Annotated in this window: 50 protein-coding genes (1 of these 50 cut by a window edge); 31 read left to right on the top strand and 19 right to left on the bottom strand. The window is 71.5% G+C overall.

Annotation, left to right across the window (positions count from 1 at the left end):
• Window positions 1–1288: the end of an alpha-glucan family phosphorylase gene (glgP, locus tag ACIRJR_RS27240; RefSeq protein ID WP_403785281.1), read on the top strand. 1388 nt of this gene lie to the left of the window's left edge; 1288 of the gene's 2676 nt are visible here — the last part of the coding sequence; its start codon lies beyond the left edge, outside the window; the stop codon is at window positions 1286–1288.
• A gap of 188 nt (window positions 1289–1476) precedes the next feature.
• Window positions 1477–3288 (top strand): SpoIIE family protein phosphatase, encoded by a 1812-nt coding sequence (locus tag ACIRJR_RS27235; RefSeq protein ID WP_403785279.1) that lies wholly within the window; start codon window positions 1477–1479, stop codon window positions 3286–3288.
• A gap of 95 nt (window positions 3289–3383) precedes the next feature.
• On the opposite strand, the gene ACIRJR_RS27230 is transcribed toward ACIRJR_RS27235, so the two are convergent.
• Window positions 3384–5429, bottom strand: coding sequence for a M4 family metallopeptidase (locus ACIRJR_RS27230; protein WP_403785276.1), 2046 nt, complete (start codon window positions 5427–5429; stop codon window positions 3384–3386).
• A 319-nt stretch (window positions 5430–5748) separates the two neighbouring features.
• On the opposite strand from ACIRJR_RS27230, the gene ACIRJR_RS27225 reads away from it, so the two are divergent.
• On the top strand, window positions 5749–6078 hold the full coding sequence (locus ACIRJR_RS27225; protein WP_403785273.1) for a DUF1330 domain-containing protein: 330 nt from the start codon (window positions 5749–5751) through the stop codon (window positions 6076–6078).
• A 45-nt stretch (window positions 6079–6123) separates the two neighbouring features.
• Here ACIRJR_RS27225 and ACIRJR_RS27220 read toward each other — a convergent pair whose 3' ends face one another.
• Entirely contained in the window at window positions 6124–7995 is a 1872-nt protein-coding gene (locus ACIRJR_RS27220) for an ABC transporter ATP-binding protein (protein WP_403785270.1), read from the bottom strand.
• A complete protein-coding gene (locus ACIRJR_RS27215) occupies window positions 7992–9794 on the bottom strand; it encodes an ABC transporter ATP-binding protein (RefSeq protein ID WP_403785268.1) in 1803 nt (600 codons plus the stop codon). The genes ACIRJR_RS27220 and ACIRJR_RS27215 overlap by 4 nt, the downstream gene beginning before the upstream one ends.
• A gap of 153 nt (window positions 9795–9947) precedes the next feature.
• Between ACIRJR_RS27215 and ACIRJR_RS27210 the strand changes: the two genes are divergently transcribed.
• From ACIRJR_RS27210 to ACIRJR_RS27195, 4 genes are read left to right on the top strand one after another with little or no spacing between them, the layout of a single operon-like run.
• Window positions 9948–10856, top strand: coding sequence for an ABC transporter ATP-binding protein (locus ACIRJR_RS27210; RefSeq protein WP_403785265.1), 909 nt, complete (start codon window positions 9948–9950; stop codon window positions 10854–10856).
• Entirely contained in the window at window positions 10853–11629 is a 777-nt protein-coding gene (locus ACIRJR_RS27205) for an ABC transporter permease (RefSeq protein ID WP_403785263.1), read from the top strand. Before ACIRJR_RS27210 ends, ACIRJR_RS27205 begins: the two co-directional genes overlap by 4 nt.
• A gap of 42 nt (window positions 11630–11671) precedes the next feature.
• Window positions 11672–12925 (top strand): sensor histidine kinase, encoded by a 1254-nt coding sequence (locus tag ACIRJR_RS27200; RefSeq protein WP_403785261.1) that lies wholly within the window; start codon window positions 11672–11674, stop codon window positions 12923–12925.
• Between the two features lie 22 nt (window positions 12926–12947).
• Window positions 12948–13604 (top strand): response regulator, encoded by a 657-nt coding sequence (locus ACIRJR_RS27195; RefSeq protein ID WP_403785259.1) that lies wholly within the window; start codon window positions 12948–12950, stop codon window positions 13602–13604.
• Between the two features lie 9 nt (window positions 13605–13613).
• On the opposite strand, the gene glgX is transcribed toward ACIRJR_RS27195, so the two are convergent.
• The gene (gene glgX / locus ACIRJR_RS27190) at window positions 13614–15734 is read right to left on the bottom strand and encodes a glycogen debranching protein GlgX (RefSeq protein ID WP_403785610.1); all 2121 of its coding nucleotides are present in this window, start codon (window positions 15732–15734) and stop codon (window positions 13614–13616) included.
• 269 nt (window positions 15735–16003) lie between these two features.
• Here glgX and ACIRJR_RS27185 point away from each other — a divergent pair, with 269 nt between their 5' ends.
• From ACIRJR_RS27185 to ACIRJR_RS27155, 7 genes are all read left to right on the top strand, one after another.
• A complete protein-coding gene (locus ACIRJR_RS27185; protein ID WP_403785257.1) occupies window positions 16004–17221 on the top strand; it encodes an Ig-like domain-containing protein in 1218 nt (405 codons plus the stop codon).
• Between the two features lie 204 nt (window positions 17222–17425).
• On the top strand, window positions 17426–18676 hold the full coding sequence (locus ACIRJR_RS27180; protein ID WP_403785255.1) for an Ig-like domain-containing protein: 1251 nt from the start codon (window positions 17426–17428) through the stop codon (window positions 18674–18676).
• 78 nt (window positions 18677–18754) lie between these two features.
• The gene (locus ACIRJR_RS27175; protein ID WP_403785253.1) at window positions 18755–19522 is read left to right on the top strand and encodes an enoyl-CoA hydratase/isomerase family protein; all 768 of its coding nucleotides are present in this window, start codon (window positions 18755–18757) and stop codon (window positions 19520–19522) included.
• A gap of 251 nt (window positions 19523–19773) precedes the next feature.
• On the top strand, window positions 19774–20289 hold the full coding sequence (locus ACIRJR_RS27170; RefSeq protein ID WP_403785250.1) for an ATP-binding protein: 516 nt from the start codon (window positions 19774–19776) through the stop codon (window positions 20287–20289).
• Between the two features lie 385 nt (window positions 20290–20674).
• Window positions 20675–21490, top strand: a complete 816-nt coding sequence (locus tag ACIRJR_RS27165) for a polysaccharide deacetylase family protein (RefSeq protein ID WP_403785247.1) — start codon at window positions 20675–20677, stop codon at window positions 21488–21490.
• Window positions 21490–22659 carry a beta-propeller fold lactonase family protein gene (locus ACIRJR_RS27160; RefSeq protein ID WP_403785245.1) on the top strand — a complete coding sequence of 390 codons (1170 nt, stop codon included), beginning with the start codon at window positions 21490–21492 and terminating at the stop codon, window positions 22657–22659. Before ACIRJR_RS27165 ends, ACIRJR_RS27160 begins: the two co-directional genes overlap by 1 nt.
• 104 nt (window positions 22660–22763) lie before the next feature.
• On the top strand, window positions 22764–22979 hold the full coding sequence (locus tag ACIRJR_RS27155) for an EF-hand domain-containing protein (protein WP_403785243.1): 216 nt from the start codon (window positions 22764–22766) through the stop codon (window positions 22977–22979).
• Window positions 22980–23065: 86 nt separating this feature from the next.
• Here ACIRJR_RS27155 and ACIRJR_RS27150 read toward each other — a convergent pair whose 3' ends face one another.
• From ACIRJR_RS27150 to ACIRJR_RS27130, 5 genes are all read right to left on the bottom strand, one after another.
• On the bottom strand, window positions 23066–23467 hold the full coding sequence (locus ACIRJR_RS27150) for a GntR family transcriptional regulator (RefSeq protein WP_403785607.1): 402 nt from the start codon (window positions 23465–23467) through the stop codon (window positions 23066–23068).
• A gap of 49 nt (window positions 23468–23516) precedes the next feature.
• Window positions 23517–24485: an ABC transporter permease gene (locus tag ACIRJR_RS27145; protein ID WP_403785240.1), complete on the bottom strand. Its 969-nt coding sequence runs from the start codon at window positions 24483–24485 to the stop codon at window positions 23517–23519.
• The gene (locus ACIRJR_RS27140) at window positions 24482–25426 is read right to left on the bottom strand and encodes an ABC transporter ATP-binding protein (protein WP_403785238.1); all 945 of its coding nucleotides are present in this window, start codon (window positions 25424–25426) and stop codon (window positions 24482–24484) included. Before ACIRJR_RS27140 ends, ACIRJR_RS27145 begins: the two co-directional genes overlap by 4 nt.
• Window positions 25427–25572: 146 nt before the next feature.
• Window positions 25573–26574, bottom strand: a complete 1002-nt coding sequence (locus tag ACIRJR_RS27135; protein ID WP_403785604.1) for a serine hydrolase domain-containing protein — start codon at window positions 26572–26574, stop codon at window positions 25573–25575.
• 68 nt (window positions 26575–26642) lie between these two features.
• Entirely contained in the window at window positions 26643–27443 is an 801-nt protein-coding gene (locus ACIRJR_RS27130) for an IclR family transcriptional regulator (RefSeq protein WP_403785236.1), read from the bottom strand.
• A 123-nt stretch (window positions 27444–27566) separates the two neighbouring features.
• Between ACIRJR_RS27130 and ACIRJR_RS27125 the strand changes: the two genes are divergently transcribed.
• Genes ACIRJR_RS27125 through ACIRJR_RS27105 form a run of 5 tightly spaced genes read left to right on the top strand, consistent with a single transcriptional unit; the run spans window position 27567 to window position 32746 of the window.
• Window positions 27567–29141: an ABC transporter substrate-binding protein gene (locus ACIRJR_RS27125; RefSeq protein ID WP_403785234.1), complete on the top strand. Its 1575-nt coding sequence runs from the start codon at window positions 27567–27569 to the stop codon at window positions 29139–29141.
• Entirely contained in the window at window positions 29138–30142 is a 1005-nt protein-coding gene (locus ACIRJR_RS27120) for an ABC transporter permease (protein WP_403785231.1), read from the top strand. Before ACIRJR_RS27125 ends, ACIRJR_RS27120 begins: the two co-directional genes overlap by 4 nt.
• Window positions 30139–31050, top strand: coding sequence for an ABC transporter permease (locus ACIRJR_RS27115; RefSeq protein ID WP_403785229.1), 912 nt, complete (start codon window positions 30139–30141; stop codon window positions 31048–31050). The genes ACIRJR_RS27120 and ACIRJR_RS27115 overlap by 4 nt, the downstream gene beginning before the upstream one ends.
• Complete coding sequence (locus ACIRJR_RS27110) at window positions 31047–31868, top strand: ATP-binding cassette domain-containing protein (protein ID WP_403785227.1); 822 nt, start codon at window positions 31047–31049, stop codon at window positions 31866–31868. Before ACIRJR_RS27115 ends, ACIRJR_RS27110 begins: the two co-directional genes overlap by 4 nt.
• Window positions 31865–32746 (top strand): ATP-binding cassette domain-containing protein, encoded by an 882-nt coding sequence (locus ACIRJR_RS27105; protein ID WP_403785225.1) that lies wholly within the window; start codon window positions 31865–31867, stop codon window positions 32744–32746. The genes ACIRJR_RS27110 and ACIRJR_RS27105 overlap by 4 nt, the downstream gene beginning before the upstream one ends.
• A gap of 29 nt (window positions 32747–32775) precedes the next feature.
• Here ACIRJR_RS27105 and ACIRJR_RS27100 read toward each other — a convergent pair whose 3' ends face one another.
• A complete protein-coding gene (locus ACIRJR_RS27100) occupies window positions 32776–33714 on the bottom strand; it encodes an ROK family protein (RefSeq protein ID WP_403785602.1) in 939 nt (312 codons plus the stop codon).
• A 62-nt stretch (window positions 33715–33776) separates the two neighbouring features.
• On the opposite strand from ACIRJR_RS27100, the gene ACIRJR_RS27095 reads away from it, so the two are divergent.
• The 3 genes from ACIRJR_RS27095 to ACIRJR_RS27085 are packed head-to-tail and all read left to right on the top strand — an operon-like array spanning window position 33777 to window position 36146.
• Window positions 33777–34556, top strand: coding sequence for a creatininase family protein (locus ACIRJR_RS27095; RefSeq protein ID WP_403785223.1), 780 nt, complete (start codon window positions 33777–33779; stop codon window positions 34554–34556).
• A gap of 52 nt (window positions 34557–34608) precedes the next feature.
• A complete protein-coding gene (locus ACIRJR_RS27090; protein WP_403785221.1) occupies window positions 34609–35736 on the top strand; it encodes a mandelate racemase/muconate lactonizing enzyme family protein in 1128 nt (375 codons plus the stop codon).
• Window positions 35733–36146, top strand: coding sequence for a RidA family protein (locus ACIRJR_RS27085; protein ID WP_403785219.1), 414 nt, complete (start codon window positions 35733–35735; stop codon window positions 36144–36146). Before ACIRJR_RS27090 ends, ACIRJR_RS27085 begins: the two co-directional genes overlap by 4 nt.
• 123 nt (window positions 36147–36269) lie before the next feature.
• Here the strand turns inward: ACIRJR_RS27085 and ACIRJR_RS27080 are convergent, their stop codons facing one another.
• The 9 genes from ACIRJR_RS27080 to ACIRJR_RS27040 all read right to left on the bottom strand — a co-directional run bounded on the left by ACIRJR_RS27080 (window position 36270) and on the right by ACIRJR_RS27040 (window position 44554).
• Window positions 36270–37472: a PP2C family protein-serine/threonine phosphatase gene (locus ACIRJR_RS27080; protein ID WP_403785216.1), complete on the bottom strand. Its 1203-nt coding sequence runs from the start codon at window positions 37470–37472 to the stop codon at window positions 36270–36272.
• Between the two features lie 235 nt (window positions 37473–37707).
• The gene (locus ACIRJR_RS27075; protein WP_403785213.1) at window positions 37708–39231 is read right to left on the bottom strand and encodes a catalase; all 1524 of its coding nucleotides are present in this window, start codon (window positions 39229–39231) and stop codon (window positions 37708–37710) included.
• A gap of 485 nt (window positions 39232–39716) precedes the next feature.
• Window positions 39717–39881, bottom strand: coding sequence for a hypothetical protein (locus ACIRJR_RS27070; protein WP_403785211.1), 165 nt, complete (start codon window positions 39879–39881; stop codon window positions 39717–39719).
• Between the two features lie 16 nt (window positions 39882–39897).
• Window positions 39898–40620: a VOC family protein gene (locus tag ACIRJR_RS27065; RefSeq protein WP_403785208.1), complete on the bottom strand. Its 723-nt coding sequence runs from the start codon at window positions 40618–40620 to the stop codon at window positions 39898–39900.
• Between the two features lie 238 nt (window positions 40621–40858).
• Window positions 40859–41587 (bottom strand): 4'-phosphopantetheinyl transferase family protein, encoded by a 729-nt coding sequence (locus ACIRJR_RS27060; RefSeq protein ID WP_403785205.1) that lies wholly within the window; start codon window positions 41585–41587, stop codon window positions 40859–40861.
• A 70-nt stretch (window positions 41588–41657) separates the two neighbouring features.
• The gene (gene dpgD, locus ACIRJR_RS27055) at window positions 41658–42458 is read right to left on the bottom strand and encodes an enoyl-CoA-hydratase DpgD (RefSeq protein ID WP_403785203.1); all 801 of its coding nucleotides are present in this window, start codon (window positions 42456–42458) and stop codon (window positions 41658–41660) included.
• Window positions 42459–42492: 34 nt separating this feature from the next.
• On the bottom strand, window positions 42493–43578 hold the full coding sequence (locus ACIRJR_RS27050) for a ParB N-terminal domain-containing protein (protein ID WP_403785200.1): 1086 nt from the start codon (window positions 43576–43578) through the stop codon (window positions 42493–42495).
• 35 nt (window positions 43579–43613) lie between these two features.
• Window positions 43614–43793, bottom strand: a complete 180-nt coding sequence (locus tag ACIRJR_RS27045) for a hypothetical protein (RefSeq protein WP_403785197.1) — start codon at window positions 43791–43793, stop codon at window positions 43614–43616.
• 452 nt (window positions 43794–44245) lie between these two features.
• The gene (locus ACIRJR_RS27040; RefSeq protein WP_403785195.1) at window positions 44246–44554 is read right to left on the bottom strand and encodes a hypothetical protein; all 309 of its coding nucleotides are present in this window, start codon (window positions 44552–44554) and stop codon (window positions 44246–44248) included.
• 219 nt (window positions 44555–44773) lie between these two features.
• Here ACIRJR_RS27040 and ACIRJR_RS27035 point away from each other — a divergent pair, with 219 nt between their 5' ends.
• From ACIRJR_RS27035 to ACIRJR_RS26995, 9 genes are all read left to right on the top strand, one after another.
• The gene (locus ACIRJR_RS27035) at window positions 44774–45799 is read left to right on the top strand and encodes a helix-turn-helix domain-containing protein (RefSeq protein ID WP_403785192.1); all 1026 of its coding nucleotides are present in this window, start codon (window positions 44774–44776) and stop codon (window positions 45797–45799) included.
• 318 nt (window positions 45800–46117) lie between these two features.
• On the top strand, window positions 46118–49240 hold the full coding sequence (locus ACIRJR_RS27030) for an amino acid adenylation domain-containing protein (RefSeq protein WP_403785189.1): 3123 nt from the start codon (window positions 46118–46120) through the stop codon (window positions 49238–49240).
• A 79-nt stretch (window positions 49241–49319) separates the two neighbouring features.
• Window positions 49320–50654, top strand: a complete 1335-nt coding sequence (locus ACIRJR_RS27025; RefSeq protein ID WP_403785187.1) for a PLP-dependent aminotransferase family protein — start codon at window positions 49320–49322, stop codon at window positions 50652–50654.
• Between the two features lie 108 nt (window positions 50655–50762).
• Window positions 50763–51842, top strand: coding sequence for a 3,5-dihydroxyphenylacetyl-CoA synthase DpgA (dpgA, locus tag ACIRJR_RS27020; RefSeq protein ID WP_403785185.1), 1080 nt, complete (start codon window positions 50763–50765; stop codon window positions 51840–51842).
• Window positions 51843–51856: 14 nt separating this feature from the next.
• Window positions 51857–52516: an enoyl-CoA-hydratase DpgB gene (gene dpgB, locus ACIRJR_RS27015; protein WP_403785182.1), complete on the top strand. Its 660-nt coding sequence runs from the start codon at window positions 51857–51859 to the stop codon at window positions 52514–52516.
• Window positions 52513–53811, top strand: a complete 1299-nt coding sequence (gene dpgC / locus ACIRJR_RS27010) for a (3,5-dihydroxyphenyl)acetyl-CoA 1,2-dioxygenase DpgC (protein ID WP_403785180.1) — start codon at window positions 52513–52515, stop codon at window positions 53809–53811. The genes dpgB and dpgC overlap by 4 nt, the downstream gene beginning before the upstream one ends.
• An 84-nt stretch (window positions 53812–53895) precedes the next feature.
• A complete protein-coding gene (cysC, locus tag ACIRJR_RS27005) occupies window positions 53896–54453 on the top strand; it encodes an adenylyl-sulfate kinase (RefSeq protein WP_403785177.1) in 558 nt (185 codons plus the stop codon).
• Window positions 54450–55397, top strand: a complete 948-nt coding sequence (gene cysD, locus ACIRJR_RS27000) for a sulfate adenylyltransferase subunit CysD (protein ID WP_403785173.1) — start codon at window positions 54450–54452, stop codon at window positions 55395–55397. Before cysC ends, cysD begins: the two co-directional genes overlap by 4 nt.
• Before the next feature lie 2 nt (window positions 55398–55399).
• Window positions 55400–56725, top strand: a complete 1326-nt coding sequence (locus tag ACIRJR_RS26995) for a sulfate adenylyltransferase subunit 1 (RefSeq protein WP_403785171.1) — start codon at window positions 55400–55402, stop codon at window positions 56723–56725.
• The last annotated feature ends 141 nt before the right edge of the window (window positions 56726–56866 follow it).

The raw sequence follows: 56866 nt of genomic DNA, 5'->3' as shown, positions 1-56866 counted from the left end.
CCCCGGGCGCTGGGACGCCGTGACGGCCGTCCCCGACCGGCAGGTCTGGGAGCTGCGCCGGGGGCTGCGAGAGCAGCTCGTCACCGAGGTGCGCAAGCGGCTCCACGCCTCCTGGCGCGGGCGCGGCGCGGGCACGGCCGAGCTGGGCTGGATCGACGACGTCCTCGACCCGGACGTACTGACCATCGGCTTCGCCCGCCGGGTGCCCTCGTACAAGCGGCTGACGCTCATGCTCCACGACCGGGAGCGGCTGCGGGAGCTGCTGCTCCATCCGACGCACCCGATCCAGATCGTCGTCGCCGGCAAGGCCCACCCCGCCGACGACGGCGGCAAGCGGCTGGTCCAGGAGCTGGTGAGGTTCGCGGACGACCCCAGGGTCCGCCACCGCATCGTCTTCCTCCCGGACTACGGCATGGGGATGGCCCAGAAGCTCTATCCGGGCTGCGACGTCTGGCTCAACAACCCGCTGCGCCCGCTGGAGGCGTGCGGCACCAGCGGGATGAAGGCGGCGCTCAACGGCTGCCTCAACCTCTCCGTGCGCGACGGCTGGTGGGACGAGTGGTTCGAGCCGGACTTCGGGTGGGCGATCCCCACCGCGGACGGCTCCGCCATCGACGAGGAGCGGCGCGACCAGCTGGAGGCGAACGCCCTCTACGCGCTGCTCGAGGACCGGGTCGCCCCCCGCTTCTACGACCGCAACGCCGAGGGCCTGCCCGAGCGGTGGATCGAGATGGTCCGCCGCACCCTGGTCACCCTGGGGCCCAAGGTCCTCGCGGGACGCATGGTGCGTGAGTACGTCGAAAGGCTCTACGCCCCCGCCGCGTTGTCCCGCCGGGCGCTGGAGCCGGCCGCTGCCCGTGAGCTCGCCTCCTGGAAGAGCAGGATCCGCGCGGCCTGGCCGCAGGTCGCGGTCGACCATGTGGAGGCCTCCGTCGACACGGTCGTCGGCGGCTCGGCGGAGCTGGGGTCCACCCTGGCGCTCCGGGTCCGGATCGCCCTGGGCGGCCTCGAGCCGGAGGACGTGGAGGTGCAGGCGGTCGCCGGGCGGGTCGACTCCGGGGACGCGATCGCGGAGGCCCGGACGTTCCCGCTGAAGCCGGCGGGCGGTCACGACCTGGAGGGCCGCTGGCTCTACGAGGGCCCCCTCGCCCTCGACCGTACGGGCCCCTACGGCTACACCGTGCGTGTCCTGCCCTCCCACCGGCTGCTCGCCTCGGGTGCGGAACTCGGTCTGGTGGCGGTGCCGAACGCGTCCACGGGCGACGGCGGCGGGGTGCTCCTGCGCTGACGGCGCTCGCTCACGGTGGGCCCGGCGTGCTTCCGCGCCGGGCCCACCCGTGCGACCGCGCAGGGGACCGCGAACCGGCACGGGTGCTTTCGCCGTGACCTCGCTAACATGACAGCCCTGCCGGTGTGGCCCGGGGCCACCGACATCACAGCGGTGCGTCCCACCGGACGCGAGTGGAGGTCAGCACGGTGAACGGCGGCGGAGGCCGAGCGAGACGCCTGACCCGTCGGCTGGCTTCGCAGAACGGGACGGCGCGGCAGCTGAGCGCCCGGCATCCGGAGCCCGCCGCGCCGCCGCGGAGCGACCGCTTCACCACGGCCGCCCGAATGCGGTGGCTCAACGCGGCGAGCACACGGATCGGAACGACCCTCGATCTGGAGAGCACCGCCGAGGAACTGGCAGCCTTCAGCGTGCCCAGGCTGGCCGACGCCGCCGCCGTCGACCTGCTGGAGTCCGTGCTGCGCGGCGAGGAGGGTGAGCGCGTCACCGGAACCGCGGTGCCCGTCACCCGCGCCATGGCGGTCCGGGCCGTCGACGCGCTGCAGGAGCTCGAACCGTCCCCGGTGGGCGAGGTGGTGGACCGGCGCGAGCGCCGCGAGACGCTGCTGACGACCGAGTGTCTGCGCAACGGCCGGCCCGTACTGGTCAGCCGGATGACACCGCAGGACTACACGCGCGTCGCGCCGACGGCCAGCGCGGAGGCGGCGATGCGACGGCAGGGCGTCCACAGCTATCTCGCCGTGCCCCTGATCGCCCGCGGCGTCCTCCTGGGCTCCGCGGACTTCGTACGCGCCGGCGACCGCCCGCCCTTCAACCGCGCGGACCTGGAACTGGCGAGCCAACTGGCTTCCATGGCAGCCGTCTTCATAGACAACGCCCGGCTCTACGGCCGTGAGCGCGAGCACGTCGTCTCGCTCCAGCGCTCCCTCCTCCCGCGCGCCACGCCGCACACCCCGGGCCTGCGGGTGCACGCCCACTACGCGCCCGCCGTCGACGCGCACGGGGTGGGCGGCGACTGGTACGACGTGGTGGCGCTCCCCAGCGGACGCACGGCGCTGGTCGTCGGCGACGTCACCGGCCACGGTCTGCCCGCCGCCGCCACGATGGGCCGGCTGCGCACGGTCGCCCGCACGCTCATGATGCTGGACATCGCTCCCGACCGTCTTCTCGCCCGGCTCGACCTGGCCACCCGCGATCTGGAGGACGACCAGGTCGCCACGTGTCTCTGCGCCGTCTACGACCCCGCGGACTCCAGCTACACGCTCGCGAGCGCGGGCCATCCGCCACCGCTCCTGGTGGACGCGGGCGGGACCGCCCGCTATCTCGACGTGCCGGTCGGCGCGCCGCTGGGCGCCGGGGTCATCCCGTACGACCCCCTCCGGGTGCGCGGCCCGGTGGGCGGGCGGCTGATGTTCTACACCGACGGGCTGATCAAGACACGTACCGACGACGTGGACGTCCAGCTGGAGGGGCTGCGCGCGGCGGTGGCCGCGATGGCGCCGGAGCGGATCGACGCCGGAGGCCCGCTCACCTCGCCGCGGCAGGACGACGGCCGGTTCGACGAGGCGGTGCTGCTGGTCGCCGGCGGTCACGAGCTGTCGCCCGACGTGCGGCTGCGGGAGTGGGACCTGCCGACGGAGGGCAATCCCGCCTCCACCGCGCGCAAGCTGGTCACCGAGCAGCTCTCGCGGTGGGGCCTGGCCGAACTCGCCGACGTGACGGAGCTGGTGGTCAGCGAACTGGTCGGCAACGCCCTGCGCTACGGCGGCGGCCCCGGCCGGCTCCGGCTGGTGTGCGACGAGCGGCTCCAGGTGGAGCTCGCGGACACCGGGCCGGACCTGCCGCAGATCCAGCACGCCGACGTCAGCGACGAGGGCGGCCGGGGTCTCCAGCTCATCAACCTGCTGTGCCGCAGGTGGGGTTCGTGCCGAACGGCGACCGGGAAGATCGTCTGGGCGGAGCAGGTCATCCCCGGGCGGGGCCCGGACTCCGCGCGCTGAACACGTGGTACGGCCCCGGGGAGCACGCTCCCCGGGGCCGTACCACTGTGTGTCCACCTTCCGTGCGACGCCTGCTCAGCGTCCCCGGACCTGGATCAGAAGGTGAGCTTGACGCTGTTGAAGGTGCCGGTGTCGCCGGAGTAGGCGTCCTGGACCCTCAGGTTCCACGTGCCGTTGGCCACCTCGGAGGAGGCGTTGACCGTGTAGGTCGCCACCACGTTGTCCGCGGAGTCGCTCGACGAGGAGTTCTTCAGGCGGTACGCCGTCCCGTCCGGGGCGACCAGGTCGAGGACGAGGTCACCGCGGTAGGTGTGGCTGATGTTGACCGCCACGGACAGGGTGCTCGGAGCGTTGCCGGTGACGCCGCTGACGACGACCGGGAAGCTGGTGGTGCTGCGGTCGGCGAGGGCCTTCACGGTCGTGTTCTGGAAGACCTTGCCACCCGGGTCGGGGTCGCCGCCGCCGGGGCGGGAGCCCACGGCGATGCCGGCCCAGGCGTTGGCGACCGCGGTGTACTCGGCGCTCGTGGCGCCGTACAGCTCACCGGCCACGGCCAGCGTCCCGGTGCGGGCCGCGGCGTAGTTCGTGGTGGAGGTGAACTTCGTGGTGAGCGCCTTGAACCAGATCTGCAGCGCCTTGTCCCGGCCGATGCCGGTCACCGGGAGGCCGTCGGACGTCGGGGAGTTGTACGCCACCCCGTTGACGGTCTTGGCGCCGCTGCCCTCGGAGAGCAGGTAGAAGAAGTGGTTCGCCGGGCCCGAGGAGTAGTGGACGTCGATCGAGCCGAGGCCGGAGTACCACGCGTCCTTGGACGCGCCGTCCTTGCTCGGCTTGTCCATGTAGCGCAGCGGGGTGCCGTTGCCGTTGATGTCGATCTTCTCGCCGACGAAGTAGTCACCCGGGTCCGAGGCGGTGTCGGAGTAGAACTCCACGCCCGCGGCGAAGATGTCCGAGGTCGCCTCGTTGAGCCCGCCCGACTCGCCGCTGTAGTTGAGGCCCGCGGTGTTGGAGGTGACGCCGTGCGTCATCTCGTGCGCCGCCACGTCCAGCGAGGTCAGGGGCTTGAGGTTGCCGCTGCCGTCCCCGTAGGTCATGCAGAAGCAGCTGTCGGACCAGAACGCGTTGACGTAGTTGTTGCCGTAGTGGACGCGGGAGTACGCGCCGACGCCGTCGCCCCGGATGCCGCTGCGGCCCATGACGTTCTTGTAGAAGTCCCAGGTCTCCGCCGCGCCGTAGTGGGCGTCGGCGGCGGCGGTCTCCAGGTTCGACGCGCTGCCGTTGCCCCAGACGTCGTCGGCGCCGGAGAACAGCGTCCCGGTGCCCGACGTACCGCGGTTGAGGTTGTACGTCTTGTGGTTGCCGCGCGCGCTGTCGGTGAGGTTGTACGAGCTGCCGGAGCCGGAGGTCCCCAGCGTCACCGTGCCGTTGTACTGGGTGTTGCCGGTGCCGTTCTCGATGGCCTGCCACTCGAAGAGCTTGGCGCCGGAGGAGGCGTCCGTGATGACGTGCAGCTCGTTCGGCGTGCCGTCGTGCTGGAGGCCGCCGACCACGGTCTCGTAGGCGAGCTGCGGGGTGCCGCTCGCCGCCCAGACGACCTTGCGCGGGGCCTTGCTCGCCTCGGTGCTCTTCGAGCCGTCGGCCCGGGCCGCGGTGAGCGCCTGCTTCTCGGCCTTGGCCGGCGCGACGTCCGCCGTCGTGCCGACCGCCTTCAGCTGCGCGCCGGTCGCCTTGGAAGCCTTGGTGACGCCCTGGGTCGCCCCGGCCTTCGACTCGGCCACGACCAGGTCGCCGCCGAGGACGGGGAGGCCGCCGAGGGTGCGCTCGTAACGGGTGTGGGTGGTGCCGTCGACGTCCTTGACGACGTCGCGCACCACGAGCTTCTCCGTGGGGCCGAGCCCCAGTTCCTCGGCGGTGGCCGCCTTGGTGGAGTTCGCCTCCCGGAGCAGTGCGGCGCGCTGGGCGGGGGAGAGCTTCGCGGGGAGGGCGCCGGGGTCGGCGCCCTTCACCGCGGCGGCGGGGGCCGCGGTCGCGCCTTCGGAGGCGGCCGTTGCGGCACCGCCCTGCATTCCGACGGCGAGGAGGGCGGCTGCGGCGATCAGAGCGCCGGTCGCTGTGGCACGACGGCTGGGCGTGGGTCTCACGCGGACTCCTTCTGCGAGGGGGGCTTACGGCCCACTGGGTGAGCGGACCGGGCAGAGCAGGCGGTGCGTGGAACGGGGGAAGAGTGCCACCGGAACCATGTGTGTGTCAGGACCGCGTCAACACAATGGCCGGAAGTCGTCCGTTGCCGGAAGTGCCGTGTTCGTTAAGCGGACGTTTCGCCCTGTGTCGTTCCGATGGCACGGGAAGGTCGCCCGGAGGGTGACAGCCCTTGCCCCGCAGGGTGGCAAAGGGTTTCGACCGCATCCCGCGCCGGCGGGGCGGAGGGGCGGCGACCGAGGGGTGAGACGGGCCTGCGCTATGGCTGGATCCGCGAGTCCCGGTGAGGCGGCCCGGGGGGGCCGGGAGTCGTACGCGACGTACGCCGAGGCGCTGTCCGGTGCCATCCTGCGCCGCCACGGCGGCGAGGTGCTGTACGCCGGCGACGGGGGCAGCGCCCTGGTGGCCGGGACGGGGCAGGAGTGGGACGCCGTGCTCCTCGTCCGCTACCCGAGCCGCACGGCGTTCGCCGGCATGGTCGCCGACCCCGAGTACCAGCAGGTGACAGCGCTGCGAACCGCGGCCCTCACCGAAGCCGTCCTCCAGCCCACACGGCCCTGGGGCCCCGCGGGGGCCCGCGGCGCCGCCTGAGGTCCGGCCGGGCGGGGGGCGGGCCGGTGCTCCGGCCCGCCCCCGTCAGGCCAGGCTCTCCCGCCACGCCTTGTGCAGCCCGGCGAACCGGCCCGTGCCGCCGATGAGTTCGGCCGGGGTGCCGTCCTCCACGATCCGGCCGTCCTCCATCACCAGCACCCGGTCCGCGATCTCCACCGTCGACAGGCGGTGCGCGATCACCACCGCGGTGCGGCCGTGCAGCACGGTGTCCATCGCCCGCTGCACCGCCCGCTCCCCGGGGACGTCGAGCGAGCTGGTGGCCTCGTCGAGGATCAGGACCGCCGGGTCGGCGAGCAACGCGCGTGCGAAAGCCACCAGTTGGCGCTGGCCGGCGGAGATGCGGCCGCCGCGCTTGCGTACGTCGGTGTCGTACCCGTCGGGCAGGGAGCTGATGAAGTCGTGCGCCCCGATGGCCTTGGCGGCGTGCTCGATCTCCTCGGGCGTCGCCTCCGGACGGCCGATCGCGATGTTCTCGGCGATCGTCCCCGAGAACAGGAACGCCTCCTGGGTCACCATCACCACACCCCGCCGCAGCTCCGCCGTCGCCAGGTCGCGGAGATCGGTGCCGTCCAGCAGGACCCGTCCCTCGGTCGGGTCGTAGAAACGTGCCAGCAGCTTGGCCAGCGTCGACTTGCCCGCCCCCGTCGAGCCGACCACCGCCACGGTCCGGCCCGCCGGGATCGTCAGGTCGAAGCGCGGCAGGACCTCGCCCCCCGTGCGGTAGGCGAACCGCACCCCGTCGAAGGCGACCTCACGGCCCGGATGCTCACCGGCCGGTGCCGGCAGGGCCTTCGGCTCGGAGGGCTCGGGCACGGCGGGTGTCTGCGCCAGCAGGCCCGCGATCTTCTCCAGCGAGGCGGCCGCCGACTGGTAGGAGTTGAGGAACATCGCCAGCCGGTCGATCGGGTCGTACAGCCGGCGCAGATAGAGCACCGCCGCGGCGAGCACGCCGAGCGCCAGCGTGCCCGACGCCACCCGTGAGGCACCCCAGAGGACCATCGCGGCGACGGCCGTGTTGGCGACGAGCCGTGAGCCGACCACGTAACGGGCCATCTCCAGGAGCGCGTCTCCGTTCCTCCGCTCGTGGCGGCGGTTGAAGACCGCGAAGTCCCTGTCGTTGGCCGGCTCCCTGCGGAAGGCCTGGACGGGACGGATCCCGTTCATCGTCTCGGCGAACTTCACGATCACCTCGGCCATCGCGGAGGAGCGCGCCGAGTAGGCCTCGGTGGCCCGCCGGCGGTAGGTGCGCACCAGCAGGTACAGCGGGACGAAGGAGGCCACCGCGATGGCGCCGATCCCGAGGTCGAGCCAGAGCAGCATCAGGGAGATCGAGACGAACGACAGGATCACCCCGACGAGTTCCTGAAGCCCCTCGCTCAGCAGCTCCCTCAGGGACTCCACGTCCGTGGTCGAGCGGGAGATCAGCCGCCCTGAGGTGTAGCGCTCGTGGAAGTCCACGCTCAGCGCCTGCGCATGACGGAAGATCCGCCCGCGCAGGTCGAGCAGCACGTCCTGGTTGATCCGCGCGGCCGCCCGGATGAAGGCGTACTGGAGCAGCCCCGCACCGACCGAGCACACCGCGTACCCGATGCCGACGGCCGCCAGGGGGCCGTAGTCGTGGTCCCGGAAGGCGGGCACCCCGCTGTCGATGGCGTACGCCACCAGCAGTGGCCCCGCCTGGACGGCGGCCTGCTGGACGAGGAGCAGCAGCGAGGCCACCACCACCCTGGCCCGCATCGGTGCGAGGAGGGAGGCGAGCAGGGCGCGGGTGGCCCCCGGAGGCGCGGGCAGGGCATCGGCGTCGAACAGGTCGCCGTCCGGCCCCTCCCGGCCGGTCCCCTTCTCCGGCAGGTCCTCGCCGGTGAGGGCTGGTCCGTCGGCAGTCGTACTGGTCATCGGGTGCCGCCCTCCTCGGGGACGAGAACGCCGGCGCCCTCGGCACCGGACATCAGCCAGGCGTACTCGGCGTTGGTGCGCAGGAGTTCCTGATGGGTTCCCACGGCGCTGATCCGGCCCTCGGAGAGCAGCGCCACCCGGTCGGCGAGCATCACCGTGGACGGCCGGTGGGCGACGACCACGGCCGTGGTCTCCTCCAGCACGCGCCGCAGAGCGGCCTCCACCAGCGTCTCCGTATGCACGTCCAGTGCGGAGAGCGGGTCGTCGAGCACCAGGAAGCGCGGCGCGCCGACGACGGCGCGGGCCAGGGCGAGCCGCTGCCGCTGGCCTCCGGACAGGCTCAGACCCTGCTCGCCGACCTGGGTGTCGACGCCTTCGGGGAGGTCGTGCACGAAGCCGGCCTGGGCGACCGACAGCGCACGGTGCAGCTCCTGCGGGCTCGCGCCCTCCGCGCCCATGAGCACGTTCTCCCCGACGGACGCGGAGAAGAGGGTCGGCTCCTCGAAGGCCACCGACACCAGCTCGCGCAGCCGGGACCGCTCCATGGCGGCGACGTCCTCGCCGTCCAGCAGGATGCGGCCGCCGGTGACCTCGTGCAGCCGGGGGACGAGCGAGGTCAGCGTCGTCTTCCCGGAGCCCGTGGCCCCCACCAGGGCCATCGTCTCCCCAGGGCGGATCCGCAGATCGATCCGGGCCAGGACGGGCGGTGATCCGGGATCGGCGTCGGGATAGCGGAACTCCACCCCGTCGAAGACGATGCCCGCCCCCGCGTCCCTGTTCCCGGACCCGGGTCCTTCGGGTTCCGGCTCCTCCGCGACGTCCATGACCTCGAAGTAGCGGTCGGCGGCGGTCGCCGACTCCTGGCTCATCGCGAGGAGGAAGCCGATCGAGTCGACGGGCCAGCGCAGCGCGAGGGCCGTCGAGAGGAACGCGACGAGCGTCCCCGCCGACAGGCCGCCGTCCGCGACCTCGATCGTCCCGAGGACCAGCGCCGCACCGATCGCCAGTTCGGGGATGGCGGTGACGAGCGCCCAGATCCCGGCGAGCAGACGGGCCTTCCCCAGCTCCGTGGTGCGCAGTCGCCCGGCGAGCGCGCGGAAGGCCAGTGCCTGGCTGCGGTTGCGCCCGAAGCCCTTGACGATGCGGATGCCCAGCACGCTCTCCTCGACGACCGTCGTCAGATCGCCGACCTGGTCCTGGGCCCTGCGCGCCACCAGCGCGTACTTCGTCTCGAAGAGCGAGCACAGGATCATCAGCGGGACGGCGGGCGCGAGGAGCACCAGCCCCAGCGACCATTCCTGGACGAACAGGATGATGAAGCCGACCAGGATCGTCGTCCCGTTGACCAGCAGGAACGTCAGCGGGAAGGCCAGGAACATCCGCATCAGCATCAGGTCCGTGGTCCCGCGCGACAGCAGCTGGCCCGAGGGCCAGCGGTCGTGGAACGCCACCGGGAGGCGCTGGAGATGGCGGTAGAGATCGGCGCGCATCGACGCCTCGACACCCGCGAGCGGCCGGGCCACGAGCCACCGCCTCAGCCCGAAGAGCCCTGCCTCCACGATCCCCAGCAGGAACAGGTAGAGCGCCCCCAGCCACACCCCGCCCGGATCACGGTCCGCGACGGGACCGTCCACCATCCACTTCAGGATCAGCGGGATCACCAGGGCGAGGCAGGACGCGAGCATCGCCACGAGGGCGGCGGCGATCCAGCGCGCACGCACCGGTCTGACGTAGGGCCACAGACGCAGGAGTGAGCGCACGGCGGACCGTTCCGTGGGCTCTGCAGGTTTTTCGGGCATCAGGACCGAGCCTATGGTTCACCACTGACATCGCTCACGTGGTTTTCCGGTCACGGGCCGCTGGTCGGAGCAGCCGGTCAACCGATCGGCTGATGCGCTTCCGAGCGTGACGGCGGATACCGCCGCCGCCCGCCCGCCGGAATCCTCGGGGGTATGGCAATCATCGAAGTGAACGGGGTCCACAAGGCCTACGGCGGCCGCCCCGCGGTCGACGGGGTCAGCTTCTCCGTCGAGGAGGGGGAGATCTTCGGGATCCTCGGCCCCAACGGAGCCGGCAAGACCACCACCGTCGAATGCGTCGAAGGACTGAGGGTCCCCGATGCGGGCAGCGTACGGGTCGCCGGGCTCGACCCCGCCACCGAGCGCGAGGCTGTCACCCAGCTGCTGGGCGCCCAGCTCCAGGAGAGCGAGCTCCAGCCCAAACTGACCGTCGGCGAGGCCCTGGAGCTCTACAGCGCCTTCTACCCGCATCCCGCCGACCGGAGCGCGCTCGCCGAACGGCTCGGGCTCCACGAGCACCTCGACCGCCGCTTCGCCAAACTGTCCGGCGGCCAGAAGCAGCGGCTCTTCATCGCGCTCGCGCTCATCGGCAACCCGAGGGTGCTCGTACTGGACGAGCTCACCACCGGCCTCGACCCCCGCGCCCGGCGGGACACCTGGCGCCTCATCGAGGAGATCAGGGACAGCGGGGTGACCGTCCTGCTGGTCACCCACTTCATGGAGGAGGCCCAGCGGCTCTGCGACCGGGTCGCCGTGATCGACAAGGGCCGGGTCGTCGCGCTCGACACCCCCGGAGGACTGACCGGCGGAGCGGCGGGATCGACCGCCATCTCCTTCACCCCCTCGGAGCCGATCGCCTGCACCGAACTCGAAGCGCTGCCGGGCGCCGTCTCCGTCGACGTGACCGGCCCCGGCGGCCGGGTGGTCATCCACGGAACGGACGAGACCGCCAACGCCGTGATCACGCTCCTGGCCCGCCGCCGCATCACCGCCCGTCAGCTGCGCGTCTCCGAGGCCGGCTTGGACGACGTCTTCCTCGACCTCACGGAGCAGGCATCATGACCATCACCGCAACGACCACGGCCGGGCCCCGCCCCGCCCCGCTCGCCGCCGTCCTCAGGACGGAGACCCGGCTCTTCCTGCGTGAACCCGGCAGCCTGTTCTGGATCCTCGTCTTCCCGGCCGCCCTGATGACGATCCTCGGCCTGATCCCGTCCTTCAGGGAGGCCGACGAGGCCCTCGGCGGACGCAGCGTCATCGACCTGTACGTACCGGTGGCCGTCCTGCTGGCCATGATCATGGCCGGACTCCAGGCCATGCCCCCGGTCCTCACCACCTACCGCGAGCGCGGCATCCTGCGCCGGATGTCGGCCACACCCGTGCGCCCCTCGGCGCTGCTCGCCGCCCAGATCGTGCTGCACGGCGCGGCCTCGCTGGGCTCGGCGGCCCTCGTGATGGCGGTCGGACGGATCGCGTTCGGCGTGCGGCTGCCGGGGCAGGCGCCCGGCTACGCGCTGGCCCTCCTCCTCGCCGTCGCCTGTGTCCTCGCCCTGGGCGCGACCATCTGCGCACTGTCCCGGACGTCCAAGGTCGCGACCGCCGTCGGTTCGGTGGCCTACCTCCTGATGATGTTCACCGCCGGCGTCTGGGTGCCGGTCCAGACCATGCCGGACCTGCTGCGCACGATCGTCGAGTTCACCCCGTTCGGTGCCGCCTCCCAGGCGATGGACCAGGCGGCATCCGGGGACTGGCCGGGCTGGGTGCACCTCGCGGTCATGGTGGTGTGGACCGTGGTGCTGGGCAGGGCGGCGACCAGGCTCTTCCGGTGGGAGTGACCGGCGTGGGGGAGACTGAGGGCACCGGGCGGAGGGGACACCATGAGTGGCGGCACGACGGCGGAGCAGCGGAGAGAACAGTTCCACCGGTACGGCCCGCACGCGATGCTCGGCCTGGCCCTCCTGATGGCCTGGCTCTCCGCGGGTCTTGTCGGAATGTCCCGGACCCAGATGTACGCGGCGGGAGGCATGGCTGCCGCGGCCTGGGCCCTCCAGGTGTGGTGGAACCGGTCCCGGCCCCGTCTGCCGACGGGGTCGCGGTCCGGCCGGGTCTACTACGTCCTACGGTCCGCGACAGGCTTCGCGCTCTGCTGGTGCAACCCGTTCTTCTCCATCTACGCCATCCTCGGCTACTTCGACGTGGGCATCCTTCTGCCGAAACGCTTCGTCCGCGCCGGACTCCTGTTCACCGCCGCCACGATGGCCGGCTCCCAGTCAGGCAGCGGGATGCCGCCGGTATCCCTCGTCAACTGGGCGGCTTTCATCGCCCTCTTCGCGTTGCACGCGGCACTGGCCTCCCTCTTCGGCGACCTGGACGCCCGTGAGGCAGCGAAGGCCAGACGCCAGACCGAGACCATCTCCGCGCTGGAACTCGCCAACACCCGGCTGGAACAGGCCCTCGCCGAGAACGCCACCCTGCACGCCCAACTCCTGCTTCAGGCACGGGAGGCCGGCGTCGCCGACGAGCGGCGCCGGCTCGCCGCCGAGATCCACGACACCCTCGCACAGGGCCTGACCGGGATCATCGCCCAGCTCCAGGCCGGCACCTCCGCCCCCGATCCCGCCGTGGCCCGGGAGCACCTCGACCGTGCGGCGGCCCTCGCCCGGCACAGCCTCGGCGAGGCGCGCCGCTCCGTGCACAACCTGGTGCCCGCCGCACTGGAGGAGGACGACCTGCCCGGTGCGCTGAAGAAGACGGTGTCCGGGTGGGCGGAACGTACCGCCGTACGCGCGGAGTTCACGGTCACCGGCACGGTCGAGCCGCTCCACGACGAGGTGGGCGCCACGCTGCTCCGCATCGCGGAGGAAGCCCTTGCCAACGCGGCCCGGCACGCCGGGGCGACCCGGGCCGGAGTCACCCTCTCGTACATGGGTGACGAGATCACCCTGGACATACGCGACGACGGCTGCGGCTTCGACCCGCTCGTCCTCCCCCCGCACAGCGGCACGGGCGGTTTCGGCCTAGGCGGGATGCGCGCCCGCGCCGAACGGATCGCGGGCACGGTGGAGGTCGAGACGGAACCCGGCCAGGGCACGGCGGTCTCCGCCCGGGTGCCGCTGGTCCGACGCACCTGATGCCACGTAACCTGGGGCCGATATGACCGATGCCCCGAGAACCGCGCGCGTCATCACTCTTCTCCTCGTCGACGACCACCCCGTCGTACGGGACGGTCTGCGCGGGATGTTCGCCTCGGCCTCCGGCTTCGAGGTGCTCGGTGAGGCCGCGGACGGGGTGGCCGCCGTGGAGCTCACGTCCCGGCTGGACCCCGACGTCGTCCTGATGGACCTGCGGATGCCCGGCGGCGGGGGTGTGGCCGCCATCGCCGAACTGACCCGGCTCGGCGTCCGGTCCAGGGTGCTCGTCCTCACCACGTACGACACCGACTCCGACACGCTGCCCGCCATCGAGGCGGGCGCGACCGGATACCTGCTCAAGGACGCTCCCCGCGAGGAGCTCTTCACCGCCGTGCGCGCGGCGGCGGACGGCCGCGCCGTGCTGTCGCCCGCCGTGGCCTCCCGCCTCATCTCGCGGGTGCGCGCCCCGGCCGCGCCCGCCCGCGAGCCGCTGTCCGGGCGCGAGCGCGAGGTGCTCCGGCTCGTCGCCCGGGGAACCTCGAACCGGGAGATCGCCGCCGAACTGTTCATCAGCGAGGCGACGGTGAAGACCCACCTCACCCATGTCTTCGCCAAGCTGGGTGCGAAGGACCGGGCTGCCGCCGTCGCCGCCGGCTACGAGCGGGGCATCCTCGGCTGACCCCGTGGCTCACTCGACCACCCGCAGGAGCAGCAGCGACCGTCCCTCCACGGTGAGTTCCGTGCCGCCCGGGTGGAGTGTGCCGGGGGCCTCGGACTGGTCCTCGCGCGAGGTGTCCAGCACCAGTTCGTAGGACTGGGCCCAGGGCGGGCCCGGGAGCCGGACGGCGCAGGGCCGGTGGTCCGCGTGCAGGACGGCAAGGAAGCTGTCGTCGGTGATCTGCCCGCCCCGTGCGTCCCGCCCCGGGATGTCGCGCCCGGAGAGGTAGAGGCCGAGCGTCGCCGCCGGGGCGTACCAGTCGCCCTCCGTCATCTCCGTCCCCTGCGCGGTGAACCACGCCAGGTCCCGCAGTCCGTCCGGGGCCTGCGGGGTCCCGGCGAAGAAGGCACGCCGCCGCAGCACCGGATGCCGGTGGCGCAGGGCCAGCACCCGGGCGGTCAGCTCGGTCAGCCCGCGCCACCGTGGGTCCTCCAGGAGCGACCAGTCCAGCCAGCTGACCTCGTTGTCCTGGCAGTAGGCGTTGTTGTTGCCGCCCTGCGTGCGGCCCATCTCGTCGCCCGCCACCAGCATCGGCACCCCGGTCGACAGGAGCAGTGTGGTCAGGAGGTTGCGCAGCTGCCGGCCCCTCAGCGCGTCGACGTCCGCGTCGTCGGTCTCGCCCTCCGCACCGCAGTTCCAGGAACGGTTGTCGTTCGTGCCGTCGCGGTTGCCCTCTCCGTTGGCCTCGTTGTGCTTGTGCTCGTAGCTGACCAGGTCGCGCAGGGTGAATCCGTCGTGCGCGGTGACGAAGTTGACCGAGGCGTACGGGCGCCTGCCGCCCCAGGCGTACAGGTCGCTCGATCCCGTCAGCCGGTAGCCGATGTCGCGTACGTCCGGGAGTGCGCCTCGCCAGAAGTCGCGTACGGCGTCGCGGTAGCGGTCGTTCCACTCGGTCCACAGCGGCGGGAACGCCCCCACCTGGTAGCCGCCGTTGCCGACGTCCCACGGCTCGGCGATCAGCTTCACCCTGCGCAGGACGGGGTCCTGGGCGATCACCGCGAGGAAGGGGGAGAGCATGTCGACGTCGTGCATCGAGCGGGCGAGCGCCGCCGCCAGGTCGAAGCGGAAGCCGTCGACCCCCATCTCCGTCACCCAGTAGCGCAGCGAGTCCGTGATCAGCCTCAGGACCTGTGGCTGCACCACGTGCAGGGTGTTGCCGCAGCCGGTGTAGTCCGCGTAGCGGCGGGGGTCCTGCTGGAGGCGGTAGTAGCCCCGGTTGTCGATCCCGCGCAGGGACAGCATCGGACCGAGCTCCCCGGCCTCCGCCGTGTGGTTGTAGACCACGTCGAGGATCACCTCGATCCCGGCGTCGTGCAGGGCGCGCACCATCTGCTTGAACTCGCCGACCTGGCCCCCCGTCGTACCGCTCGCCGCGTAGTCGGCGTGCGGGGCGAAGTACCCGATCGAGTTGTAGCCCCAGTAGTTGTGCAGACCGCGCCGCAGCAGATGGTCCTCGTGCGCGAACTGGTGGACCGGGAGCAGCTCGACCGCCGTGACGCCGAGGCGGCGCAGGTGGCCGATCGCGGCGGGGTGGGCGAGCCCGGCGTAGGTGCCGCGCAGCTCCGGCGGGATGTCCGGGTGCAGCTTGGTGAATCCGCGCACGTGCAGTTCGTAGATGACGGAGTCCGCCCAGGGTGTCTTGGGCCTGCGGTCCTCCGCCCAGTCGTCGTCGTCGTGCACGACGACCGCCTTGGGGACGTACGGCGCGGAGTCCCGGTCGTCGCGCACGGTGTCGGCGACGTGCTGCTCGGGCCAGTCCCGCACATGGCCGTACACCTCGGGCGGCAGGGTGAACGAGCCGTCCACCGCACGGGCGTACGGATCGAGGAGGAGCTTCGCCGCGTTCCAGCGGGCACCGGTCCAGGGGTCCCAGCGGCCGTGCACCCGGTAGCCGTACCGCTGTCCCGGAGGTACGCCGGGGACGAAGCCGTGCCAGATCTCGTGAGTCAGCTCGGTGAGCGGCAGCCGGGTCTCGGTGCCGTGCTCGTCGAAGAGGCAGAGCTCGACGGCCTCCGCCCCGCCCGCCCAGAGGGCGAAGTTGGTGCCCGCGACACCGTCCGGTCCGACGCGGTAGCGGGCTCCCAGCGGCATCGGGGCACCCGGCCATACGGGTGGTTTGTCGGGCTCGTCCCTGAAGGCCGGTCCGCTCGCCACCATCCGCCCCGTCGTACGCGGCGTTTCCTCCTGCTCGGCTGTGCTCGACACCTCTCAGCCTCCTGCGGCTCGTAGGAGCGGCCACCCGTAGGGAGGAGTACGCGGCGTCCCGGCCGCGGCCTTCCTGGCGGTGTCCTCCCCTCTGTTCTGCCCACCGGGAGCCCCGCACTCACGTTTCCCCGGAGCGGCGGTGTCGTTGGGGGAGCGTGAACCACGTAGCGAAGAGAGCGCGGGCCGGTTCGGCCGCCGTGCTGACATGGGCAGGACTGTTCACCGCGGCGGCCGTACTGACCGGCTGCACCGGGACGACGTCGTTCTTCGGGGACGACCGTTCACCCGGGGACGCCATCCGGATCGTCCCCCAGGACGGTGCCGAGAACGTCGGGGCGGCCGGCCGGCTGGAGGTGACCGTCCCCGACGGCCGGCTGGAGCGGGTGAGGGTGACGCGGACGCAGGACGCGGAACACCAGGAGGTGCCGGGCCGGATCGCCGAGGACGGCCGTTCGTGGGAGCCCCGGGACGGGTACCGGCTCGGGCTGGCCGGGAAGTACAGCGTGGAGGCCGTCGCCGTCGACGGCGACGGCCGTCGCTCGGCCCGCAGCACCTCCTTCACCACGCTCGTCCCCAAGGACCGCTTCATCGGCTACTTCAAGCCGGAGAACCGGTCCACCGTGGGCACCGGCATGATCGTCTCCTTCGACTTCAACCGGCCCGTGACCCGCCGGGCCGAGGTGGAGAGGGCCATCAGGATCACCACGGAGCCCGAGGTCGAGGTGGCCGGCCACTGGTTCGGCAAGGACCGCCTCGACTTCCGCCCCGCCGACTACTGGGAGCCGGGTACCGAGGTGACCGTCGACGTGGCCCTGCGCGACGTGGAGGGGGCACCGGGGGTGTACGGCAGCCAGCGGAAGAAGGTGACCTTCCGGGTGGGCCGCTCCCAGACGTCCGTGGTGGACGCCGCGGCGCACACCATGGAGGTGCGCCGTGACGGCGAGGTCGTCAGCAGTGTGCCGATCACGGCGGGCGCCGAGAAGACGACCACGTACAACGGGAAGATGGTGGTCTCGGAGCTGCACGACGTGACCCGCATGGACGGCAGCACCGTCGGCTTCGGCGGGGAGTACGACATCAAGGACGTCCCCCACGCCATCCGGCTGACGAAGTCCGGCACCTTCCTGCACGGCAACTACTGGGAGTCCCCGGACATCTTCGGTTCCGAGAACACCAGTCACGGCTGCATCGGCCTCCGCGACGTGAAGGGAGGCAGTTCGGACACACCGGCCGGATGGTTCTTCGAGCGGACGCTCGTGGGCGACGTGGTCCAGGTGATCAACTCCGCCGACGGCACCGTCGCTCCGGACAACGGCCTCAGCGGCTGGAACCTCGGCTGGCCGCAGTGGAAGGCTGGTTCGGCCCTGCGCTGACTCCCGTTCCGACCTGCGAAGGTCCCGGAGGCACCGCCTCCGGGACCACCGGAGGGCGGCCCAGGCCGACTTGGGACGGAACGGTGACATTCCGGGGGAGTTCTCCTCACGCGCGGTGTGATTATCTTGCGCCGGGCACGCATGTACAGCGTGCGGGAGTGCGGGCCATGGCGGGGCCAGGCCGTGCGAGGGGAGACGACCACATTGAACGGGCAGCCGATATCGGGGGCATGGGCCGGCACCGGCGGGGAACGGCGCGGGCTCCGGGCCCGCGGACTCTCCGCACTGGCACTGGGCGCGCTGCTGCTGCTGGTGACCGCGTGCGGCGGCAGTGGAGCCGCTGCCGAGAAGGACGGCAAGAGGGCGGGTGCGAAGACCGACGACACCAGCGCCTCGCAGGCGGTGGTGACCATCGCGCCCAAGGACGGTGCCGACGACGTGGCGACCAGCGGGGCGCTGAAGGTCACGGCGGCCGACGGCCGGCTGAGCACGGTGAAGGTCTCCGACCCCAAGGGCCGCGAGGTCGAGGGCGCGATAGCGAAGGACGGCCTGAGCTGGGTGCCCGACCGCCACCTGGCCGCCGCGACCAAGTACACGGTGCACGCGGTCGCCAAGGACGGGAAGGGGCGTCAGTCGGCGAAGGACACCAGCTTCACCACGCTGGTCCCGCAGAACACCTTCATCGGTCAGTACACGCCCGAGGACGGCTCGACCGTAGGTGTGGGCATGCCGGTGTCGATCCACTTCACCCGTGGCATCACCGACCCGGAGGCCGTCGAGAAGGCGATCAGCGTGACGGCCGAGCCCGCAGTGGAGATCGAGCCCCACTGGTTCGGCAACGACCGCCTCGACTTCCGCCCCGAGGACTACTGGGCGGCGGGCACGAAGGTGACCGTGCGCCTCGACCTCGACGGTGTCGAGGGGCGGCCGGGGGTCTACGGCAAGCAGGCCAAGTCCGTGAAGTTCACCATCGGCCGCAGCCAGGTCTCCACCGTCGACGCGAGCTCCCACCGGATGAAGGTCGTCCGGGACGGCAAGCAGATCAAGGACATCCCGATCTCCGCCGGCGCTCCGGCCACGACCACGTACAACGGTCAGATGGTCATCAGCGAGAAGCTCAAGGTGACCCGGATGAACGGTGACACCGTCGGCTTCGGCGGCGAGTACGACATCAAGGACGTGCCGCACGCGATGCGCCTGTCGACCTCGGGCACCTTCATCCACGGCAACTACTGGGGCGGATCGGGCATCTTCGGGACGACCAACACCAGCCACGGCTGCGTCGGTCTGCGGGACGTGCGCGGCGCCTGGGACAGCAAGACCCCGGCCGCCTGGCTCTTCGACAACTCCCTGATCGGTGACGTCGTCATCGTGAAGAACTCCGAGGACAAGGTGATCCAGCCGGACAACGGCCTCAACGGCTGGAACATGGACTGGTCGGAGTGGACCGCGTAGGTCCGGCCGTACCGAGGGCCCGGCGCTGTGACCAACGGCACCGGGCCCTCGGCGTTAGCCGCGGTTAACCTGCCTCCCATGACCGTAACCCTTGAAGTGAGCGACAACGTCGGCACGATCCGGCTGGACCGCCCGCCCATGAACGCCCTGGACGTCGCGGTCCAGGACCGGCTGCGTGAGCTCGCCGAGGAGGCCGGCCGGCGCGACGACGTGCGGGCGGTGATCCTCTACGGAGGCGAGAGGGTGTTCGCGGCGGGCGCGGACATCAAGGAGATGCAGGCGATGGACCACACCGCGATGGTGGTGCGGTCCAGGGCCCTGCAGGACTCCTTCACCGCGGTGGCGCGCATCCCCAAGCCCGTGGTCGCGGCCGTCACCGGCTACGCCCTGGGCGGCGGCTGCGAGCTGGCGCTCTGCGCCGACTTCAGGATCGCCGCGGAGAACGCGAAGCTCGGACAGCCGGAGATCCTCCTGGGGCTCATCCCCGGCGCGGGCGGCACCCAGCGCCTGGCCCGGCTGGTGGGCCCGGCCAGGGCCAAGGACCTCATCTTCACGGGCCGTCAGGTGAAGGCCCCGGAGGCGCTGGCGATCGGCCTCGTGGACCGTGTGGTCCCCGCCGCCGAGGTGTACGAGCGGGCGCACGCCTGGGCCGCCCAGCTGGCCAAGGGGCCGGCGCTCGCACTGCGGGCCGCCAAGGAGGCCGTGGACGCCGGGCTGGAGACGGACATCGACACCGGGCTGACGATCGAGCGGAACCTGTTCGCGGGCCTGTTCGCCACCGAGGACCGGGAGCGCGGCATGCGCAGCTTCGTGGAGGAGGGGCCGGGCAAGGCCGAATTCCTCTGACCGAGCGTGAGTCGCGTACGCGTGAGCGCGCGTTCATCCGTGCGGGCGGATCAGTCGGACCTTAAGAGAGCCTTAAGGTCCGGCGCCCGTTCCGCTCGTGCAATTACCCGGCCTTTCGCCGTCACCGCAGGTGGCTGCGGCTGTGCGGGCTCCTGTTCTGCCTCTGGCATATGCCGGAGAACCGGCCCGGAATGACTGGTTCCGGGAAGGGGATTCTGCGGGAACGGTCACGGAGAGCGTTCTGTGAGGCCATGATGGTGAGCATGGCGGGCCTGGAGGGTGTGGAACAGCCGCGACCGCGCGGTGGCGCGACGGCGGCGCGCTGGACGTCTGGCGTCGAGGACGAACAGGCTTTCAAGGCGCTGGAGTTGTTCGGTAATCCGACGGAGGGGGAAGTCCGGCTGCCCTCCCGTCCGGAGTCGGCCGCGACGGCCCGCCGGATCACCTCGTGCGTGATGCTGCGTCAGTGGCAGCTTCCGCCGCAGACCGCCGAATACGGAGTGCTACTGGTCTCCGAGCTCGTGGGCAACGCGGTGCGGCACACCGGCGCGCGGGTCTTCGGCTTGCGGATGCTGCGCCGCCGCGGCTGGGTCCGCGTCGAGGTGCGCGATCCCTCGCGCGGCCTGCCGTGCCTGATGCCCGTCCGTGAGACGGACGTCAGCGGGCGGGGGCTCTTCCTGGTCGACAAGCTCTCCGACCGGTGGGGCGTGGACCTCTTACCCGTCGGGAAGACCACCTGGTTCGAGATGCGCACCACGGACCGCTGACACGCAGAAACCCCCGGTCGGCCGGGGTGCGGCGCGTCGGGGGCTTCTGAGGGGGCCGTGGAATGGGGGGTGTGTCCACGGCCGCGCGGGGGACCTGGCTCGGGTCGGAGGAGGTCGTGCTCCCGACTATGGCAGACGGGCGACTCCGGAGCCAAAGCCGCTAAACGGGCAATATGGCGTGAATCGCAGCATTCGGGTTCCGAATCAAAGGTGCGATGGGTCACTTACCTGGCATTCTCTGTGCATTTAATGCCTCCGTCGAGTGATTCATTGAGCACTCCGCGGCCGTATCTCTTCACATGTTCTGCTCACCCGGACCGTTTCGTCCTACTGTGTCCCGAGTCTCGGGGAACCAGCACCCGACCGACCCGCGAGGTGGACGGCCATGAACGGTCGCAGGGCACCGGTGTCCCGTCGCGGCGCCCTGCGGACGGCGGCGGGCGCTCTCCTGGCCGGCGCGTCCGCCGCGGGCTGCGCGCCGGAGAACGGCCTCCCGTCGGCCCCGGAATCGCGGACCTCCAGGAGCGCCGGGGGACCCGCCGACCCCGGGAAGGCACACGGCGCGGCCCGCCCGGCCGCCGCGCCGCGCCGCTTCCCCGGCCTGCCGGTCCAGATCGCGCACGGGCCCCGGAACCGCCCCCGCGTCGCCCTCACCTTCCACGGCCAGGGGGACCCCGATCTGGCCGGCGCCGTCCTCGCCGCGGCCGAGCGGGCGGGCGCCCGGCTCACCGTCCTGGCCGTCGGCAGCTGGCTCGACCGGCACCCGGGCATGGCACGGCGGATCCTCGGCGGCGGCCACGAGCTCGGCAACCACACCCAGAGCCACCTCGACATCAACGCGATGGACGAGACACGGGCGTACGAGGAGATCGCCGCCTGCGCACGGCGCCTGCGCCGGCTCACGGGGTCGCCCGGCACATGGTTCCGGCCCTCCCGCGCGCAGTACGCCACCCCTCTCGTCCAGGCGCTGGCACGCCGGGCCGGCTACCCGCACGTCCTGTCCTACGACGTGGACTCCCTCGACTTCACGTCCCCCGGGGTGGCGGCCGTCACCCGCAAGGTCGCCGGTGAACTCCGCAACGGCTCCGTGGTCAGCCTGCACTTCGGCTACCGGGACACCGTCGGCGCACTGCCCCTCCTCCTCACCGAGATCGACCGGCGCCAACTGCGCGCGGTGACCACCACGGAGCTGTTGACCTGATGCCTCCCTCCTCGCGCGCCCTCGCCGCCGCTCTGCTCGTCGCCGCGCTCGCCGCCTGCGGCACACCCGCCGGCCACTCCCGGCCCGAGCCGTCCCGTACCGAGGCGGCCGGTCTGCCCGACCGCCCGGCGCCCCCGCCCGGGCTGCCGGGGATGCCTCCCGTGCTCGACGCCCGGGACGTCTACGCGGCGGACCACGCGGGGAGACTCGCCCCGGCCGTCAAGGACTTCCCCTCCCGGGTCTACGTCCCCAACACCAACTCCAACACCGTGTCGGTGATCGACCCGGCGACGTACAAGGTCATCGAGACCGTGCCGGTCGGCAACCAGCCGCAGCACGTCGTGCCGTCCTGGGACCTGAGAACGCTCTGGGTCAACAACGACCTGGGCGACAGCCTCACCGCCATCGACCCGGCCACCGGGAAGACCGGGCGGACGCTCGACGTCTCCGACCCGTACAACCTCTACTTCACCCCGAACGGAAGATACGCCGTGGTGATGGCCTCGATGGACCGGGAGCTGGTCTTCCGCGACCCGAGGACGATGAAGATCGCCAGGACCGTGCCGGTGGACTGCGCGGGGGTCAACCACGCTGACTTCTCGGCGGACGGGCGGTACTTCATCGTCTCCTGCGAGTTCTCCGGCGACCTGCTCAAGGTCGACACGGAGAAGATGAAGGTCGTCGGGCAGCAGAAGCTGCCGCTGCGGGGCGCGATGCCGCAGGACGTGAAGCTCTCCCCGGACGGCACGACCTTCTACATCGCCGACATGGCGGCGCACGGCATGTGGGTCCTCGACGGCAAGGCGTTCACCACCCCGGAGCTGCTGCCGACGGGCAAGGGCGCCCACGGCCTCTACGTCAGCAGGGACTCCCGGGAGATGTACGTCTCCAACCGCGGCGAGGGCTCCGTATCGGTCTTCGACTTCGCCCGGAGGAAGCTCACCAAGAAGTGGCACCTCCCCGGCGGAGGAAGCCCCGACATGGGCGGAGTCTCGGCCGACGGCAAGGTGCTCTGGCTCTCAGGGCGCTACGACGCCGAGGTGTACGCCATCGACACGACCAGCGGCGAGGAACTCGCCAGGATCCCGGTCGGCAGCGGCCCGCACGGGCTCGCCGTCTATCCGCAGGCGGGCCGCTACTCCCTCGGCCACACCGGCGTCTTCCGCTGACGGCGGCCCGGGGACCTGCGGGCCTGCCGCCGCCCGCCGGATCCGCCGTCCGTGCTGCCCGATAATCTGACCCCGTCATCAATGCTCAACGAAGGGGCGGAACAGTGGCGGACATCGAGTCGGCACGCAAGGCATTCGAGCGCTTCGACCAGAACAGCGACGGCAGCATCACGGCCGCCGAGTACAAGAGCGCGATGGCGCAGCTCGGAGACCCCTACGTCACCGAGACGGTGGCGCAGGCTGTCATCAACGCCCACGACGCCAACGGCGACGGCGAGCTCACGTTCGACGAGTTCTGGGCCTCGCAGAACAAGGGCTGACCCGCACCGGACCACGATCGGCGCGGGGCGGGTGCCCGCCGCCCGTCCGGCCGGGGTCCGGGCCGCAGGGCCCGCGGGGGCCGGTCTCAGCTCTCCGTGCCGGAGCGGTAGGCGGCCTCGAAGGAGGCCCGGAAGAGGGCCTGGACCTCCTCCGCGCCGAGGCCCTCGTCGCGCGCCTGGTGCAGCCATTCGTCGAGCGCGGTGCGCAGCGGCCACTCGGGGCCCGACCCCGGCTCGGAGAGGGTGCGGGTGATGAAGGTCCCCGCTCCCTGGCGCACCTCCGCGAGCCCCGCTCGCTCCAGTTCGCGGTAGGCCTTGAGCGTCGTGTTCGGGTTGACCTTGGTGGTGGCGGCGACCTGCGCGGCCGTGGGCAGCCGGTCGCCCTCCTCCAGCGCCCCCATCCGCAGGGCCTGTTCGACCTGCCGGACGATCTGGAGATATGTCGCCACTCCGCTGCGCCGGTCGATGCGGAACACGACCACGGACATCACCTTCCGCTCGATCGATGACACTTTACGTAGAGGGTGGACCGCTGTCCTACAGGGGACGCCGGGAGGCCCACCACAGGGTGAACGCGGTCAGCGCGGCGGCGCCGGCCAGCAGGATGCCGGCGCCGGTCCACTGCATGGCCGGCATCTGGTCGTAGCCCAGGTACTCGACGACGTTGTTGACGATGCCCTTCTCCTGGATGCACGCGTTACTGGCGCTCTCGGTCTGCTCGGCGCAGGAGCCCCACCCGTAGAGCCGGCCGTCGGCGCTCCCGACCCAGCGGTCCACCTCGTAGGCGTCGCCGAGGCGGGCAGGGAAGTCCGAGTCCAGCGGATACGTGATCGTGCGCGTGGCCGCCAGGTGGTCCCGGAGCACGCCCCACGCGACCTGGGTGGCCACGGAGAAGACGAGGGTGACGACCATGGAGGCGAGGACCCGCCGCAGCAGGACGCCGATCGTGATGCCGGCCGCCGTGAGGAACAGGGCGAGCGCGGGGAGGACGGGGCCCGTGGTGTCGAAGGCCGACGCGTCCATCCAGCTGCTGGAAAGGACCGAACGGTGGGGCCGCCACCACCAGGTGAAGACCGCGGAGAGCACCGAGGAGGCCACGAGCGTGATCAGGAGGCACCAGGCGAGCTTCGCGACGAGCCAGCGGGTGCGGGTCACGGACTGCGTGGTGACGAGCTGAGCGGTGCCCTGTTCCTGGTCGGCGGCGATCAGCGGGGCGCCGAAGAACACGGCGAGGATGCCGGGCAGCAGGCCCAGCAGGGAGGTCAGGTTCCGGTAGCCCTCGCCCACCACCGGCTGGGGCACGGACTTCGCGGGCCAGCCCGCGGCGTCCAGCAGGTCGTTCAACTGGGCGCGCTGGTAGACGATCCAGAGCGAGCCGAGCACCACCAGGGCCAGGAGGCAGTACAGGGTGGCCCGGTGCTGGCGCAGGACCAGCCAGGTCAGCCCGCGCAGCAGCCTCGGGCGGGCCGTGCGGGCGGTCGGTGTGTCGGTCAGGGTGGTGCTCATGCGGTCCGGGTCCCCTCGGTCTCGATGCCCGCGTCGGGTGTGTACAGCGCGGGTGCCTCCGGTGAGCGCAGATGCGCGAGCAGCACTTCCTCCAGGCTGGGCTCGGTCACCTGCCAGTCCCCTGACAGCGGACCGCTGGGCCGCACCATCGCCCGGAACTGCCGTCCCTGGACGCGCTTCTCGATCACCGTGTGGACGGAGAGGGAGGCGGGCAGATCCCCGTCCCTCGTCACCCCGGTCACCAGGGCGTGCGCGGGGACGAGGGCGTCGGCGTCCCCGGCCATCCGTACCCGGCCGCCGGAGAGGACCAGCAGGTAGTCGCACATGTCCTCCAGCTCGGCCAGATTGTGCGAGGACATCACCACCGTGGTGCCGTGCCCGACGGCCTCCGCCATGAGCAGGGCGCCCATCTCGTCCCGGGCCAACGGGTCGAGATCCGCCATCGGTTCGTCGAGCAGCAGAATGTCCGGCCGCTTGCCGAAGGCGAGCGCGAGGGCGACCCTGGTGCGCTGGCCGCCGGAGAGCGTGCCCACCGCGGCGTTCATCGGCACCGCGCCCGAGCGCACGATGCGGTCCGCCGTCGCCGCGTCCCAGCCCGGGTTGAGTTCGCCGCCCATCCGCAGCGTCTCACCCACGGTGAAGCGCTTGAACATCGACTTGTCCTGCCCGACGAAGGCGAACCGCGGCATCACCCGGGGGTCGTCCACCGGCACCCCGAACACGCGAAGCTCACCCTCCGTCGGGGCGACCTGGCGGGACGCCAGGCCCAGCAGGGTGCTCTTCCCGGCCCCGTTGGGGCCGACCAGGCCGCAGATCCGACCGGCCGGCAGCCGGAAGGAACAGTCGCGCAGTGCCCAGCCGCGCCGGTAGCGCTTCCCCAGTCCACGGACCTCCAGGGCCCAGGTGTCCGGGCCGCGGCCCGGATCGCTCGTCTTCGCCACGTGTTCTCGGCCTCAATTCCATTAGTCAATTAATGGAATCATGGTTGTCGGGAGGTGTGGCTGTCAAGCACGGACTCCGGGGCCCGCGCCGTGAAGGCGGCGAGCCCCGGAGTCCGGGTGCTTCCGTCGGTGGTCCCCTCCGGGGTTCACTCCGGGGCGGAGTGGAACTCCCTGCGAAGGGCTGTGATGCCGTCGCCCTCCCGGGTCGGATGGACCCGGTTGGTGAGGAGCACGGCGTAACGGGCGGTCCCGGGGTCGACCCAGACGCTCGTCCCGGTGAAACCGGTGTGGCCGTACGAAGCCGGGCCGAAGGACGGCCCGACGGGGGAGCCTGTCGTGTCCTGGCCCTGCCAGGCGAGGGCGCGGCGGAGGTTCAGTCCGTCGGTGTGCGGGGCGGTCATCAGGGCGAAGGTCTCCGGGCGCAGCAGCTCACGGGCCCCGCCCGCCAGGCAGACGGCGAGCCGCTCCATGTCGGCGAGCGTGGCGAACAGCCCCGCGTGGCCCGCGATGCCGCCGAGCACGACGGCGTTCTCGTCGTGCACCTCGCCCACGACGGTCCTGCCCCGCCAGGGGCACCGCTCCGTCGCGACGGCGCGGTCCCGGTCCGCGGGGCCCGGCGCGAAGCCGGTGTCCTTCAGGCCCAGCGGCGCGCACACCAGCTCCGCCACCAGGGCGTCCAGCCCTTGTCCGCCCGCCTGTTCGGCGATCAGGCCGAGCAGCATGAAGCCCTGGGAGGAGTAGGTGACCCGCGTGCCGGGCGCGGACGGCAGCGGCAGTGTGCCGAGGGCGGCGAGCAGGGACTCCCGGGTGCCGTGGTCGCGGTACATCGGTACCCCGCCGGGCAGGCCCGAGGTGTGGGCGAGGAGCCCGGTGACGGTCAGACCCGCCTTGTCGGTGTCCCGGTAGCGGGGGAGGAGTTCCCCCACCGTGCCGGCCAGGGACAGCGCTCCGCGCTCGGCGAGTGCCATGACGACCAGGCCGACGACGGGCTTGGTGACGGAGGCGAGGTCCCACAGGTCGGTGCCGTCCAGCTCTGCCCCGTCCCAGCTCCTGGAGCCCAGCCACCCGCGATCCGTGGGGCCCTGCGCGGAGCCCGTCGACCACGCCGCGCCCGAGTAGAGGCGGCGGTCCCTGCCCCCGGCCAGGATCGCGGCCCGTCCGCCGCCGCCCGTCGGTGCCGCCCCGTGCGCCTGTACGCCCGTCCGTGCCGCGCCGCTCACAGGTCCGCGCTCCCGTCCCCGGCCGGCAGCCCCTCGCGGGCCACCGCGAGCCGGGTCCGTCCGGCCGATCCCAGCCCGGCCGAGACCGAGCGTGCGGCGGCCCGGACCATCGGGCCGTACAGCTCGGCGCCCGCCCGGTCCAGGGTGAAGGCGAGGCCGGTGAGCACGATGGCCCCGACGGTCCGGCCCTCCTCGTCCCGTACCGCCGCGGCGACCGCGCGCCGGTCCTCCTGCTCGTACTGGTCGTCCAGTGCGTAGCCGCGCTCCGCCGCCGCGGCGATCTCCTCCCGCAGGTCCTCGGCGGGTACGGGCAGCGGGTGGCCCTCCGCCTCCGCGGCGGCCAGAGCCCGCTCGGTCTCGGCGGCGGGAAGGGTGGTGAGTATCGCGAGTCCCGGGGCGGAGAGCGGCAGAGGTGTGCGGGAGCCCGGGCGCATCTCGAGGGCGTACTCCCGGGCCGGCTCCGACACCTCCAGGCAGACCGCGAAGTCCCCGTCGCGTACGGCGTAGTGCGCCAGCAGCCCTGTACGGGTGCGGAGTTCGGCCAGCACCGGCCTGATCGTGCGCAGTCCCGTGCCGCTGTCGAGCGCGGCCGCGGACAGGCCCAGCAGGCGGGGCCCCGCCCGGTAGCTGCCCCCTTCGGCGGGCTCGGCGAAGCCCGAGTCCGAGAGGCCGCGCAGCAGCCGGTGCACGGTGGGCTTGGCGAGCCCCGTGCGGCGGGCCAGATCGGCCAGGCGGTGCGGCGCGCCCGCCTCGACCAGCGCGGACAGGACCTCCATCGCCTTGTCCACCGGGCCCATGACGGAGTGTGCGACAGCCCGACCCGTGGGCGGCTGCTCGTTCGGACGGCTATTGACCGGATTCCCCATGTCGCTTAGCTTACCCCCACTGCATTCCATCTGCCGGAACGGATGTGTTGCTCAATGGAACGAATACGTGGAGGGCGGATCGGGGACCGCAGTCGCCCCTCCCGCCGCACGGTCCTGCGGTACGGCAGCGCGGTGCTCCCCGCGATCGCGGCGCCGGCCCTGCTCACCGGCTGCGGCACCGACCCCGCGGCCGGCGCCGGCAACGTCCTGCGGGTCTCCCAGACGGGCGACCCCAAGACGATGGACCCGCAGAAGCAGGGCGACATGATCTCGATGAACGCCCTGATCAACATGTTCGACACCCTCACCGCGCGGGGCCGCGACAACACCCTGCTCCCTCGCCTCGCCCTGTCCTGGAAGGCCGTCTCGCCGCGCGTCTGGCGCTTTCGGCTGCGGCCCGGCGTCACCTTCCACAACGGCGAGGTCTGCGACGCCGCCGCCGTGCGGTTCAGCATCGAACGCCTCCTCGACCCCGCGACCAAGTCGCCCATCGTGGAACTGCGTTACGTCGAGGGCGTCACCGTCGTCGACCGGCTCACCGTGGACCTCCACACCACCGTCCACGACCCGATCCTGCCCGACAAGGTGTCCCTCTTCGGCGGCGTCGTCGTCCCGCCCCGCTACATCGCCGAGGTCGGCGACGAGGGGTTCGCCGCCCGCCCCGTCGGGACCGGGCCCTTCACCTTCGCGAGCTGGCGCCGCGACCACGAACTCCGGCTCCGCGCGAACGAACACCACTGGCAGGGCAGGCCGGCCGTCGACGAACTCGTCTTCTCCCCGGCCCCGAACCCGTCCTCCGCGCTCGCCGCCCTCCAGAGCGGCGGAGTGGACCTCGTCGCCGGACTCACCCCCGACGGCGCCCAGCAGCTCGACGGCTACACCGGCGTCAGCCTCGACCACCACACCGGGATCCGCACCTCCTACCTCTCCCTGGACACCCTCACGGCAGGTCCGCTCCAGGACCGCCGGGTGCGCCAGGCGCTCAACCACGCGATCGACGTGCCCCTGCTCATCAAGGCCGTCCTCGGCGGGAAGGCGACCGAGGTCCCGGCGATGATCCCGCGCGGCGCCTTCGGATTCGACGAAGCCGTCGAGCCCTTCACCCGCTCCGTCGCCACGGCCCGCGCCCTGCTCGAAGAGGCCGGGCACCCCGACGGCATCCACACGACCCTCACCGCGTCCAACCTGGACGCCAACGTCGCCGAGGCGATCGCCGGACTCCTCGACCGCGCCGGCGTCCACGCCGAGGTCGACCTGCTGGACCCCGGCACGTACGCGCAGCGCCTCACCTCCGACAACCACGGAGCGCTCGGCCCGATGTACCTGGCCGCGTCCACCGTGTGGACCCTCGACGGCGAGAGCATGATCCAGTCCAACGTGCGCAGCGACCGGCGCCAGAGCCGCTGGCACAGCGAGGAAGCCGACCGGCTCGTCGACCTCGAGGAGCTGTCCGTCGACCCGGAGACCCGGCAGAAGGCCTTCTCCGGCCTCCAGCGGCTCATCAGGACGGAGGCGCCCTTCGTGCCCCTCTTCCAGATCGACAACATCTACGCCCGCAACACCAGGCCCCGCTGGACCCCCGGATTCGCCGGCGTCCTCGACATGGCCGGTGCGGAGGTCTCCCGATGAGCGAGCTCCAGACCCTTCCCGCCCCCGCTCGGGGCGAGGACACGGAACGTCCGGCCGCACCCCGCCGCGCGGCGCTCCCCGTCCTGCGCACGGCGGCGTCCCGCGTCGGCACCGCGCTGCTCGTCCTGCTGTGCACCGCCACCGTCGCGTTCTTCCTCGTACGGCTCTCCGGAGACCCCGTCAAGGTCCTCCTGCCGCCGGACGCCACAGCCCAGCAGGAAGCCGTCCTGCGCCACGGCCTGGGCCTCGACCGCCCGCTGCTCACCCAGTACCTCGACTACCTGTGGGGCATCCCCCGCCTCGACTTCGGCGACTCCCTCTTCTACAACCAGCCGGTGCGCGCGGTCCTCGCCGACCGCATCCCCGCGACCCTCCTCCTGGCCGCCGGGGCGCTCGCCGTCACCCTCGCCGTGGCCCTGCCCGCCGGGACCCTCGCCGCCATGCGCCGGGGCCGGGCGACCGACCGCACCGTCATGACCGGTGTGCTGCTCGGCCAGTCCACCCCGCCGTTCTGGATCGGCATCCTGCTGATCCTCGTCTTCGCGGTCGGCCTGCACGCCCTGCCCGCCTCGGGCTACGGGACCTTCGCCAACCTCGTCCTGCCCGCGGTGACCCTCGCCGTGTACTCCGTCGCCGTCGTCGCCCGGCTCCTGCGCTCCTCCCTCATCGACGTACTGAGCGCCGACCACATCCGCACCGCGCGCGCCAAGGGCTTCGGACCCCTCAAGGTCGTCCTCACCCACGGACTGCGCAACGCCTCCCTGCCCGTCGTCACCGTCGTCGGCCTCGAAGTCGGAAGCCTCCTCGGCGGCGCCATCCTCACCGAACAGGTCTTCTCCTGGCCCGGAGTCGGACAGCTCACCATCGAGGCCATCTCCAACCGCGACTTCCCCCTCGTCCAGGCCACCGTGCTGCTGTTCGCCGCCACCTTCGTCGTGGTCAACCTGCTCGTGGACCTCTCCTACAGCCTCCTCGACCCGAGGGTGAGGACCTCTCGATGACCACCACCGCCCCCCAGGCCCCCGCCGCCGACCGCGCCCCCGCCGCCCCCTCGCACCGGAGCGCCGCCCTGCGGACGCTGCTGCGCAACCGGCTCGCCGTGGCCGCCCTCGCCTTCCTCGCCCTCGTCGTGATCTGCGCGCTCCTCGCCCCGCTCGTCGCGCCCACCGACCCCAACGCACAGAACCTGCTGGCCCGGCTCCGGCCGCCCGCCTGGCAGCACGGCGGCAGCTCCGCCCACCTCCTCGGCACCGACCAGCTCGGACGCGACCTGCTCTCCCGTGTCGTCTACGGCACCCGGGTCTCGCTGCTCGTCGGCGCCGGCGCCGCCCTGCTCGCAGGCGTCATCGGCACCGTGATCGGCCTCGCCTCCGGCTACTTCGGCGGCTGGCCCGACCGCGTCCTCATGCGCGTCGCCGACGTCCAGCTCGCGTTCCCCGCGATCCTGCTCGCCCTCGCGATCGTCGGCTTCCTCGGCTCGGGCCTCTGGTACGTCATCCTCGTCCTCGGCGTGACCGGCTGGGTGTCGTACGCCCGCGTCGTGCGCTCCGAGGTGCTGTCCCTGCGCTCCCGGGACTTCGTCACCGAGGCCCACGCCATCGGCGTCGGCCACGCCGCGATCATGCGCCGGCACCTGCTGCCCAACGTGATGGCGCCGCTGGCCACCATCGGCACCCTCCACGTCGCCGCCGCCATCGTCGCCGAGGCCTCGCTCAGCTACCTCGGACTCGGTGTCCCCAAGGAGACCGTGACGTGGGGCTCGATGCTCGCCGACGGACAGCTCTACCTCGGCACCTCCTGGTGGGTCGCCGTCTTCCCCGGCGTCGCCCTCATGCTCACCTCACTCGCCGTCAACATCACCGGCGACGCCCTGCGCGACGTCGCGGACCCGAAGGCCTACCGCCGATGACGACCTCCACCGCCCCAGCGGCGCCGATCCTCGAGATCCAGGACCTGCGCGTCGACTTCCGCCTCGCCACCACGACCGTCCACGCGGTCCGCGGCGTCAGCTTCGCCGTCGCGCCCGGAGAAACCCTCGCCGTCGTCGGTGAGTCGGGCAGCGGCAAGTCCGCGACCGCCCTGTCGGCACTCCGCCTCAACCCCGAACCGCCCTGCGTCTACGCCGGTGGCCACATCCTCCTCGACGGCGAGGACCTCCTCACCCGCAGCGAACGCGAACTGGGCCGGATCAGGGGCGCCGAGCTGTCGATGATCTTCCAGGACCCGATGACCAGCCTCGATCCGCTGCAGCGCATCGGGAGCCAGGTCGCCGAGGTCCTCCGCCACCATGGTGCCCACAGCCGGGCCGAAGCCCGGGCGGCCGCCCTCTCGGCCCTCGACGAGGTGGGCATCCCGGACCCCGAACGGCGCTACCGCCAGTACCCCCACGAGCTGTCCGGCGGACTCCGCCAGCGCGTCATGATCGCCGCCGCGCTCGTCGCCCGCCCCCGCGTCCTCATCGCCGACGAACCGACCACGGCGCTCGACGTCACCGTGCAGCGCCAGATCCTCGACCTGCTCGTCCAGCTCCAGCAACGGCACGGCATGGCCGTCGTCCTCATCACCCATGACCTCGGCGTCGTCGCGGAGACCGCCGACCGCGTCGTCGTCATGCACCACGGTGAGGCCGTCGAGAGCGGGGACGTCCACGACGTCTTCGCCCGCCCCCAGGACCCCTACACCCGCCAGCTGCTCGACGCGACACCCCGACTGGAGACCGCCGGATGACCGCCACAGCTCCGCCTCTGCTCGAACTCGAAGCGCTGCGCAAGGAGTTCGGCGGCCGGCCCGGCAGCGTCGCCGTCGACGACGTGAGCCTCACCGTCCGCGAGGGCGAGACCCTCGCCCTGGTGGGGGAGTCCGGCTGCGGCAAGACCACCCTGACCCGGCTGCTGCTGCGCCTCCTGGAACCGACCTCGGGCACCGTGCGCTTCGACGGCACCGACCTCGCCGGCCTCGACCCGGCCGCGATGCGCGCGGTCCGCCGCCAGATGCAGGTCGTCCTCCAGGACCCCTACTCGAGCATGAACCCGCGGCTGAGGATCGCCGACATCGTCGCCGAGCCCCTCGTCACCCACGACCCCAGGGCCCGGGGGCGGCGCGGGCGTGCCTACGCCCGGCAGCGCGTCGGCGAGCTGCTCGTCGCCGTCGGACTCGACGACACGATCCTCGACCGCTACCCCCACGAGTTCTCCGGCGGCCAGCGCCAGCGCATCTCCATCGCCCGCGCCATCGGCCTCGAACCCCGGCTCGTGGTCCTCGACGAACCCACCAGCGCCCTCGACGTCTCCGTCCAGGCCCGCGTCCTCGACCTGCTCGCCGACCTCCAGCAGCGCCTCGGACTCACCTACGTCTTCGTGAGCCACAACCTCGCCGTCGTCCAGCAGGTCGCCGACCGGGTCGCCGTCATGCGCAGGGGCAGCCTCGTCGAGGTGGGGACCGCCCAGCAGGTGTTCACCGCCCCCGCCCACCCGTACACACGGCAGCTCCTCGACGCCGTCCCCGTCCCCGACCCGACCAGGGCCCGCAGGACCCGGAGCGCGGCCCCCGGCGAAGGCGCGGTGGCGGACGGCGGCCGGCACCCCGCGCACGGCCGCACCGCATGAACCCCGCCCCGCCGGTGACCCGCGCGCCCCTACCGTCCGGACAGCACGAGCCCCGCCCCGCCGAGCAGCGCGACGTCGTCGACGGCCGCCTCGCTCACCACCACCCGGGGAAGCTCCCCGCCGCCCAGCGCGCCCGCGCGCAGCAGCGACTCGACCAGGGCCCGGAACCGCTCCCCGCCCTCACGGGCCTCGCCGTGCAGGACGAAGAGGCCGCAGGCGAAGAGCTGCTGCACCGTCGCGAGACCCAGGACCAGATTCTCCGCGTACTCCGTCACCAGGGTCCGCGCCGCCTCGTCACGCGACGCGACCAGCCCACCGAGCGAGGCACCCTCGGCGCCCAGGCCCAGCGCCTCGGCCCGGCCGCGCAGCCAGCGCGTGGTGGCCACCGCCTTCCAGCAGCCCCGGCGCCCGCACGTGCAGGGCTCACCACTGGCCGCCACCGTCATGTGCGCGCCGCTGCGACCGCCCTCCGGGGCCAGCACCTCGCCCTCGTAGAGGATGCCCACCCCCAGCACCTCGCCCGTCGACACCGACGCGAAGGAGCGCCGTCCACGGCCCGGCCCGAACCAGCGGTCGCCGAGCACCTGGACCCGCGCACGGTGCTCGACGCGCACCGGCGCCCCGGTCAGCGCCTCCAGCCGCTCCGCCACCCGGTAGCCGCGCAGCGCCGGAGCCTCGTCGACCTCGATCACCCGGCCCCCGGCCGGATCGATCACCCCCGCCGCGGCGACGCCGATCCCCGACGGACGGCGCCCCTCGAAGACGGCCGCCACCCGTGCCAGCGCCTCGTCGACCCCGGCGGGACGCGGGGACGCCGCGTCGAACTCGGCCTCGGCCCGCTCCAGCACGGAGCCCGAACGGTCGAGCAGCGCCGCCCGGACCCGCCCGGGCAGCAGTTCCACAGCCCCCAGCGTGCGGGGAACCGGACGCACCACCGGATCCGGCAAGGGATCCGGCACCAACCGCAAGGGAGAACGTTCATGGGCCATACGCCGACTCTGCCACGTCCGTGTTCCGGGGAGACAGCCGCATGAGTCACCGGAACCTGACCGAAACCACCTGGCGGGAGACCCGGGAGTCGGCGGACGAGGCCATCGCGCTGCTCCCCATAGGGTCCCAGGAACAGCACGCCGGACACCTGCCGATGGGCACCGACACCCTCCTCGCCGAGGCCGTGGTGGACCGGGCGCTCGCGCTGCTCGACGAGGAGGCCACCGACGGAGCCCCGTCCCTGGTCCGGCTGCCGACGCTGCCCTACGGCCACAGCCCCCACCACCTCTTCGCGGCGGCGCTGACCCTGTCGGCCCCCACCCTGGAGGCCGTCCTCGGCGAGATCCTCGACTCCCTCGCGGCCTGCGGATACCGCCGCGTCCTCGTCGTCAACGGCCACGGCGGCAACGACGAGATCATGAAGCTCGCCGTCAAGCGCTTCGCCCTGCGCGCCGAGGTGACCGCCGCCGCCTGCTCGTACTGGACGGTGACCAGCGGGGAGGAGGACGGCGGCCGCCCCGACGTCACTCCCGGCCACGCGGGCTGGTTCGAGACCTCCCTCATGCTGGCCGCGCACCCCGCCCTGGTGCGCACCCCCGTGCCCGCGCGGGCCCCCGTGGACCCGCCGCCGCTCTTCGACCGCCCGCCCTACCCGGGGCTCACCGTGGAGCGCCACGGGGAGTGGGAACGCGTCGGCGGCTCCACCGACGACGCCTCGTCCGCCGACGCCGCCCACGGCCGCAGGCTCCTCGACGACCGGGCCCGCGGCCTCGCACGCGCCGTCCTGGACTTCGACGCCGCCACCCGGACCGGTCCGTGACCCCGGACCCGACGGCACCGACCGCAGCACCCGCACCGAACGAGGAACCCGTATGAAGATCACCGATGTCGACGTCCACGTCGTGAACCTGCCCCTGGTCAACCCCTTCACCAGCTCCTTCGAGACGAAGACCGGGGAGACCCGCACCGTCGTCCGCATCCGGACCGACACCGGTGTCGAGGGCTGGGGCGAGACCATGTGGGGCCGGCCCGTCGCCGCCATCGTGAAGAACCTCGCGGAGGATCTGATCGGCATGAGCCCCTTCGCCCTGGAGGCCTTCCACCGCAAGCAGCACATGGTGCCGTTCTTCTACGGCTACCTCGGATACGCCGCGATCGCCGCCCTCGACGTCGCCTGCTGGGACGCCATGGGCAAGGCCACCGGACAGTCCGTCACCGACCTCCTCGGCGGCTCCGTGCGCGAGGAGGTCCCGCTCACCGCCCTCATCACCCGCGCCGACGCCCCCGGCGCCCGCCCGGCCGACCTGCCCGCGGCGCTCGCCGAGCACACCCTGCGCGTCGTCACCGAGGGCGGCTTCCAGGCCGTCAAGCTCAAGGGCACCAAGGACGTCCGGGGAGACGTCGCGATCCTGCGCGCGCTGCGTTCCGCCCTCCCCGAGGTCAGTCTGCGCGTCGACCCCAACGCCGCCTGGTCCGTCCCCGACTCCGTCCGGGCCGGCATCGCCCTGGAGGAACTGGACCTCGAATACCTCGAGGACCCCTGCGTCGGCATCGAGGGCATGAGCCAGGTCCGCTCCAAGGTCCGCATACCGCTCTGCACCAACATGTGCGTCGTACGCTTCGAGGACTTCGCGCCCGCCGTGCGGCTGGGAGCCGTGGACGTCATCCACGGGGACGTCTACAAGTGGGGCGGCATCGCGCCCACCAAGGCCCTCGCGGCACACTGCGAGACCTTCGGGCTCGGCATGAACCTGCACAGCGGCGGTGAGCTCGGCATCGCCACCGCCGCGCACCTCGCGGTGGTGGGCAGCACACCCGTCCTGTCCCGTGCCATCGACTCCATGTACTACCTGCACGCCGACGACATCATCGAGCCGCTCACCTTCGAGAACGGCAGCCTGCGCGTCCCGACCGGCCCCGGTCTCGGCGTCACCGTCGACGAGGACAAGCTCCGCCACTACGCCGAGGTCAACGCCCGCGAAGGAGACCTGACCCGATGACCGGTACCTCTCCCGTCGGGCGCCGCGCCGTCCGCACCGACCGCGCGCCGGCCCCCGCCGGCGCCTACAGCCAGGGCGTCGCCGCGGGCCCCTACCTGTTCACCTCGGGCTTCGGTCCCCAGGACCCGGACACCGGCGCCGTCGCGGACACCGTGGAGGAACAGACCGCCCAGGTGCTGCGCAACGTCGGCGCCGTCCTGGAGGCGGAGGGGCTCGGACCGGGCGACGTCGTCAAGGTCACGGCCCATCTCCAGCACCTGCGCCGCGATTTCGCCGCCTACGACGCGGTGTACCGCTCCTTCTTCACCGCACCCCACCCGGTCCGCACGACCGTCGGCTCCGACCTCATGGACATCCTGGTGGAGATCGACGTCGTCGCCGTCCGCCCGGGGCCGCCCGAACTCGCGTAGACGGGACGGCGGTGTGCACCTCGCTCCGGACGCCCGGGGCGAGGTGCACACCGCGGGATGCCAGCACGCGCTTCCACCGCCACGGGAGCGCCGTGGTCCACCGCTACGCCGTCCGGGGCCGTCTCACCTGACCGGTGCGGGGGCGTACGGCCGCAGCCACTCGATCATGAGGATCGTCGCGTCGTCGTTCAGTCGGTCGTTCTGGTGTTCCAGAATCGAATGAATGAGTTGACGGAGTGCTTCGGAGGCGAGTTCCCCGGCCGCGGTGGCACGGATGATGGAACTCGTGAACCCGGCCAGGCCGAAGTGCGACCCACTGGGCAGGCGGGCTTCCGTCACACCGTCCGTGTAGAGGATGACGCGGTCCCCCGGCTCCAGCGCACACTCGTGGACGACGCGCGCCACGCCTCCGAGTCTGCCCGGCATGCCCATCGGGGGCTCGCCGGGGGACCCGAGGGCATCCTCCAGGACCTGGTGGTCGCGGATCAGCAGGGGAGGCGGGTGTCCGCAGTTGACCCAGCTGAGAATCCCGCTGGGCAGGTCCAGCTGCATCACGATGCCCGTGCAGAACTGCTCCGGAAGCCACTCGGAGAGCGCGTCGTCGACCGTGCTGACGAGCTCGCGCAGCGCGGAGCCCTTGCGGCGGGCGCTCCTGCAGCCCGCCATGGCGATCGCGGTGGTCAGGCCGGAGGCCAGGTTGTGCCCCATCGCGTCGAGGATCACCGCGTGCAGGGCCGACTCCGTCAGCGCGTGGTCGAACGCGTCCCCGCCGAGTTCGTAGGCCGGCTCCAGGACCGCGGTCGAGACGGCCCGGTCCTCGCCGATCGAACGAGGAGGCAGCAGGGCCCGGACCATCTCCGCCGGAAGGGTCATCGTGTCGGTACGCGCCTGCTGCACGAACCGGTCACTGAACGCCCGCTTCGAGGTGATGGCCATCGCGAGGACGGACGCGATCGTCCGGCAGCGTTGCAGCCGTGCCGAGTCCAGCGACCGCACATGGATCCCGACGACCCCCAGCCGCTCCACGCCGTCCGCCAGCGGGAGCCACACCACCAGCTCGCCCGAGTCGGTGTTCTCCACACGCAGCGCCATCGCGCGGAAGGCCCATCCGGCCAGCGACCCGTCCACCGGCAGACGGGACCGGCCCGAGAGCAGCGTCAGCTGCCGCTGCTGCAGGTCCACGAGGTAGACGTCGACCTGACGCAGACCGAGCCGGGCCGCGAACCGGTTGATCAGGTGGGGCAGGTTCGTGGGAGCGGTGGTGTGCACTTCTCCCAGCAGGGCGTGCCACAGGTGCTCTCCGTCGCCGGCCGGGGAACCGTCCACCGCAGCGCCTCTCCTCCGGTCCGGGCGGTCACGCGTCGCCGCCGGTCACAGGCGACGCCGGGCCCGGCGTCCCGCCCAGCCCAACGCGGGAGTGCCCGGGGCCGCCAGCGCACGGGGGCCATGCGGCGCAGCGGACACCCCGTCCGGACGACCCCGGCAGTGCCGTCACCGCCACCGGTACGGCGCAGGCCCCCAGCCCGTCGGCACGGGGTGGGGGCCTGCGCGCGGGAGGCTCTCAGGCCTTGCGCTGCATCTCCCGGCGCGCGGGGTTGCCCTGCTCCGAGGCCTTGGGGTCCTTCTCCCCGGCCTTCGCGCGCACGCCCTGCTCGACGCGCTTGCCGAGGGTGCTGTCGACGTTCGACCAGTAGGTGAAGGCCCGCTGGAGGACCGGTTCGGACACGCCGTTCAGCAGGTGCCCCACGATGTTGTCCACCAGCCGGTCCCGCGCCGCGTCGTCCAGGACCTCGCGGACCATGGTGCCCGCCTGGCCCCAGTCGTCGTCCTCGGCGTGGTCGACGTAGGCCGCCCGGGTGATCTCGCCGTCGGCGTACCAGCTCGGCGGGGTGCCGTAGCGCTCGGTGTCGGCCGCCGGCCCGCCCTTGGAGTTCGGGGCGTAGACCGGGTCCGTGGTCTTCCGGTACGCCATCGCCCCGTCCTTGGAGTACGTGCGCACCGGTGCGACGGGGGCGTTGACGGGGAGCTGCTGGTAGTTGCCGCCGATGCGGTAGCGGTGCGCGTCCGCGTACGAGAACAGCCTGGCCAGGAGCATGCGGTCCGGGCTGGGGCCGATGCCCGGCACGAGGTTGTTCGGCTGGAAGGCCGCCTGCTCGATCTCGGCGTGGTTGTCGGTGGGGTTGCGGTCGAGCGTCATCCGCCCCACCTCGGTCAGCGGATAGTCGCCGTGCGGCCACACCTTGGTCAGGTCGAACGGGTTGAAGCGGTAGTCCTTCGCGTCCTCGTACGGCATGACCTGCACGTACAGGGTCCAGCTCGGGTACTCCCCGTCGCGGATGTGCTCGAAGAGATCACGCGTGTGGTAATCCGTGTCCGCGGAAGCCATCTGGTCGGCCTCGTGCTGGGTGAACGTCTCGATGCCCTGGTCGGTCTTGAAGTGGTACTTCACCCAGAACCGCTCGCCGGCCGCGTTGATCCACATGTACGTGTGGGAGGTGTAGCCGTTCATGTGGCGCCAGGTGCGCGGGATGCCGCGGTCGCCCATCAGCCAGGTGACCTGGTGCGCCGATTCGGGCGAGAGGGTCCAGAAGTCCCACTGCATGTCGTGGTCGCGGAGGTTGTTGTCCGCCCTGCGCTTCTGGGACCGGATGAAGTGCTGGAACTTCATCGGGTCCTTCACGAAGAACACGGGGGTGTTGTTGCCCACCATGTCGTAGTTGCCTTCGCTGGTGTAGAACTTCACCGCGAAGCCGCGGGGGTCCCTCCAGGTGTCCGGGCTGCCCCGCTCCCCGGCGACGGTGGAGAACCGGATGACGAGCTCGGTCGTGGTGCCGGGCTGGAAGAGCGCCGCCTTCGTGTACGCCGAGACGTCCGAGGTCACCTCGAACCGCCCGAAGGCGCCGCTGCCCTTGGCGTGCGGCTGGCGTTCGGGGATGCGTTCACGGTTGAACTGGGCCATCTGCTCGATCAGGTACGAGTCCTGGAGCAGGATCGGCCCGCCCGCGCCGACGGTGAGCGAATGCTCGTCGCTCTCCACGGGGGCGCCGGAGTCGGAGGTGGTCGGCTGGTGCGAGATGTCGGTCATTGCGTCGTTTCCCCTTCATCTGTGCCGCGGGAGACACCGGTGACGGCTCCTTGCCGGGCACCCCCGGGGCCGGACGCCCCGAGCGCTCCGCCACGGGTGACGAGGCGGGCGGAAGCGCTGAGGCGGAATCCTCCGCGGTTCCCCGGGTGAGGCCGTGTGCGTCCCCTACGCCTGCACTGGTAACCCCCTACCCATGGGGGCAAACCTGGAAAACCATCTGTTGAAGGACATATCGGCACCCGTGCGGGGCCCGCTCCTGATCGCCTTTCCGCACGGAGGGAACTCACACATGGAAAAGGTCCGGCACCCCGCGACGGTGGGGTGCCGGACCGGTCGTCCGGGGGTCAGCACTCGATGATGTTCACCGCGAGCCCGCCCCGTGCCGTCTCCTTGTACTTGACGTTCAGGTGGGTACCCAAGCCGATCAGGTCCCTGACCTGGGAACTCGTACTCGTCTCGTCGTCCGCGTGGTGGTCAGGGACTTCTCAGGGACACTTGGGCCGCTGGTTCTGTGCGAGCCACGCGTCCGTGGCGGCGACGCCGCGCATCTCGGCCCCCGGCATGACGTGAGCGTAGTGGTCGGTGGGCGGAGCCATGCCGACTGACGGCAACGCCCCGAGGTGCGGTGCCAGGGCACGCGAGCCCAGCATGATCCAAACGAGAGGCCTAGGGGGAGGTCCGTACCGCGAACTCGTTCCCGTCGGGGTCGAGCATCTGAACCCGGACGGCGTCGGCCCCGCCCGGGTCCCCCCGTGCCGCGCCGAGCGAGATCAGACGGCCGACCTCCGCCTCCGGGTCCGCGCCCACAGGCAGCGCCAGCTCGAAGTACAGCCGGTTGGTGCCCTTCTTCGGCGCCACCGGAGGGCCGCCCCAGGAAATCTTCGTGCCGCCCTTCGGCGATTGAATCGCGGTTTCCTGGTCCTGGTCCCAGACCAGTGGCCAGCGCAGCGCCTCGCTCCAGAAGTAGCCGACCTCTTGTGTACCGTCGCAGGCCAATGCTCCGATGAGGCCGGTGTCAGCGAGGAACGTGTTGCCCGCCTCGATGACGCAGAACTCGTTGCCGTCCGGATCGGCGAGCACCACGTGTCCGTCCTCGGGGCGCTGACCCACGTCGATGTGCGTTCCCCCGAGTTCGAGGGCCCTGGCCACCGTCCGCCGCTGGTCCTCGGGGGAAGCGCTCGTCAGGTCGAAGTGCGCCCGGTTCTGAACGGTCTTCGGGTCCTGGCCCGGCAGGAAACGAATACGGAAGCCGGTGTCTTCCGGCGGCCGGATCGTCACGCCGTCGTCCGATCCGGTGGCCGGCTCCCAACCCAGGACCCCGGACCAGAAGCGGGCCAGTTCCGACGGCGTCGTTGCGTTGAAGCAGACCGCGAACAATTGACTGGTCATACCCGATGCATCTCCGATCGCCTCAAGGCCGGTACGGTACCTCGGCCTCTTCGCGGGTTCAGCCTAAAGTCGCTGAGCGGCACGTGCATGCGGGTGCGGTGGTTCTCGGCCGCGGCGGCGACGCATCGTCACCGGTCCGCGGGCCGGTCGGCCCCAAGCGGGCAGTTTCTCGGGAAGTCGTCCTGGTCCGCCGGTTCCCGAGCCGACGCCTACGCAGTGGACACCGGCCGGCGCCCGCTCAGTAACAGCTGACCGTGGGGGCGCGCAGGGCGAGCGCGGCGGCGAATCCCTCGGGGGACGGCAGGTCCGTGAGGGACCAGGGAGGGCGGACGGCCTCGGCTGCCGGGCCGGTTCCCAGATAGCGCCGGTGGCCGTCATGCGCCAGCCCCACGCCGACCCCCTTCAGATGAGCTTCTTTGCGCGCCCACAGGGTGGCGAACGCCGCGGCGCGTTCGGCCGGGGGAAGCGCGGCGAGTTCGACGCTCTCGTCCGGGTGGAAGAAGTGCTTCACCTGGGTCACCACCTGCGGGGCCGGCAGCGCCTCCACGTCGACGCCGACCGGCGTGGACGCGCAGGCCACGAACACCGCGTCGCGGCTGTGCGCCAGCGAGAAGTGGGCGCCGCCGCCCCGCAGGAGCGGACGGCCCGACGGGCTGCCGCACTCGGGGCAGGCACCGCGGCTCATCACAAGGTCCCGTGGAGGCGTGTCGAGCAGTGCGCCCAGCAGCAGCCTCAGCGCCACGTGCGCGACCAGGAAGGACCCGCGGTCCCGGGGGCGGGCGAACCGCTCTGCCCGCCTCAGCTCCGTCGCGTCCAGCACGCCGGGCGCGAGCTGTTCCGCCCACGGAGACTGTGCTGTCGCGTCCAAGAACCGCACCAGCGCCTCGCCCGGAGTGGGCGGCCGCAACGGCTCGACCGGCCTGTCGAGCCGCAGTGCGACAGGACGGGGATTGGCCTGTGTCGTCACGTGGACATCCTCAAGAGTGCTCCGGCTCCCCTCGTCCGGGGCTCCGTGTGGCTCGGTACGGCTCGTGGGATCAGCGGGCCTGCCACCGGGGCGGCCGCTTCTCCACGAAGGAGCGGGGTCCTTCCATCGCGTCCTCACTGCGCATACGCCGTTCCTCCCACGGGTAGCGCGTGGCGAACGCCTGCTCCAGGGGGAGATTGGCAGAGGCAAGCGCGGCCTCCTTGACCGCGCGGACCGCAAGGGGGGCGCAGCGCAGGATGTCGTCGACCCACGCGTCGACGCAGGGGTCCAACTCCTCAGCGGAGACCACCGAGTTGACGAGACCCAGTTCGTACGCTCGAGCGGCGCTCAGTCTGCGACCCGTCATGAGGTGGCCGAGCGCGACGCGGAACGGGGCCTGCCGAGTGAGCCGGAAGACCCCGCCCGCACCGGCTGTCAGGCCGAGCCGGGCTTCCGGCAGCCCGAACTCGGCATGCTCGGCCGCCACGATCACGTCACACGCCAGCGCCAGCTCGAATCCGCCGCCGAGCGCGTATCCGTTGACCCTCGCCACCACCGGCTTGGCCAGGTGGAACCGTTCGGTCAGCCGGGGCCAGCCCGGCTTTCCGCGGCTTCCGAACGTCGATGGCGTCGTCTGCCCCGCTCCGTTGCGCCGCTCCAACTCCTTCAGGTCCTGGCCGACCGAGAACGACCGGTCACCGGCACCGGACAGCACCGCAACCCACAGATCGTCGTCCTGTTCGAAATCGTCCCAGATATCGGCAAGCCGCTCATGGGTCGCCAGGTTCATCGCATTGAGCACTGTCGGGCGATTGAGCGTGACGCGGGCCACATGGCCATCTTTTTCGTACATGACTTCCAAGGTGGTCATCTCCTCGCCGAGAAAGAGGGAGCACGTACGGGCGTTACGCGCTGAGCGCCTCGTCGTCGCCGAGGTCGCGCATCTCCTCGACCTGCCGCACCAGATCCTCGGCCAGCCACCGCCACATTCCGGCGTATCCACGGGCCAGCTGGGCGACGGATTCCTTGCAGTGCGCGGGTACGGTCTCGGTGATCTTCTGCCGGTCCAGGGTGATCAGTGTGCACACGTCGAGCAGGCGCAGAAGGGATCGTCCGGACATGTTGTGCCGCAGGGAGGGATCGCGGGCCAGCATGCCGGTGATCTTCCTGACGTCCTCCAGCGCCGTGCGCAGCGACGCCTCGTCGGCCGGAGCGCGTCCGGCCGGCACCGGATCTCCGGCGGATCGGGCGCCCGGCTGACGCGTCGGGTGGGATGCTTCCGCGGGCCGGACCGCGCGCCCCCGTACGCCGCTCGGTACCGGACTCTCGCCGCGCTGGATCCGGTCCCGCACGTCGGCCACGGTCGCCGGAGCGAGTCCTACCTCTGCCGCGATCTGCCGCAGAGAGGAGCCGGGACTGCTCCGGAGCAGCTCGCCGGCTCGTTCACGCCGTCGTGCGGAATCGATGGGTCGGACCCGGCCGTCACGCCCCACCCGGGAGTCCGACTGAGGCAGGACCAAGTCCTTTCGCAGCCGCGCGATCTTCTTCGGGGAGAGTCCGGCGACCGCAGCGACCGCGCGGTCGGACCAACGCGGATGCGCGGCGAAGATGCGCACCGCTGCGGCCGACCGGTCGGCCGCGGACAAGGGTCGCCCGTGGATTACGTTGGCCGCCACGGCGAGGAGCAGGGCGTCGGCCTGGTCACCGTCGAAGAACCGCACCGCGATGCGGTCCATGCCCAAGAGTTCGGCCACCCGCAGGCGGTGGGCGCCGTCGATGACCGTCATGCTCGCGCGGTGCACGAGGATGGGAGGGAGGTCGTCGGCGTTCTCGGCGAGGATCTGGATGTGTTCGGCGTCCTCGCCGTCAACCCGCGGGGAGAACCCCGTCCGTAGTTGGATGACCGGGACCTGCTCGATGGGCAACGCCTGGGTGAGGGACTGCAGCTTGATCAGATAATCGGAGTCTGCTCGCTCCGCGACCATTTCCATTTCGTGAATCCCATCAGATCCGAAATTGGCCGGTTTCACTGCCATCCGTGGTCGTTCTCACTCGCCAAAGGCGTTTCCGTGCCGTCTGCCTGCACATGAACTTCCACGCCGTGGGGTCTGGCACTCTGGATCTGCGCCGCAACCCCGGCACCCGTCGCAATAACACTGGCCACAATTGCACTGCGAAGGACATTGCGCAGAATCGGGTGGGTCATCGGATGCTCCATCTCCTGGACCGGATCTCGTTGATGGAGAAGAGACTGCCGTCGGTTCGTGGAGAGGGAAAGCGGGTAGCGGGGAGGTAAACTGGCCATGACCTAATCCGTCCACCGTACCCTCGGGGCTCGCAAAAGGATCTTGCCGACTTGCCCCGGTCCGGCGTGACGATGTGATGAGCCGGCCGTGGATCGTGGACGATGACTTGTGGGCACGGATCGAACCGCAGCTCCCGCCCTGGCCAGAACGGTCGCCAGGGCCCGAACCGGCAGATGGCCGGCTGTGCCTGCGGGGCATCCTGCTCCGGCTCGCTTTGAGCTGTGCTGGGCCACTCCGTGGATGGACGACGCCAACCGGTGGAAACCGCCGGCCCCCCGGGCTCCCGCACCACGCCAAGATCATTGAGGGACAGCCCGTGGGGAAGGCTCGCTGGAGATCCTGTTACGAGCTCTCAGGGCGGACCCGGTTCGAGATCCGGTCTGAACAACGGGCTCTCGGCCCGCACCGGCTCCCAGTCCTGCAGCTCCACGAGCCCGGAGCTGGCGTGGTGCCACAGAGTACGGGCCGCGGCCTCGGCCTCCAGGAGTGACTCGGTCCGCACGTAGAAGGCGACGACCGGATGCGGGAGCGCGTGCGGGTGCACGCTCGCGTGCTCGAAGCCGTGCAGGCCTGTGCAGAGCAGGGTTATCGACTTGGCGGTGGAGTCGGGTATTTCCGCCTCGGACCGGCGCGGCCGGAGGGTCACATGGACGAGAAACATGGATGCGCTTCTCCTTCGAATTCTCGGTTCCGATGGCTTGAGTGTGGGCCGCCGGGCGGCGGCAGCCCCGGTCGGCAGGGGGCGGCCTGGCAGTACACAGGGTGGGTCATCTGAATTGATATGAACCAAACTATGCCCAAAACGGGCACCTTCTTGCCTCGTTCAGACGCGACGCGTAGATTAGAATTGGCCAATTTATGAGTCGTCGGGGTGGGGACAATGGTTGATGGTGAATTGGTGCATGGCCTTATGGGCTCGCTCGGCCTGGAGCCGATTGCCGAGTCCGTCTACAGCGCTCTGCTGGAGGGGGTGGAGGGTGTCGTCGATATCTGCCTCCGGCTGAGCCTGCCGGAGCATGTCGTCCGAGATGCGCTCGACCGGCTGAGCGCGCTGGCCCTCGTGCGTGCGTCGGCCGAATCCCCTCACCGCGTGTATGCGGTCAGCCCGCGGCGGGGCATGGATGTCCTGATTGCGCGTCAGCGCTCCGAACTCGCCGCGCACCAGCAGAGATTGGAGGCGGCCCAAGCGGCTGCGGCCACGTTCATCCTGGCCTACGAGGAGCGCCGGCTGCCCGGAGCCTCCGAGGCGGAGGTCGAGTATCTGTCCGGGCTGGACGCCATACGCGACCACTTGGCGGTCATGAATGGTCAGGTTGCCGAAGAGCTTCTCACTTTCGCACCGGGTGGCCCGCAAAAGCCCGCAAACATGGAGGCGTCCCGGCCTCTCAATCAGCAATTGCTGCAGCGTGGCGTGCAGATGCGGACCGTCTATCTGGACAGTATTCGCAGCGACCGGCCGACGATAGACCATGCGCGCTGGCTGATCGAGCAAGGGTGCAAAGTCCGTACCGTCCCGTCGCTGCCGAACCGGATGATCATCTACGACCGCAAGTCCGTGGTGATCGCCGTCAATGCCGACGACACCGCGGCCGGTGCCGTTCGCGTAAGCGCACCGGGCATGGTGGCCGCCCTGCATTCACTTTTTGAGAGGGTGTGGCAGTCCGCGGAGTCGCTTGAGGCACCCGTGCTCCCGGCTCCGGGACAGCTGACTGGCCAACAGGCCGAAGTTGTGCGGCTGTTGGCACGCGGCCACACCGATGAGGCTATCGCCAAGCGCCTCGGGGTGTCACCGCGCACCGCTCGCCGGATCACGTCGGGCCTGATGACCCAGCTCGGCGCGCGCAGCCGTTTCCAGGCGGGAGTGCTCGCCATCCAGCTGGGGTTCCTCCCGCTGAGTGCCGACTGACCCGCAAACACGGGTCGCAGCGGGCCGCCCCGGCGAAGGGCCCCGTGTCCGCGCGGACTGTCCAACTGATTCCCGGAGTCACTTGAGCGATTCACGCAATGAGAGCTGGACACAGGGCTTTTCGTCGGGCCGTGCGCGAAGCCCGCAAAGACCAATGCGCGTTGACGCTCCTCTTCGTTTCTGGTCTGGTGGCCCACAACACCAGCAGATCTCCGATTCTCGCTCATTCGAATTCCTCGGAGATTCTTCCCAGCCGGGCCACCCTCTGCTCCTGTGTTTGCAGGGCATTGCCCCGACCATGATGTGGAGTGGTACCAGATGCATGATGCGCCATCCCTTCATGGGCGGTTCCAGCAACAAGCCGCGCGTACGCCGGGCGCTGTCGCGGTGTGTTCTCGGGGGCGTGAACTGACCTACCGGGAGCTGGACCGGCGTTCCGGCGCGCTGGCGCACGTCCTGAGGGACCTCGGAGTGGTCCGGGAGATACCGGTCGCCGTGCTGACCGATCGCGGTGTGGACATCGCGGTGGCCCTTCTGGGGGTGCTCAAGGCCGGCGGTTGCTATGTGCCCCTGCACAGAGGGCAACCGGTGGAACGGATGGAACGAATCCTTCGCGAGACCGGGGCCCGCGTCCTGCTGGCCGACGCGGTGACTACCGCTCAGGAGCTTCCGGGGGGCGATATCACCGTGGTCCCGGTCGACGGACCGGATGTCCCCGGGGCCGCGTCCGTGTCGACGGCGGTGTGCTCGACGGACCAACTGGCGTACGTCATGTTCACTTCCGGCTCCACCGGCACACCCAAGGGCGTCGCTGTCAGCCACCGCAACGTTCTCGACCTGGTGGACGACTCCTTGTTCGGCACCGGGCACCACGAGCGCGTCCTGATGATCGCCCCGTACGCGTTCGACGCCTCCCTGCACGGCCTGTGGATGCCCCTGCTGCGCGGTGCCACGTCCGTCATCGCCGCCGACGACGATGTGTCCGCGCCCCGGCTGCGCGCACTGTTCGGCGAGGAGAGGATCACCAGCCTGGAGATGACCGCCGGTCTGCTGCGGACCATCGCCGAGTCCGATCCCGAGACCTTCCGCGGGCTGCGCGAGGTGTCCACGGGCGGCGACGTGATCTCCCCGGTCGCGGTGCGGCGGATTCTGGAATCCTGTCCCGGAACGGTGGTTCGCGCCACGTACGGACCCACCGAGACCACCCTGTACGCCACCCAGCACGCCTACACGGATGCCTCCCGGGTCGCCGGTGAGATCGCCATGGGGCGCCCCCTGGACGGCATGCGCGCACACGTCCTGGACGAGCGGTTGACCCCGGCCGAGGCCGACGCACCCGGCGAGCTGTGCATCGCCGGGGCGGGGCTGGCCCGCGGCTACCTGCGCCGCCCCGGGCTCACCGCCGAGCGCTTCGTCCCCGATCCCGACGGGCCGGCCGGCAGCCGGATGTACCGCACCGGTGACATCGTGCGCCGGGGCGCGGACGGTGTCCTCCACTTCCTCGGTCGTGCCGACGGCCAGGTCAAGATCCGTGGCTTCCGGGTCGAGCCGGGCGAGGTCGAAACCGTCATGTCGACGTTCCCAGGACTCGACCAGGTCGTGGTCACGGCCCGCGAGGCCGATGGCGGCAAGCGCCTGGTGGCGTACTGCGTGGGCGTCGGTGCCGTCCGCACCGACGCGCTGCGCGCCCATGCCGCGGCCGCCCTGCCCGACTACATGGTCCCGGCTGCGTTCGTGGCGCTGGACGCCCTTCCTCTCACGCCGCACGGAAAGATCGACCACCAGGCCCTGCCCGCCCCGCAGTTCACCACGAGCACCGCCTACCGCGCCCCGCGGTCCGAGGACGAGGGCAGGCTCTGCGCGGTCTTCGCGGAGGTTCTCGGCGTCGAACGAGTGGGCGTGGACGACAGCTTCTTCGACCTCGGCGGCCACTCCCTCCTCGCCACCCGGCTGATCGGTGAGTTGCGGGCCGCCTTCGGTACGGAGGTGTCCGTCCGGCAGATCTTCGGCGCTCCCACGGTCACCGCGCTGCTCCCTCTCCTTCGGGGACAGGCCTCCGCTCCCGGCCGGCCACGGCTCGTCCGGAACCCGCGGCCGGCCCGCGTCCCGCTGTCCGCCGCCCAGCACCGGATGTGGTTCCTGGAACAGTGGGACGGACCCTCGCCGCTCTACCACCTGCCCGTCGTCCTGCACCTGGACGGTGACGTGGACCGGGACGCGCTGCGCGAAGCGGTCCGGGACGTGATCGTCCGGCACGAGAGTCTGCGCACCGTCGTGGGTGAGGAGGCCGGCGAGCCCCACCAGGTGGTTCTCGCCCCGGAGGATGTGCGTCCCGCCTTGCGCGTCAGACACGTCCACGCCGCGGAACTCGACGCCGCGCTGCGCGAGTCCGGCCGCCGGCCCTTCGACCTGCGGGCCGACATGCCCCTGCGGGCGGAGCTGTTCGTCCTGGACGAGCGTCGGCACGTGTTGCTGCTGACGCTGCACCACATCGCCTCGGACGGCTGGTCCAAGGCCCCGCTCAGCCGCGATCTCGCCATCGCCTACACGGCGAGGCGCGCCGGCGAAGCCCCACACTGGGCGGGCCTGCCCGTGCAGTACGCCGACTACACACTGTGGCGGCACTCCCTCCTCGGTGACCCGCGGAACGCGGACAGCCTTGCCGCGCGTCAACTCGCCCATTGGAAACGTGCTCTGTCCGGTGTGCCGGACGAACTGGCGCTGCCCTTCGACCGGCCGCGCCCGGCGGACAGCGAGCACCGGGGTGCCGCGCTACCGATCCGCTTTGATGGTGAACTCCAGTCAGCAGTAGTCGAGTTGGCGCGCAGCAATGGCGCCACGCCGTTCATGGTCCTCCAAGCAGGGCTGGCCGTGCTGCTGCACGAACTCGGTGCCGGGGAGGACATCCCCGTGGGGACCGTGGTGGCCGGTCGCGGCGAGGCGGCACTCGACGACCTGGTCGGCTTCTTCGCCAACACGGTCGTCCTGCGGACGGACCTGTCGGGTGCCCCCTCCTTCACCGAAGTGCTCGCTCGGGTGCGGGAGGCCACCCTGGACGCGTACGCCCACCAGGAGGTGCCCTTCGAGCAGGTCGTGGGAGCGGTCAACCCGCCCCGGTCCCTGTCCCGGCACCCGTTGTTCCAGGTCATGCTCGTCCTGCAGAACGTCGCGGGCTATGAGTTCACCGTGCCCGGCCTCGATGTCTCGGTGGTCGAGGAGGCTACGTCGACCGCGAAGTTCGATCTGCTCATCAGCCTCACGGAGCAGTACGACGACCGGCACCGCCCGCTCGGCGTCACCGGCTATCTCGAGTACGACACCGCGCTCTTCGACGCGTCGACGGCGGAACGCGTCCGCGACCGGTTCGCCGCACTGCTCGCGACGGTCGTGGCCGACCCGGGACACCACAGCACGGGGGCGGGCCTTACCGCACCGGCCTGACCGGCGCCGCCCACACGCGTACGCCGCCCCGCGCCGCGGCCGCCCACGGGAAGAAACTCATCAGAACTCAGGGGAGCCCATGCCTGGAATCGCTGTGTCCACCGAGACCCGCCCACGGGACTGGCTGGAGAAGGCAGAGCTGCACGGCAGTGTCTCCGAGCCGGTGCTCGACACCATGAACTTTCTCAACGACATAACCCATCGGTACCCGGACGCGATCTCGTTCGCCCCCGGGCGTCCCTGTGACCCCTCCTTCGACACCGAGCAGGTGATCGGCCACGTCCGCCGGTATCTGAACCACCTGGCGGAGCGGGGAGGGTCTCCGGACGACCTGCGCACCGCGTTGTACCAGTACGGGCCGACGGCGGGGCTGATCCGAGACATCATCGCCGACTCGCTGCGCGTGGACGAGAACATGGACGTGCCGGCCGAGTCGATCCTGGTGACCGTCGGCGCCCAGGAGGCCTTGCTCCTGGTCCTGCGCGCGCTCATCGCGGACCCCGACGACGTCCTGCTGGTCTCCAGCCCCTGCTACGTAGGGATCACCGGCGCGGCCCGGCTGCTCGACGTACGCGTCCGCCCGGTGGAAGAGCGCGAGGACGGGTTCAGCGCCGCCGATCTGGAGGCCGCGGTGCGTGAGGAGTTGGCGGGCGGCCGCCGCCCGCGCGCGTTCTACGTCGTGCCCGACCACTCCAATCCCTCCGGTGCCACCATGGGAGCACAGGCCCGGGAGGACCTGCTGAGGCTTGCCGAGCGCTACGACTTCCTGATCCTGGAGGACAGCCCGTACCGGCTGGTGAGTCCCGGAGCACCGCTGCCCACCCTGAAGTCCCTGGACCGGGCCCGCAGGGTCGTGCACGTGGGCTCGTACTCCAAGACGGTCTTTCCCGGTGCCCGGGTCGGATTCGTCGTCGCCGACCAGCGCGTCCGTGACGCCGACGGCGGTGAACAACTGCTGGCCGCCGAGCTCACCAAGATCAAGAGTATGGTCACGGTCAACACCTCCCCGCTCGGCCAGGCGGCGGTGGCCGGCGCCCTGCTCGGCGCTCAGGGCCGGCTGTCGCAGCTCAACGCAGGGGCGGCCGTGCGCTACGGCGACGCGATGCGGGAGATGCTGCGGCAGCTCGACACCCGGCTTCCCGAGGCGCGACGCACAGCCCTCGGGGTGAGCTGGAACGAGCCGACCGGAGGCTTCTTCCTCACCCTGCGGGTCCCCTTCAAGGTGGGCAGCGAGCAACTGGCTCTCTGTGCACAGGACTTCGGCGTCATTTGGACGCCGATGACGCACTTTCATCCCGGCGCCGGAGGCGATCACGCCATCCGGCTGTCGACCAGCTCTCTGACGCCGGCCGAGATCCATGAGGGCATCGCGCGGCTCGTGCGTTTCGTCGAGGCGCAGTGCGCGGCGCTCTGACCGGCCCGGACAGCGCAGTACCCCAGCGAGAGAGGACATGCACGTGACCGACCCGAACCGGTGCCGTCGACCGCGGAGCAAGCCGCGTATGTGGGGGTGGATGTTCCGATGATCCTGGCATCCGCACTGCGGCCCCGCGCCCTGGGCGTGGGGACGGCGGTGCCAACCGCTTCGTACACCCAGGAGGAGGTGCTCGACACCTTCGCGATCACCGACCCCAAGATCCGTTCGGTGTTCCTCAACAGCGCCATCGAGCGCCGCCACCTGACGCTCCCGCCGCCCGACGGCGCGGGCGGCCGGGTCCACGAGGCCCAGGGCGACCTCCTTGACAAGCACAAGGCCCAGGCCATCGGGATGGGGGCCGAGGCGCTGCTCGCCTGCCTCAAGCGGGCCGGGGCCGAGCTCTCCGATCTGCGTCACCTGTGCTGTGTGACGTCCACCGGGCTGCTCACTCCGGGACTGAGCGCCCTGCTCATCAAGGAGCTGGGAATCGACCGGCACTGCAGTCGCTCCGACATCGTGGGCATGGGCTGCAACGCAGGGCTCAACGCGCTGGGCGTCGTCTCCGGCTGGGCCGTCGCCCACCCCGGCGAGCTGGCCGTCGTGCTCTGTGCGGAGGCGTGTTCCGCCGCCTACGCCATGGACTCCACCATGCGTACCGCAGTGGTCAACAGCCTGTTCGGCGACGGGGCTGCAGCGCTCGCGATCCGTTCGGGGCACGCCCCGGACGAGACGGTTGTCGTCGAAGGACCGCAGATCCTGAAGTTCGCCAGTTGCCTGATCCCGGACGCCATTGACGCCATGCGCTACGACTGGGACCGGGATCTGGGCCGGTTCAGCTTCTACCTGGACCCGCAGGTTCCGTACGTGGTCGGTGCCCATGCCGAACTGGCTGTGAACAGGCTCCTCGACGGGACGGGCCTACGGCGCAGCGACATCGCCCACTGGCTGGTGCACTCCGGCGGCAAGAAGGTCATCGACGCCGTCGCAGTCAACCTGAGGCTGACGAAGCACGATGTACGGCACACCGTCGGTGTCCTGCGCGACTACGGAAACGTGTCGAGCGGATCCTTCCTGTTCTCGTACGAACGGCTCCTGGACGAGGGGGTCGCCCAGCGCGGCGAGTACGGCGTGCTGATGACGATGGGTCCTGGTTCGACGATCGAAACGGCGCTGGTCCAGTGGTGAATGCGGAGGACGTTGTGGAAGAAGCACTGACTCTGGTGATCGACGGCACCGAACCGCCGTCGGCGGTGACGGCCGCGACCGTGCAGGCGTTCTGTGACATGGCGGAGGACCGGGCGGGTGCCGGTGCCGTGGTGCTACGGGTCAGCGGGGCCCCGGCCGAGGGGTGGACCAGCGGCCTCGACGTGACTGCGGTCAGCAAGTGGGAACGCGCGCTACGACGGTTGGAGAGGCTCGCGCGGGCCACGGTGGTCGTGGCGTCCGGCGACTGCGGTGGCGCGGCCCTCGACGTCTTCCTCGCCTGCGACATCCGGGCGGTCACGCCTGACGCCCGGCTGCTGGTGGCCAGGGACGCCGCCGCGACCTGGCCGGGGATGGCCGGATACCGGCTCGTCCAGCTGGGCGGGGCCGCCCGGGTCCGCCGCGCGCTGTTGTTCGGAGAGCCCATCGACGCGGCCACGGCGCTGCGGATCGGCGTCGCCGATGAACTGACCGAGGACCCCGAGGGTGCGCTCGCGGCCGCAGTGGCGCTGGTGGGCGCGCTGGTGGGCGATGAGATAGCCGTCCGAAGGCAGTTGCACTTCGACGCCGCGACGACGAGCTTCGACGAGGCGCTCGGCTCTCACCTCGCCGCATGCGACCGGGTGCTGCGCGAGCCGGTGGAGGTGGCGTCGTGACCGTGCAACTCTGGTCCGCGGTGCGGGCGACGGCCGCACATGTCGACAAGCTGGTGGCAGCGCTGCCCGAACCCGGCGCACGACTGCCCGGCGAACGGGCGGAGATCGCCGCGGCGAAGGACGCCGCCCGCACGATGCGCACGCGCTTCCTGCGGGCGCAGGCCGACGCAGTGTACGACCGTCTGACGGACGGCCGCACCAAGGGACTGCGGATCGCGGAACTCGTCGAGGCCGCTGCCGCGGAGTTCCCCGGGCTGGTGCCGACGGCCGAGCAGCTCGCCGCCGACCGCAGCCGCCGGCAGGCGGACAAGGAAGGGTACGAGATCGACCAGGGTATCTTTCTGCGCGCCATCTTGGGCTCGCCCAGGGCCGGCGAGCACCTGCTCGACACGATGCTCCGCCCCACCCCCCGCGCGCTGCGGCTGCTGCCCGAATTCCTGCGCACGGGTGTTCTGGAGACCGAGTCGGTTCGGGTCGAACGGCGGGACGGCGCGGCATACCTCACGATGTGCCGCGACGACTGCCTGAACGCCGAGGACAACCAGCAGGTCGACGACATGGAGACCGCAGTCGACCTCGTCCTCCTCGATCCACAGGTGAAGGTGGGGGTGCTGCGCGGCGGCACGATGACCCACCCGCGCTACCGGGGCCGACGGGTGTTCAGCGCGGGCATCAACCTCAAGAGCCTGCACGCCGGGGACATCTCTCTGGTGGGTTTCCTGCTGCAGCGTGAGATCGGGTACATCCACAAGCTCGTCCGGGGGATACGGACCGACGACGCGCCCTGGCACTCGCCCGCGGTGGAGAAGCCGTGGGTGGCGGCCGTCGAGACCTTCGCCATCGGCGGCGGGACACAGCTGCTGTTCGCCTTCGACCACGTCCTGTGCGCGTCGGACGCCTACCTCAGCCTGCCGGCCGCCCGGGAGGGCATCGTGCCCGGAGCCGGCAACTTCCGTCTCGGCCGGGCCACCGGCCCCCGGATAGCGCGGCAGGTCATCCTCCAGGGCCGGCGGATTCAGGCCTCAGAGCCCGACGCCCGGCTGCTGATCGACGAGGTGGTGGAGCCGGAGGAGATGGACGAGGCCGTGGCCCGCGCCGTCGACCGGCTGCGCGGCCCGGCAGTGGTGCCCAACCGCAGAATGCTGAACCTCGCCGAGGAGCCGCTGGACGAATTCCGCCGCTACATGAGCGAGTTCGCCCTCCAGCAGGCTCTGCGCCTCTACGGCGAGGACGTCATCAGCAAGGTGGGCCGGTTCGTGGAGGAGGCGCGGCCAACATGTCTTGTGCCGTCCTGACCTGCGTCGTGCCTCGTGCTCGCGCTCGCCGCGCGGGCACTCGGCCCGGACCCCCAGGGGGAAAGAGGTGCCGGGGTGGCCGGGATGACGGTTCGGCCCGGGGCCGGGGAGGGGGGTGCCACCGTCTGGCTGACCGGTCTGCGGAGTGCGGGCAAGTCGACCATCGCGGCCGCGGCGGCGGAGCGGCTGCGGGCGGCAGGGCGCCGGGTGGAAGTGCTGGACGGGGACGAGATGCGCGGCTTCCTTTCCGCCGGGCTCGGCTTCTCCCGCGCGGACCGGCACACCAACGTGACCCGCATCGGCTTCGTCGCCGAGCTGCTCGCCTCCCACGGCGTGCTCGTTCCTGCACCGGTCATCGCGCCGCACGCCGAGAGCCGGGCAGCGGTGCGCCGGCACCACGAATCGTCCGGCACGCCGTACCTGGAGGTGCACGTGGCCACGCCGGTGGAGGTGTGCGCCGGCCGGGACGTGAAGGGCCTGTACGCCCGGCAGGCTGCCGGCGGGCTGACCGGGCTCAGCGGGGTGGACGACCCCTACGACGTGCCGACCGGCCCGGATGCGCGCATCGCGGCCCACCGGGAGAGCGTGGACGAGTCGGTGGGGGCACTGCTGTACCTGTTGAAGAGAAGGGGCATCACATGACGTCGTCGAGCGCACTGGCTGAGGCCGAGGCCGAGAAGGCGGGCGGGCCGGACGCCCTCACCCACCTCGACGCCCTCGAGTCCGAGGCGGTGCACATCCTCCGTGAGGTGGCGGGGGAGTTCGAGAAGCCGGTGATCCTGTTCTCCGGCGGCAAGGACTCCATCGTGATGCTGCACCTGGCCATGAAGGCGTTCACCCCCGCGCCGGTGCCGTTTCCCCTGCTGCACGTCGACACCGGGCACAATTTCCCCGAGGTGATCGAGCACCGCGACCGGATCGTGGCGAAGCACGGGCTGGGCCTGCACGTCGCGTCGGTGCAGGAGTTCATCGACCGGGGACTGCTGCGCGAGCGTCCGGACGGGACGCGCAATCCGCTGCAGACGGTGCCGTTGGTCCACGCCATCCGCGAGCACCGGTTCGACGCGGTCTTCGGCGGCGGCCGCCGCGACGAGGAGAAGGCCCGGGCCAAGGAGCGCGTCTTCTCCCTCCGTGACGAGTTCTCGCAGTGGGACCCGCGCCGCCAGCGCCCCGAGCTGTGGCAGCTGTACAACGGCCGCCACGCCCCTGGCGAGCACGTCCGAGTCTTCCCGCTGTCCAATTGGACCGAGCTGGACGTGTGGCAGTACATCGCCCGCGAGCACATCGAGCTGCCGGAGATCTACTTCGCCCACCGGCGCGAGGTGTTCTGCCGCAACGGCATGTGGCTGACCGCAGGCGAGTGGGGCGGCCCGAAGGCCGGGGAGACCGTCGAGAAGCGCCAGGTGCGCTACCGCACCGTCGGCGACATCTCCTGCACGGGCGCCGTCGACTCCCACGCCACGACCATCGACGAGGTCATCGCGGAGATCGCCGCGTCCCGCCTCACCGAGCGCGGCGCCACCCGCGCCGACGACAAGATGTCCGAGGCCGCCATGGAAGACCGTAAGCGAGAAGGGTACTTCTAGCCATGACCATCACCGTCGAACGGACCGCGGCCTCCACCGAGATCACGCTGCTGCGCCTGGCGACCGCGGGGTCGGTGGACGACGGCAAGTCGACGCTCGTCGGCCGTCTGCTGCACGACTCCAAGTCGGTCCTCTCCGACCAGCTAAAGTCCATCTCCCGCACCGGCACCCCGGACCTTGCGCTGCTCACCGACGGTCTGCGCGCCGAGCGCGAGCAGGGCATCACCATCGACGTCGCGTACCGCTACTTCGCGACCCCGCGCCGCCGGTTCGTCCTCGCGGACACCCCGGGGCACGTGCAGTACACGCGGAACATGGTCACCGGCGCCTCCACCGCCGAGCTGACGATCGTTCTCGTCGACGCGCGCCACGGCATCGTCGAGCAGACCCGGCGGCACGCGGCCATCGCCGCACTGCTGCGCGTCCCGCACGTCGTCCTCGCCGTCAACAAGATGGATCTCGTCGGCTACGCGGAGAAGGCCTTCGCCGCCGTCGCCGACGAGTTCACCGCCTACGCCACCCGGCTGGGCGTGCCCGCGGTCACCGCCATCCCCGTCTCGGCGCTGCACGGCGACAACGTCGTGGAGGCCGGGACGCACATGGACTGGTACGAGGGGCCCACCGTGCTGGAGCACCTGGAGACGGTCCCGTCCGGTCACGGGCCGACTGTGCGTCTCGCGCGCCTCCCGGTCCAGTACGTCATCCGCCCGCAGACTTCCGAACACCCCGACTACCGCGGTTACGCCGGTCAGATAGCGGCCGGCTCCTTCCACGTCGGCCAGGAGGTCACCGTGCTGCCGTCGGGCCGTACGACGACCGTCGCCGGTATCGATGTGCTCGGCGAGAGCGTCGGGAGGGCCCGGGCTCCGCAGTCGGTGTCGCTGCGGCTGGCCGACCAGGTGGACGTCTCCCGCGGAGACCTGATCGCCCCCGCGGCGTCCGCGCCCCGCGTCACCCAGGACATCAGGGCGATGGTCTGCCAGGTCGCCGACCGGCCGCTCTTGCCGGGCGCACGCGTCCTGCTCAAGCACGGCGCTCGTACGGTCACGGCGATGGTCAGGGACATCGCGTCCCGGCTCGCGCTGGACAGCTTGGCCCTGCACCCCGCGCCCGGCTCCCTCGTCACCAACGAAATCGGGCACGTGGTGATCCGCACGGCCGAGGCACTGCCCATCGACGACTACGCCGACTGTCGCCGCACCGGGTCCTTCCTGCTCATCGATCCCGCCGACGGCAGCACACTCGCCGCCGGCATGGCCGGCCGTGCCTTCGCCGAACGGGCCGGAGGGCCCCGAACGCCCCACGACGAGCGGGATGGGGCCCGCTGAACCGCGCGGAAGCAGGATACGGACAGAGGTGTGGGGGGGGGGGGGGGGGGGGGGGGGGGCCCCCCCCCGGGCGGGGGGGGGGGGGGGGGGGGGGGGGGGGGGCGCCCCCGCCCCCGGGGGGGGGGGGGGGGGGGGGGCGGC

Origin of the sequence: Streptomyces sp. NPDC102402, assembly GCF_044765765.1 — a bacterium.
GTDB lineage: Bacteria > Actinomycetota > Actinomycetes > Streptomycetales > Streptomycetaceae > Streptomyces.
Note: the sequence above shows the minus strand (reverse complement) of the source record. Positions and strands in the feature narration are given on the sequence as shown.

Bases quoted from the DNA above. Each gene is read 5' to 3' on its own strand.
- ACIRJR_RS27225 (WP_403785273.1), top strand. From the start codon at position 5,749: ATGGCTGGATCCGCGAGTCCCGGTGAGGCGGCCCGGGGGGGCCGGGAG.
- ACIRJR_RS27220 (WP_403785270.1), bottom strand. From the start codon at position 7,995: ATGACCAGTACGACTGCCGACGGACCAGCCCTCACCGGCGAGGACCTG.
- ACIRJR_RS27215 (WP_403785268.1), bottom strand. From the start codon at position 9,794: ATGCCCGAAAAACCTGCAGAGCCCACGGAACGGTCCGCCGTGCGCTCA.
- ACIRJR_RS27210 (WP_403785265.1), top strand. From the start codon at position 9,948: ATGGCAATCATCGAAGTGAACGGGGTCCACAAGGCCTACGGCGGCCGC.
- ACIRJR_RS27205 (WP_403785263.1), top strand. From the start codon at position 10,853: ATGACCATCACCGCAACGACCACGGCCGGGCCCCGCCCCGCCCCGCTC.
- ACIRJR_RS27200 (WP_403785261.1), top strand. From the start codon at position 11,672: ATGAGTGGCGGCACGACGGCGGAGCAGCGGAGAGAACAGTTCCACCGG.
- ACIRJR_RS27195 (WP_403785259.1), top strand. From the start codon at position 12,948: ATGACCGATGCCCCGAGAACCGCGCGCGTCATCACTCTTCTCCTCGTC.
- glgX (WP_403785610.1), bottom strand. From the start codon at position 15,734: ATGCCGCTGGGAGCCCGCTACCGCGTCGGACCGGACGGTGTCGCGGGC.
- ACIRJR_RS27175 (WP_403785253.1), top strand. From the start codon at position 18,755: ATGACCGTAACCCTTGAAGTGAGCGACAACGTCGGCACGATCCGGCTG.
- ACIRJR_RS27170 (WP_403785250.1), top strand. From the start codon at position 19,774: ATGATGGTGAGCATGGCGGGCCTGGAGGGTGTGGAACAGCCGCGACCG.
- ACIRJR_RS27165 (WP_403785247.1), top strand. From the start codon at position 20,675: ATGAACGGTCGCAGGGCACCGGTGTCCCGTCGCGGCGCCCTGCGGACG.
- ACIRJR_RS27160 (WP_403785245.1), top strand. From the start codon at position 21,490: ATGCCTCCCTCCTCGCGCGCCCTCGCCGCCGCTCTGCTCGTCGCCGCG.
- ACIRJR_RS27150 (WP_403785607.1), bottom strand. From the start codon at position 23,467: ATGTCCGTGGTCGTGTTCCGCATCGACCGGCGCAGCGGAGTGGCGACA.
- ACIRJR_RS27145 (WP_403785240.1), bottom strand. From the start codon at position 24,485: ATGAGCACCACCCTGACCGACACACCGACCGCCCGCACGGCCCGCCCG.
- ACIRJR_RS27130 (WP_403785236.1), bottom strand. From the start codon at position 27,443: ATGGGCCCGGTGGACAAGGCGATGGAGGTCCTGTCCGCGCTGGTCGAG.
- ACIRJR_RS27125 (WP_403785234.1), top strand. From the start codon at position 27,567: ATGGAACGAATACGTGGAGGGCGGATCGGGGACCGCAGTCGCCCCTCC.
- ACIRJR_RS27120 (WP_403785231.1), top strand. From the start codon at position 29,138: ATGAGCGAGCTCCAGACCCTTCCCGCCCCCGCTCGGGGCGAGGACACG.
- ACIRJR_RS27115 (WP_403785229.1), top strand. From the start codon at position 30,139: ATGACCACCACCGCCCCCCAGGCCCCCGCCGCCGACCGCGCCCCCGCC.
- ACIRJR_RS27110 (WP_403785227.1), top strand. From the start codon at position 31,047: ATGACGACCTCCACCGCCCCAGCGGCGCCGATCCTCGAGATCCAGGAC.
- ACIRJR_RS27105 (WP_403785225.1), top strand. From the start codon at position 31,865: ATGACCGCCACAGCTCCGCCTCTGCTCGAACTCGAAGCGCTGCGCAAG.
- ACIRJR_RS27095 (WP_403785223.1), top strand. From the start codon at position 33,777: ATGAGTCACCGGAACCTGACCGAAACCACCTGGCGGGAGACCCGGGAG.
- ACIRJR_RS27090 (WP_403785221.1), top strand. From the start codon at position 34,609: ATGAAGATCACCGATGTCGACGTCCACGTCGTGAACCTGCCCCTGGTC.
- ACIRJR_RS27085 (WP_403785219.1), top strand. From the start codon at position 35,733: ATGACCGGTACCTCTCCCGTCGGGCGCCGCGCCGTCCGCACCGACCGC.
- ACIRJR_RS27075 (WP_403785213.1), bottom strand. From the start codon at position 39,231: ATGACCGACATCTCGCACCAGCCGACCACCTCCGACTCCGGCGCCCCC.
- ACIRJR_RS27070 (WP_403785211.1), bottom strand. From the start codon at position 39,881: ATGCTGGGCTCGCGTGCCCTGGCACCGCACCTCGGGGCGTTGCCGTCA.
- ACIRJR_RS27065 (WP_403785208.1), bottom strand. From the start codon at position 40,620: ATGACCAGTCAATTGTTCGCGGTCTGCTTCAACGCAACGACGCCGTCG.
- dpgD (WP_403785203.1), bottom strand. From the start codon at position 42,458: ATGACCACCTTGGAAGTCATGTACGAAAAAGATGGCCATGTGGCCCGC.
- ACIRJR_RS27050 (WP_403785200.1), bottom strand. From the start codon at position 43,578: ATGGAAATGGTCGCGGAGCGAGCAGACTCCGATTATCTGATCAAGCTG.
- ACIRJR_RS27045 (WP_403785197.1), bottom strand. From the start codon at position 43,793: ATGACCCACCCGATTCTGCGCAATGTCCTTCGCAGTGCAATTGTGGCC.
- ACIRJR_RS27040 (WP_403785195.1), bottom strand. From the start codon at position 44,554: ATGTTTCTCGTCCATGTGACCCTCCGGCCGCGCCGGTCCGAGGCGGAA.
- ACIRJR_RS27035 (WP_403785192.1), top strand. From the start codon at position 44,774: ATGGTTGATGGTGAATTGGTGCATGGCCTTATGGGCTCGCTCGGCCTG.
- ACIRJR_RS27030 (WP_403785189.1), top strand. From the start codon at position 46,118: ATGCATGATGCGCCATCCCTTCATGGGCGGTTCCAGCAACAAGCCGCG.
- ACIRJR_RS27025 (WP_403785187.1), top strand. From the start codon at position 49,320: ATGCCTGGAATCGCTGTGTCCACCGAGACCCGCCCACGGGACTGGCTG.
- dpgA (WP_403785185.1), top strand. From the start codon at position 50,763: ATGATCCTGGCATCCGCACTGCGGCCCCGCGCCCTGGGCGTGGGGACG.
- cysC (WP_403785177.1), top strand. From the start codon at position 53,896: ATGACGGTTCGGCCCGGGGCCGGGGAGGGGGGTGCCACCGTCTGGCTG.
- cysD (WP_403785173.1), top strand. From the start codon at position 54,450: ATGACGTCGTCGAGCGCACTGGCTGAGGCCGAGGCCGAGAAGGCGGGC.
- ACIRJR_RS26995 (WP_403785171.1), top strand. From the start codon at position 55,400: ATGACCATCACCGTCGAACGGACCGCGGCCTCCACCGAGATCACGCTG.